This is a genomic window from Bifidobacterium pullorum subsp. gallinarum (assembly GCF_000741215.1).
Taxonomy (GTDB): Bacteria; Actinomycetota; Actinomycetes; order Actinomycetales; family Bifidobacteriaceae; genus Bifidobacterium; species Bifidobacterium pullorum_B.
On record NZ_JGYX01000001.1, the window covers coordinates 343970 to 401640 of the forward strand.

Annotated in this window: 44 protein-coding genes and 8 pseudogenes (2 of these 52 running past the window's edge); 20 read left to right on the plus strand and 32 right to left on the minus strand. The window is 60.1% G+C overall.

Annotated elements, in window-relative coordinates; translation table 11 throughout:
* Positions 1-113, plus strand: the 3' portion of a protein-coding gene (locus BIGA_RS01580) for a hypothetical protein (RefSeq protein WP_051916992.1). 1489 nt of this gene lie to the left of the window's left edge; only the last 113 of its 1602 coding nucleotides appear in the window; its start codon lies off the left edge, out of view; the stop codon is at positions 111-113.
* A 233-nt stretch (positions 114-346) separates the two neighbouring features.
* Here the strand turns inward: BIGA_RS01580 and BIGA_RS09125 are convergent, their stop codons facing one another.
* From BIGA_RS09125 to BIGA_RS09140, 7 genes and pseudogenes are all read right to left on the minus strand, one after another.
* Positions 347-787 (minus strand): DUF1294 domain-containing protein, encoded by a 441-nt coding sequence (locus BIGA_RS09125; protein ID WP_081929315.1) that lies wholly within the window; start codon positions 785-787, stop codon positions 347-349.
* 347 nt (positions 788-1134) lie between these two features.
* A pseudogene (locus tag BIGA_RS01585) lies at positions 1135-1737 on the minus strand (DUF3427 domain-containing protein); the annotation flags it as partial.
* Between the two features lie 25 nt (positions 1738-1762).
* Entirely contained in the window at positions 1763-1912 is a 150-nt protein-coding gene (locus tag BIGA_RS10070; RefSeq protein WP_394295737.1) for an IS3 family transposase, read from the minus strand.
* 150 nt (positions 1913-2062) lie between these two features.
* On the minus strand, positions 2063-2845 hold the full coding sequence (istB, locus tag BIGA_RS01590; protein ID WP_394295732.1) for an IS21-like element helper ATPase IstB: 783 nt from the start codon (positions 2843-2845) through the stop codon (positions 2063-2065).
* Positions 2842-4317: an IS21 family transposase gene (gene istA, locus BIGA_RS01595; RefSeq protein WP_034259531.1), complete on the minus strand. Its 1476-nt coding sequence runs from the start codon at positions 4315-4317 to the stop codon at positions 2842-2844. The genes istB and istA (BIGA_RS01595) overlap by 4 nt, the downstream gene beginning before the upstream one ends.
* A gap of 119 nt (positions 4318-4436) precedes the next feature.
* On the minus strand, positions 4437-5018 hold the full coding sequence (locus BIGA_RS09420) for an IS3 family transposase (RefSeq protein ID WP_162175549.1): 582 nt from the start codon (positions 5016-5018) through the stop codon (positions 4437-4439).
* Between the two features lie 279 nt (positions 5019-5297).
* Positions 5298-5744 (minus strand): helix-turn-helix domain-containing protein, encoded by a 447-nt coding sequence (locus BIGA_RS09140; RefSeq protein ID WP_237744014.1) that lies wholly within the window; start codon positions 5742-5744, stop codon positions 5298-5300.
* Here BIGA_RS09140 and BIGA_RS10075 point away from each other — a divergent pair.
* Positions 5701-5845 (plus strand): annotated as a pseudogene (locus tag BIGA_RS10075) (IS256 family transposase); the annotation flags it as partial. The gene BIGA_RS09140 and the pseudogene BIGA_RS10075 sit on opposite strands and share 44 nt — an antisense overlap.
* Here the strand turns inward: BIGA_RS10075 and BIGA_RS09795 are convergent.
* The 16 genes and pseudogenes from BIGA_RS09795 to BIGA_RS09800 form a co-directional block, all read right to left on the minus strand.
* The gene (locus BIGA_RS09795) at positions 5846-6109 is read right to left on the minus strand and encodes a hypothetical protein (protein ID WP_033508012.1); all 264 of its coding nucleotides are present in this window, start codon (positions 6107-6109) and stop codon (positions 5846-5848) included.
* Positions 6110-6400: 291 nt separating this feature from the next.
* Entirely contained in the window at positions 6401-8074 is a 1674-nt protein-coding gene (locus tag BIGA_RS09150; RefSeq protein ID WP_081929319.1) for a DUF6119 family protein, read from the minus strand.
* Between the two features lie 151 nt (positions 8075-8225).
* On the minus strand, positions 8226-9482 hold the full coding sequence (locus BIGA_RS01610) for an ISL3 family transposase (RefSeq protein WP_081929321.1): 1257 nt from the start codon (positions 9480-9482) through the stop codon (positions 8226-8228).
* Positions 9483-9727: 245 nt separating this feature from the next.
* Positions 9728-10747 (minus strand): dTDP-glucose 4,6-dehydratase, encoded by a 1020-nt coding sequence (gene rfbB, locus BIGA_RS01615; protein ID WP_033507933.1) that lies wholly within the window; start codon positions 10745-10747, stop codon positions 9728-9730.
* Positions 10748-10855: 108 nt separating this feature from the next.
* Positions 10856-11965, minus strand: coding sequence for an endonuclease/exonuclease/phosphatase family protein (locus BIGA_RS01620; RefSeq protein WP_237744015.1), 1110 nt, complete (start codon positions 11963-11965; stop codon positions 10856-10858).
* Positions 11949-12269, minus strand: coding sequence for a helix-turn-helix domain-containing protein (locus BIGA_RS01625; protein ID WP_051916993.1), 321 nt, complete (start codon positions 12267-12269; stop codon positions 11949-11951). Before BIGA_RS01625 ends, BIGA_RS01620 begins: the two co-directional genes overlap by 17 nt.
* Positions 12270-12373: 104 nt before the next feature.
* Positions 12374-12991 (minus strand): arsenate reductase/protein-tyrosine-phosphatase family protein, encoded by a 618-nt coding sequence (locus tag BIGA_RS01630; RefSeq protein ID WP_034259534.1) that lies wholly within the window; start codon positions 12989-12991, stop codon positions 12374-12376.
* A gap of 182 nt (positions 12992-13173) precedes the next feature.
* A pseudogene (locus BIGA_RS01635) lies at positions 13174-14233 on the minus strand (LacI family DNA-binding transcriptional regulator).
* A gap of 55 nt (positions 14234-14288) precedes the next feature.
* Positions 14289-16376, minus strand: coding sequence for a beta-galactosidase (locus BIGA_RS01640; RefSeq protein WP_033507957.1), 2088 nt, complete (start codon positions 16374-16376; stop codon positions 14289-14291).
* A 127-nt stretch (positions 16377-16503) separates the two neighbouring features.
* Positions 16504-17502 carry a carbohydrate ABC transporter permease gene (locus BIGA_RS01645; RefSeq protein ID WP_034259537.1) on the minus strand — a complete coding sequence of 333 codons (999 nt, stop codon included), beginning with the start codon at positions 17500-17502 and terminating at the stop codon, positions 16504-16506.
* On the minus strand, positions 17499-18425 hold the full coding sequence (locus BIGA_RS01650; protein WP_034259540.1) for a carbohydrate ABC transporter permease: 927 nt from the start codon (positions 18423-18425) through the stop codon (positions 17499-17501). Before BIGA_RS01650 ends, BIGA_RS01645 begins: the two co-directional genes overlap by 4 nt.
* A gap of 146 nt (positions 18426-18571) precedes the next feature.
* Positions 18572-19897: an ABC transporter substrate-binding protein gene (locus BIGA_RS01655; RefSeq protein ID WP_033507966.1), complete on the minus strand. Its 1326-nt coding sequence runs from the start codon at positions 19895-19897 to the stop codon at positions 18572-18574.
* A 671-nt stretch (positions 19898-20568) separates the two neighbouring features.
* Positions 20569-20964, minus strand: coding sequence for an IS3 family transposase (locus BIGA_RS09660; protein ID WP_193345847.1), 396 nt, complete (start codon positions 20962-20964; stop codon positions 20569-20571).
* A 241-nt stretch (positions 20965-21205) separates the two neighbouring features.
* Positions 21206-21325 (minus strand): annotated as a pseudogene (locus BIGA_RS09665) (hypothetical protein); the annotation flags it as partial.
* Between the two features lie 114 nt (positions 21326-21439).
* Positions 21440-21628, minus strand: coding sequence for a hypothetical protein (locus BIGA_RS09670; protein WP_034259543.1), 189 nt, complete (start codon positions 21626-21628; stop codon positions 21440-21442).
* 143 nt (positions 21629-21771) lie between these two features.
* On the minus strand, positions 21772-22185 hold the full coding sequence (locus tag BIGA_RS09800; RefSeq protein ID WP_051916994.1) for a transposase: 414 nt from the start codon (positions 22183-22185) through the stop codon (positions 21772-21774).
* Positions 22186-22319: 134 nt separating this feature from the next.
* Between BIGA_RS09800 and BIGA_RS01675 the strand changes: the two genes are divergently transcribed.
* Positions 22320-23507 (plus strand): IS256 family transposase, encoded by a 1188-nt coding sequence (locus BIGA_RS01675; protein ID WP_034259546.1) that lies wholly within the window; start codon positions 22320-22322, stop codon positions 23505-23507.
* Here BIGA_RS01675 and BIGA_RS09165 read toward each other — a convergent pair.
* From BIGA_RS09165 to istA (BIGA_RS10080), 8 genes and pseudogenes are all read right to left on the minus strand, one after another.
* Positions 23459-23866 carry an ATP-binding protein gene (locus BIGA_RS09165; protein WP_081929325.1) on the minus strand — a complete coding sequence of 136 codons (408 nt, stop codon included), beginning with the start codon at positions 23864-23866 and terminating at the stop codon, positions 23459-23461. The genes BIGA_RS01675 and BIGA_RS09165 overlap by 49 nt on opposite strands.
* A gap of 333 nt (positions 23867-24199) precedes the next feature.
* A complete protein-coding gene (locus BIGA_RS09430) occupies positions 24200-24727 on the minus strand; it encodes a hypothetical protein (RefSeq protein WP_152596063.1) in 528 nt (175 codons plus the stop codon).
* A 417-nt stretch (positions 24728-25144) separates the two neighbouring features.
* On the minus strand, positions 25145-25312 hold the full coding sequence (locus tag BIGA_RS09805; RefSeq protein ID WP_394295733.1) for an IS3 family transposase: 168 nt from the start codon (positions 25310-25312) through the stop codon (positions 25145-25147).
* Between the two features lie 96 nt (positions 25313-25408).
* A complete protein-coding gene (locus BIGA_RS01685; RefSeq protein ID WP_034259549.1) occupies positions 25409-26995 on the minus strand; it encodes an IS3 family transposase in 1587 nt (528 codons plus the stop codon).
* Between the two features lie 121 nt (positions 26996-27116).
* Positions 27117-28709: an IS3 family transposase gene (locus tag BIGA_RS01690; RefSeq protein ID WP_034259552.1), complete on the minus strand. Its 1593-nt coding sequence runs from the start codon at positions 28707-28709 to the stop codon at positions 27117-27119.
* Between the two features lie 81 nt (positions 28710-28790).
* Positions 28791-28946, minus strand: a complete 156-nt coding sequence (locus BIGA_RS09990) for an ATP-binding protein (protein ID WP_272944568.1) — start codon at positions 28944-28946, stop codon at positions 28791-28793.
* Between the two features lie 137 nt (positions 28947-29083).
* A pseudogene (locus tag BIGA_RS09995) lies at positions 29084-29242 on the minus strand (ATP-binding protein); the annotation flags it as partial.
* A gap of 313 nt (positions 29243-29555) precedes the next feature.
* Positions 29556-31026 (minus strand): annotated as a pseudogene (istA, locus tag BIGA_RS10080) (IS21 family transposase).
* Between the two features lie 533 nt (positions 31027-31559).
* On the opposite strand from istA (BIGA_RS10080), the pseudogene BIGA_RS09820 reads away from it, so the two are divergent.
* The 17 genes and pseudogenes from BIGA_RS09820 to BIGA_RS01795 form a co-directional block, all read left to right on the plus strand.
* Positions 31560-32318, plus strand: a pseudogene (locus tag BIGA_RS09820) (IS3 family transposase); the annotation flags it as partial.
* A 238-nt stretch (positions 32319-32556) separates the two neighbouring features.
* Positions 32557-32778 carry an IS3 family transposase gene (locus tag BIGA_RS10085; protein ID WP_081963544.1) on the plus strand — a complete coding sequence of 74 codons (222 nt, stop codon included), beginning with the start codon at positions 32557-32559 and terminating at the stop codon, positions 32776-32778.
* A 600-nt stretch (positions 32779-33378) separates the two neighbouring features.
* Positions 33379-34098 carry an excalibur calcium-binding domain-containing protein gene (locus BIGA_RS09830; protein ID WP_394295738.1) on the plus strand — a complete coding sequence of 240 codons (720 nt, stop codon included), beginning with the start codon at positions 33379-33381 and terminating at the stop codon, positions 34096-34098.
* A gap of 456 nt (positions 34099-34554) precedes the next feature.
* The gene (locus BIGA_RS08885) at positions 34555-35865 is read left to right on the plus strand and encodes an N-acetylmuramoyl-L-alanine amidase (protein ID WP_051916995.1); all 1311 of its coding nucleotides are present in this window, start codon (positions 34555-34557) and stop codon (positions 35863-35865) included.
* Between the two features lie 176 nt (positions 35866-36041).
* Positions 36042-38441, plus strand: a complete 2400-nt coding sequence (locus BIGA_RS01735; protein WP_152596051.1) for an LTA synthase family protein — start codon at positions 36042-36044, stop codon at positions 38439-38441.
* Between the two features lie 110 nt (positions 38442-38551).
* Complete coding sequence (locus tag BIGA_RS08890; protein ID WP_051916996.1) at positions 38552-40186, plus strand: glycosyltransferase family protein; 1635 nt, start codon at positions 38552-38554, stop codon at positions 40184-40186.
* Positions 40187-40288: 102 nt separating this feature from the next.
* Positions 40289-41308 carry a dTDP-glucose 4,6-dehydratase gene (gene rfbB / locus BIGA_RS01745; RefSeq protein ID WP_033507905.1) on the plus strand — a complete coding sequence of 340 codons (1020 nt, stop codon included), beginning with the start codon at positions 40289-40291 and terminating at the stop codon, positions 41306-41308.
* 92 nt (positions 41309-41400) lie between these two features.
* Positions 41401-42864: a sugar nucleotide-binding protein gene (locus BIGA_RS01750; RefSeq protein ID WP_034259561.1), complete on the plus strand. Its 1464-nt coding sequence runs from the start codon at positions 41401-41403 to the stop codon at positions 42862-42864.
* Positions 42865-42940: 76 nt separating this feature from the next.
* Positions 42941-43984, plus strand: a complete 1044-nt coding sequence (locus BIGA_RS01755) for a glycosyltransferase (RefSeq protein WP_033507913.1) — start codon at positions 42941-42943, stop codon at positions 43982-43984.
* A gap of 242 nt (positions 43985-44226) precedes the next feature.
* A complete protein-coding gene (locus tag BIGA_RS01760; protein WP_034259564.1) occupies positions 44227-45411 on the plus strand; it encodes an IS256 family transposase in 1185 nt (394 codons plus the stop codon).
* A 67-nt stretch (positions 45412-45478) separates the two neighbouring features.
* On the plus strand, positions 45479-46666 hold the full coding sequence (locus tag BIGA_RS01765; RefSeq protein ID WP_034259567.1) for an IS256 family transposase: 1188 nt from the start codon (positions 45479-45481) through the stop codon (positions 46664-46666).
* Positions 46667-46717: 51 nt separating this feature from the next.
* A pseudogene (locus BIGA_RS01770) lies at positions 46718-47350 on the plus strand (SDR family oxidoreductase); the annotation flags it as partial.
* Positions 47351-47440: 90 nt separating this feature from the next.
* Positions 47441-48346: a glucose-1-phosphate thymidylyltransferase RfbA gene (gene rfbA, locus BIGA_RS01775; protein ID WP_033506649.1), complete on the plus strand. Its 906-nt coding sequence runs from the start codon at positions 47441-47443 to the stop codon at positions 48344-48346.
* A gap of 661 nt (positions 48347-49007) precedes the next feature.
* Positions 49008-50441, plus strand: coding sequence for a polysaccharide biosynthesis tyrosine autokinase (locus BIGA_RS01780; protein ID WP_033506771.1), 1434 nt, complete (start codon positions 49008-49010; stop codon positions 50439-50441).
* Positions 50442-50748: 307 nt separating this feature from the next.
* Positions 50749-52416, plus strand: a complete 1668-nt coding sequence (locus BIGA_RS08895) for a hypothetical protein (protein WP_051916998.1) — start codon at positions 50749-50751, stop codon at positions 52414-52416.
* A 575-nt stretch (positions 52417-52991) separates the two neighbouring features.
* Complete coding sequence (locus BIGA_RS01790) at positions 52992-54506, plus strand: sugar transferase (protein WP_051916999.1); 1515 nt, start codon at positions 52992-52994, stop codon at positions 54504-54506.
* Positions 54507-54894: 388 nt separating this feature from the next.
* Positions 54895-56589 (plus strand): DUF4012 domain-containing protein, encoded by a 1695-nt coding sequence (locus tag BIGA_RS01795; protein WP_237744017.1) that lies wholly within the window; start codon positions 54895-54897, stop codon positions 56587-56589.
* Positions 56590-56726: 137 nt separating this feature from the next.
* On the opposite strand, the gene BIGA_RS01800 is transcribed toward BIGA_RS01795, so the two are convergent.
* Positions 56727-57671 carry the 3' portion of a DUF2142 domain-containing protein gene (locus BIGA_RS01800; RefSeq protein ID WP_033506651.1) on the minus strand. It continues 540 nt past the right edge of the window, so only the last 945 of its 1485 coding nucleotides appear in the window; the start codon falls outside the window, past its right edge; the stop codon is at positions 56727-56729.

Here is a 57671-nt window from a genome sequence, read left to right on the forward strand (position 1 = left end):
AGGCAATCGGCGATATGAGTAAGAACGCAGGGGAAGCAGCGGACAAAGCATTCAATGATGCCGGAAAGGCAATCGGCGGAATGTTTAGTGCAATGTTTAAGAGGAAAGGATGATCAACCGCAGAAGCGGTATCCTGTTGCATGAGCACAACCATCATCAAAGTCACGCGGCGTAATTGGTCGCGAGAAGAGACGATGATGGCGTTTGCCCTATATATGATTCTCGAGCCACGGGAATGTGACGACAAGAATCTAAACGTTCTTCGACTTACGGAGATGATTCATCGCACCCCAAAGATATCGTCTTAATAAGCACTTCTCAACGCCACAACGAACAGGGCCTATTGCTATACAATGCCTGCCGCATGACAATAAAGAAAGACAGCGCCATGCACCAAAAACAGGAATGGTAATCCAAAGAGAAAATACCAAGTCCTAATTTTATGATTCGCAACAATCATAGCCAACAGTCCACCTATTTCTCCACCAAGAAAACATGCCATCAATAATACATATTCGCGTATTCTATATGACCTTCGTATTGCTTTAATTTTATCAACAACAAACAGAATAAAAGTCACAGTATTTATTATCAGTAGATAGACCACAAGAGGGATAACGATATCCATGTTTAATTGTTTCATTAGTGACTGGATATCAATATCAATAAATCCATACACTACTGCAACAATCATACCCCATACGACAACGCAAATTATGGAAATAAACCGCCACGCGACATTATCTTTTACGACTTTACGATCCCACACTAAGAATGCTGCAAGCATCCCCAAGCCTCCACCAGCAACACCAAACAAATTAAGTACATTTGGATGTATCAAACCGTCATTTCCAGTATGCCAATGGTACAGAAAATCGATAGTAAAAAACAAAAAAAGTCAACACGTTAACAACAATGAGATATATAAGAAAACAATCCATGACCAGTCCTTACCGCAACGTTTCTTTACGACAATTCTATCTAGAATCATCCTAACCAAGTCCTCATTCCCGACAACAAGATGGATGCATCACAAGAGTCAAGAATTCCAATGCCAGCGAAGGATCAGACCCTGGTGAACCAACCTGGACAGAAATTATTCAGTTAGTAGCAACCACTATGCTGACCACCTAATCACGACGTCGCCATACCCGTCAAATGACGGAACAGTTCGGGGTCCAGGGGCCTGGCCAGACGCAGGTTGGCGACGGCGAGGTTCACCGTTGCGCCGCCATCTCCTTCGGTCTTCCGCGTAATGGTATGCAAGTCGTTGACTGCGGCGACGTGTCCGACGTAGTAGTACTTCGCCTCGTCGGATTCCTCCTTGCGCATCACGAACAACGGAATGAAGTGGTCCTCCTGCCAGGCTTCCGTGCCATAGCCGTATTTCATCCACTGGAACTCCGGCGAATCCTCGGTGCGGTTGTTCTTGCTGAAATACCGCATCTCCTGCAATCCGAGGAACCGGTCGTCATACTGACTGTTCGCGTATTTGACGAAGATGGGCATGGTGCTGGATGCCTTATGGCAGAAGTATCCGCCGACGTTCTGCCCGTTCATCTCGTCGGACCAGCCCAGTAGCCGCATGACATCCGCCAGCTTGTACTTCTGCTCATACAGGAATCCGCGATCGAAAACCCGACGTCCCACCCGAGCGCGCTCGAACATCTCATGGCACGCCATCAGCCCGCACCGGATTGTGTCGGCAAAGAAGATGCGGAATGTACGGTTGGGGCTGCGGACGTTTTCTTGGAGTTGTTTCCTATACGGCCAGCCCCTGGCTTGTTCTGTATTCTACCGGGCTTTTCCAGCCCAGCGACTGTTTGATCCTCGAATGGTTGTACCAGCGGATGTACTCGCCGGCGAGGCCGCCGGCCTCCTCGCACGTACGCTCCTCCCAATGCCCGGAGATGCACGGACCCGACCTTCATACGGCCGAAGAACCCCTCGGCCGCGTGTCTTTTGTCAAGCTGTGGTAGTCCATTGTGGCGTGTCGTTTCAGTCCGAAAAAGCGGGGGAAATTAGTCCATTTCGTCACCGGTCGTGTCTGGTCCTTGTTTGGTTATTGCATGAGGGCGTGGGTCTTGCGGTAGGAGTCGCCCTCGAATCTGATCATCCTGCCGTGGTGGACGGTGCGGTCGATGATCGCGGCGGCCATGTTGGGGTCGCCGAAGATCCTGCCCCATCCGCTGAACTCGATGTTGGTGGTGTAGATGACGCTCTGCCTTTCGTACGCGTTGGTGACGACCTGGAACAGCAGGCGGCTGCCCTCCTCGTCGATCGGGACGTATCCGAGCTCGTCGATGACCAGGAGGCGCGCCCTGCCGATCTGGGCGAGCTCCCGGTCGAGCCTGCCTTCCGTGCTGGCGCGCAATAGCCGCATGACCAGTTCGGCGGCGGTGAAGAAACGGGCGGGGATTCCCTGCCGGCAGGCCTGGCGTCCCAGGGCGATGGCCAGGTGGGTCTTGCCGGTGCCGGGCGGGCCGAACATGACCACGTCCTCCGTGTGCTCGACGAAGTCGAGGGATTCGAGGGCCTGCCGCCCGTAGTCGACGGGGAAGCGCAGGGGCGTCCAGTCGTAGCCGTCGAGCTCCTTGGATTGGGGGAACCCGGCCTGCTTGAGCAGACGCGCGCGTTTGGAACGCTCCCTGGAGTCGAGTTCGGCGAGCATCCACGCGTGCATGAACTCCATCTGCGCGGGCGTGGCCGTCTCCAATTGTTCGGCGAGCACCTGTCGGGTCAGGGGGAGCCGGCGGGCGAGCCCCATGATCCGGTCCATCATCGCGCCGGTCGACGCGCGACGCCGTCTCGTGTCGGGCTGCGCGGTCTTGGGTTTGGTCATCATGCCTCCTTCCTGTCATCGGCCGGCCGCATGAACCGGTCGTAGTCATGCAGGTCGGGCGCGGACTCCTCGTGCGGCGTCTCGCCCGCGGCGATCCTGCGCGCCAGCGTCATCAGGCTGGCCTCGTCGATGCCGTGTCCTTGCTCGACGAGATGCTCGGCGGCGGCCGTGGCCGCCTTGAAGCCGCTGGCGTCCGACGCCCTGGCGATCAGACGGAGCGTGCGTTGCCGATCCCCGGAGTCCATCGCGTCGATGCGCAGCCGGAGCTTGCCGGGGAAGTCCCCGCGTATGGGGCTCTCGCCCCACGCGCGGGGCTTCCTGGCCAGCGCGGGCAGCAGGCAAGCCGGGTTCCTGACGGTTCTCCCGCACCTGCCATACACGCGGGGCAGCGTGTTCACCTTCCTGCCGTCACGGGTGCGGATCTCCACGTCGAACGCGCGCAGGCCGACCTGCAGCGTCCACCCGCGCCACGACGGGCCCGCGAGGTAGCGGTTGGAGTCGATCTCGACGTTACCCTCCCTGTCCGCCCTGCGCTCAACCCATTCGACGGCGTCGAACCTGGCTCGGGGCAGTGGCAGCATGTCCTCGAGGTCGTCGGCGAACATGTCCCGGATCGTCCTGCCGGACCGGTAATGGTCGACGTCGGCGATGGCGTCGCATCCGGACAGCAGATGGCGGGTGAGCTGCCGGTGGCTCTCGGCGTTGGGCGGCGGGACCATGAGATTGCGGCGCAGGAAGCCGACCGCGTTCTCCACGCTTCCCTTCTCCCATCCGCTGGAGGGGTTGCAGAACCTGACCTCGATCCGGTGATGCTCGCAGAACAGCTGAAACACCTTCACCACACGGATTCTGTCCCACGCGACCCGGTGCGCGGCGCCTGTGGCGTTGTCGAACACCATCAGCGGCGGGACCATGCCGATGTGCTCGAAGATCTCCAGCAGCCCCTCGCATACGCACTCCGCGTTCTCCCCGGGCAGGGCCGCGGCGTACCGCATGTTCGAATGCGGGAACGAGGCGACCAGGCAATGCACCGTGGATTCCGCCCCACCGATCACCGCCAGCGCCTGGCCGAAATCGACCTGCATGGTCCCCGGCCTCCACTCGAGTTCCATGAAACCGTCGTCCGGCAGCCGGTGATCCTCCCGCCAGCGCTTCACGTAACGCTGCACCATGGAATACGAGCCGGTGAACCCCGCCTCCTCGACCAGTCGGTCGTACACACGCTTGGCGGTATGCCGCTGCTTGCGCGGCATGCGCCGGTCGGCGGCCAGCCACGAATCCACTAGAGACGAATACCCGTCCATCCCCGAGCGCCCGGAGGAACGGGCCCTGGGCGCGGGCGAGCAATCCTCCATCACGGCGTACTTGCGGACGGTGTCCCTGGACACGTTCAGCCGTCTGGCGATCTCGCGCCACGAGACGCCCCTCGCATCGAGAATCCTGATACGTTGTTGTATTGACACCGGTATCGTCATTCCTTTCCTTTCCCGAGGACCATCCGGTCGTTCTGTCTCAACTCGGGAAAATAGCCGGACCCTGACGGACCGGTGTCGCTTCCGCCACTATCTCGGCGAAATGGACTAAAAACCACCGCTCAACTGGACTGAAACACGATGCTCAACCGGCCACAATTCCATTGAACAAACACAGCCGCGGCGTTGTCGGGGCTGCACCCCTTCGCGCCCGTGGACCGGACCAGGCCGTACCGGCCCATCCGTTCCAGCCATCCCGGCCACCGGTAATGACAACCGCGGTCACTGTGGACCACGGGACGCTCGCCGGGCCGCAGCGTGGCGGCGGCCCGGACCCGGCATCGTGTCGCGCCGGTTCCGCGTTCGGCGACGTCCCGGCCGTGTGCGCCACGACCATGCCGTCGTAGCAGTCGATCATCGGGGAAAGGTACACCTTTCCGTCGCTGGCCTTGATCCCGCGTGGTGTCCGTGAGCCACTTCACGTTCGGCGCGGGAGCGGTGAAATCCCGGTTGACGAGGTTGTCCGGCGCGGGCGTGACCTCGCCCTCGTACGAGCTGTAGCGTCTCCGTCCGGGGACATGGGCGACCAACCCGTCCTCGCGCATGATCCTGCGGATCACCTTCTCCGAGACACCCGTCCCGGGCGCGGCCTTGACCCGCCGGTACCCGTACCGGCCCTTGGAATCGGCGAACGCCCGCGCCACGCAGGCGCGCAGCCCGGCGTACTTGTCAACGCCGAGCCTCGCGTGGTGGTAGTGGTAGCTGCTGGGCGCGATACCGCGGCAAGCATGTCAGCGACCTCAGCGAATACCTCGGCCTCAGCCGGTCGACCGGCATCGTCTTCTCCCGGTTCGACAGGCGCCGCAGGTCGGCGCCCGGGTCTTTTTTACGACCCCGAACCGCCTCCCGCATCAACGCGTTCCCCCGACTCCAGCTCCCGTATCCGCCGACGCAGCACATCCGGGTCATCGCCCAACGGCTCGCTATCGGTTCCGGCCTGCGGCATGGCATCCCTCCGTTCCGGTCTCCGGCGCCGCCATTCCACCGGCGCGGTACAGTCTCATCCAATGATGCACCGCACCGGCGCTGACGCCAAGCTCCGTCGCCACCTGCTTCTGCTGCATACCGGACAGGCACAATTCCACCGCGCGACACCGCGTCTCCAACGGTATGGGCGGCTTGGGGACGGCATCCGCATACCTGGGATCGTCGCGCAGCCACCGTTCCAGACACTGCCTGGTCGGATACCCCAGATGCTCCACCACCTGCTTCGTGGACATCGGTGTGGAGAAATACAACTCCACCGCCCGCTCACGCTCCTCGCGACCGGACACGGCAACAATCCTTCCGCTCAGTCTCCAAGAAAACGTCCGCAGCCCCCAACCCACCAGGGTCGTCGGCAGCTTCCCGGACGGCAGGAGCGCGCTCATGCTCATATGCGCGCGTCCGGTACGTCACCGCCAACAAATGGTCAAGCCGACGCTACCTGGACATGTCCCGACTCAATGACAGGCTCATGGAAACGAACTGATCACCGCGCCATGGATGGGCGGAACCACATCTGCGCAACTTTTCGGGCACAAACCCCCGACTCCAGCTCCTCGACCCTGCAGTGCAACGTCCCCACGTCATCGTCGTCTCCGGCGCCCCGTCGCGACGCGGGCTTGTCGGCCTGACCGTCGTTCCTGTTCCGAAGCTGCAACGCGGCCATGCTGCCCTTCCGGTACGTCCTGCCCCAGTTATACACCGCGCTGACGCCCGCGCCGAGCTGTTCGGCGGCCTGCTTCTGTCGCATGCCACCCCAAACCAGTTCAATCGCCTTCCGCCGTGTCTCCAGCGGGATGATGGATTAGGCCATACGGCCGGCATACCGGGGATCCGTCGCCAACCAACGTTCCAGACACTGCCTGGTCGGATATTCCAGATGATCCACCACCTGGGCCGTTGCCATCGACGTGGTGAAATACAACTCCACCGCCCTCGAACGTTCCTCAAGACTGAACATGCGGAAAACTTCTCGCTCAGTCTCCAAGAAAACGTCCGCAGCCCCTTACGAGAAAACGTCCGCACTTATCTGGTATAAAGGTTATTTGCGATAATTAATATAAACTAGAGGTTTGTATCCGCGCAGACGAACTTCTTTTTTCCATTGATCTAATCTATTTTTCAACATTAACATGTCTAGTTCATCTAATTGAGGGCGTCCTTTCTCATCTTCAATATGGGTCTGTCGTTCCAAGATAAACCAAAGAGCAACAGAAGTGACAGTAAGGGATGTGTCGTTGACGTGAATCTGATTTTGTTTACACAGTTTTAGTGCGGCAAGGGATTGGTCGATTGCGTAACACAATTTGGAAGAAACATTTCCGAATTTGACGGCACAAATAGTATGCTCCTTTTTTTGATATAAATCCATCGGTTCGACTTTAGCTGTGCCAATCGTGTTTGTGTTTCGGTCAAAATTTATAAAATCGCCAGATTTTGAGCATATAATATTAAATGCTCTTTCAGTGTAATACTTATGTTTTAATAATTTAATTATACTCTCTTTGTTGGCGATTTTACAATCTATGTTATTGTTTGTATACTCTAGAATATATTGCTGGTTAATGAATTCATTATATATCTGTTCGGAAAAATCAAATTTAGGATCATATCTAACTTCAATTTCATTTATTGAATCGCGTAAATATGTTAAATAGTCTTGGTTGTATTGATACCAAACGCCCTTAGAGAGCAAGCACAGCTCGCTGTCGTTGGTGTAGTCAATCAGTTCCTTTATGCGATGCGAATGTACAGGCGTATTGTCGTTTAGCACGGTAACAGTGGCATTCAACATCAAGGGGCCATAATCCAATTGATTGTTTGCACAAAAGGATTTCAATTCTTCGTTTGTAAGGGCTGAAGTTCTATACTGTTTACCTTGATACTTAAAAAGATATTCGCAATCATTATGGTTAAATATTTCCGTTGCTCCGATTATTTCCAGTTCGGAGAAATTAATCTGTGTTGCGTTGCTTAGGATTGCTTTATTTAATTCTTCGTCCAAACGTGTTATTTTGTCCGCATCTTTTACTTTTGTAAACATAGGTATATTGCATTTATCGGCTTCGTGACTAATTACATGCTCTATGTGTAATATTAAGTCTAATAATCCGTCTAAAGTATTGTTGCTGGTTGAAAATCGTATAGAAGTGCCTACTTCAATTGATGCCTTGTATAAGGTGAAATTGTCAGGTAATTTAACTTTGGCTTTAAGTTTTGCAAAAGATTCGCCGCTGTCAAATTCTAGTTCGTTATAATCAATATATGTATTTACTGTTTTGTTTCGGTGTGAGTCTGGTGTTGTTAATGTGGTTGTTTTGATATTGTCATATTCAAGTTTGCGCGCAAACCTGAAGCCAAAATCTCTGTCGCAAAATTTATCAACCAAAAAGAATGCATTGCCAAACGTTATGGCGTACAGGGTGTTGTCTTCGTTCTGAAAGACAACTATGCCTCTCGGGGCAGGTGGAATACACTTCTTTTCTTGATTGAATTCCTCTAATACCCAGTTCCATGATAGTTCTTTATCTTTGCTTGGAATTGACGTATATAGGGTGCAAGTGTAATTCACTGTCATATTTCGTTCATTTACTCGTTTGAATGAACGCGTTTCGCCTACTCGTTTCATGTTCGAGCAAAGGTTCTGGTAAAAAGGGACGGACTTATCGCTGTCTATCTTATAGATATTGATTCCAACCATTATTCCCCACTCCATTCGTAGGCTTTATGTAATGTTACAGTTCTTTGTTTTGAATGTCAATTTGGACTTCTTTTGTTTTTCGAACCTTGGCCGGGGTTGGAGAAAATAGGTTTTGATATGAAGTAAGGGTATTCTATATTTCTGAGGCTTCTGCTGTTTTCGTAGGTTAGAGGATGGGTGTTGGTAGGTGGATGGGTGGTCCTGAGCATCTGAGTTTGATCATGGCGATGAGGTTGTCCGTGTCGCGGAAGCCGTAGGCCATGCGGATGGTGACCTTGATCTTGTTGCTGAACGCTTCGATCCTGGCGTTGGAATAGCCGAGCCTGATGGTTGTGAGGATGTCGTCGCGGCGTCTGCGGATCTTCCCGCATAGTTCGACGATCTCGGGGATGCGGCAGCGGGACGCCCGGCCGATCCATCGTTTGAGTTCCGCTTCGGCCCGTTCGACGGGCTGGCGCGGGAGCGTGCGCAGGAGTTCCCTGAGCTGCCACGAGCGGTAGAGCCGGCCCTTGGGATCCGCGTCGGCGAGTGTGGCGAGGGCCGTGGATCGGCGTTCGGTCAGGTCGCCGGGGTTCCCGAGCACGGCGTATGCGACGCCGCGCATCGCCTCGGTCGCCGTTTCGTTCCCGTCGCGCCCGGCCTGGTTCCACAACCGTTTCCCGACCCGGTCGAGCGCGTCGGTCATCCAGGAGACGATGCGGAACGAGTCGAGCACGCGTTCGGCGTTCGGGCGGTGCTCGGCCACGGACGAGTCGATCCATCCGGCCCCGTCGCCGGTCACGATCCGGATCGACGCGCGCCGCTCCGGCGTCAATTGTCGGAAGAACAGGTCGAGGACCTGTCTGCCGTGCCCGTCGTGCGCCCAGATCACGCGTCCGCGCTCGTGGCCGACGATGACGGTGATGTACGCGTGGCCCTTCCTGCGGCTGGTCTCGTCCACACCGATCGCGTGCAACCCGTCGAACATGCACGGCATCGAGGACTCCGGCCGGCCGGCGACCCGTCTGGCGATGTCGCCGGCGGTCCTCCACGCGATATGCAGGAAACCGCTCACGGTCTTCTGGCCGGCGACCGTCATCAGCCATGCGCACTCGGATTCGAAGTCGCGGGTGAACCGGCTGCCCGGCTCGGCCCACGGCACCCGGGAGACCACCACGCCGTGCAGACGGCATTCCACTCGCGGGACCGGGCCGGAAAGCCCGACGCGGAAGCAACCGAAGTCCTGGTGCCGCCAGCTTCGCCCGCCCCCGCCGTTGTCGTATCTCGGGGCCTTTCGCCCGCAGCGCGAGCAGCGCGACGCTCCCTTCCTGCACCTGACGCGCGCCACCAGGACGGGCGCGTCGCGTAGCGGGGAGTCGTCCAACGACACGTCCTCGACCATCATGTCTTTGACGTTCAGCAATCGCTTGAATATGCTCTTCAACCAAGGCGCTTTCCTCGGTTGTATTCTTGGTCGAAAAACAAACCTACAGGAAGCGCCCCTCACACCTTCGTATTCAACGGCTCAACGACGAGCCACCACCCACGAAAACAACACAAGAGCCTCAAATTTTATACCGCCCCCTGCCCATATCACGATCTACTCCCATCCCATCATGACGTCCGACACGTTCCGCGTCATTGTGCGAACGGACCTGTTGGCCGGCCGCCACTCATCTTCCCGGCGGCTCACTGGCCCTGCTGCTGGTACCGGGCTTCAGTGGTGGCCTTGGTGGGCTCCCACCAGTCGCGGTGCTCCGTGTACCACGCGATCGTCCGTTCCAGTCCCTTGCGGAAATCCGTATGCTCCGGGGCCCAACCCAACTCGGTCCTGAGCTTGGTCGAATCGATCGCATAACGGCGGTCGTGGCCCGGGCGATCCTTCACCCAGTCGAACGCGTCGGCAGGCTGGCCCATGACCTCCAGAATGTCACGCAGCACGGTGATGTTGTTCCGCTCACCGTCCGCACCAATCAGGTAGGTCTCGCCGATCCGCCCCTTCGTCAGAATCGTCCACACGGCGGAGGAATGGTCATCCGTGTGGATCCAGTCACGCACGTTCAGGCCGTCGCCGTACAGCTTCGGGCGAATACCCGTCAGGATGTTCGTGATCTGGCGCGGGATGAACTTCTCCACATGCTGGTACGGACCATAGTTGTTGCTGCAGTTGCTGATCGTGGCGCGCACTCCATAGGTGCGGTGCCAGGCGCGCACCAACAGGTCGGAAGCCGCCTTGGTGGAGCTGTACGGGCTGGACGGATGGTACGGGGTCTGCTCCGTGAACCGGTTCGGATCATCCAGTGCCAGGTCGCCATACACCTCGTCGGTGCTGATGTGGTGGTAGCGCACGTCATACTTGCGAGCTGCTTCCAGCAGACGGTAGGTGCCCTCCACGTTCGTCCGCAGGAACGGCTCCGGGTTCGCGATGCTGTTGTCGTTATGCGATTCGGCGGCGTAATGCACGATCGCGTCATGCCCCGGCACCAAGCGGTCCAAGAGATCGGCGTCACAGATATCCCCATGCACGAACTCCACGCGATCAGCCGGCAACCCCGCGATATTCGCCGGATTGCCCGCGTAGGTCAGCGCGTCCAACACCGTCACATGCGTTTCGGGATGGTTGTTCACCACGTAATGCACGAAATTCGAACCGATAAACCCACAACCACCGGTCACCAGGATGTTCTTGGGCGCGCACGTCTCAGTCATGGCTCCCAGAATACCGTGAACACGGCGGCGGTGTCTGTTGGGTTGCCGTCTCGGTCGCGGCCGGCCGCAGGTTGCGCGAAACCGATTGCCAGCACTGCCCCGGACCGGTCACCGCACCTCCAGCGTACCCAGCAGGGCCTTGTGGTCGGTTCCCGGAATCACCACCGTATCCAGGTCGCCGACCGTCACACCGCGGTCGTGCACGATATGGTCGATTTCCACGGCGGCAGGCACCGGAATCCGGCCGAACAGCCTCTTGTTCGCCGGATATGTCATATGGAACCACTCGCCCGCGTTCTCCGCCGAATCCACAAATCGGCCACCCAGCAGGCAGCGGAAACTCGCATGATCCCACGTCGCATTGAAATCACCCATCAATACAAACGTGTAATCATCCCTTTGCAGCTGACTAATCGCCCCCAAGCCGCGGTCCCACAGCCCCTGATTGCTCGGCCGCGGCGAAAACGGGTGCACGGAGCCGAAACGAATCACCGTACCCCCGAAATCGATGCTCGCAGCGGGGATGCTCGACGCTTCGATCGGGATCAGATCTTTCGTCGGCTCGCTCATCGGGGCGGCGCTCCACACTCCGTTCACCCCGCCATTGTCGGATGGGGAGGCGTCCGCCACCACCGCATACGGCAGCAGCTCGCGCAAGCCGGCTTCATTCAGGCGGGAAATCAACGCCGGATTCAACTCCTGCAACGCCAGCACCTCCACATGCTGCTCGCGCACGGTCCGCACAATCGCGGCCGCATCAGCCAAGCCATTGCGCGTATTCAACGTCATGATGCGCGCATACCGGTCATCGGTGACCACGCTCGACTGCGCCACAGCCGACCGCGCCGAGGCGGACAGCGACGCTCGCGGATACAGGAACCCCACATGCCACACCAGCTGAACCGCCAGGCACAACACGCTGACCATGGCCAGCGCACGGCGGCGGATCGCCAACGCCACCAGCAGAATCACGGCGGAAGGAACCGCCATCCACGGCACAAACGCCACCACAATCGGAATATAACGCTTACCGTCCACGCCGTTCGGTGACATTCGCAGCACCATCACCAGCACGATGCCCAACGTCGCCGCCCACAGCAGTGCCGCCAGCCAACGGTACCGGGTGTGTGGTCCTTTGACCGCAGCCGGTTGGCTCTCCGGCCGCGCAGTCTCCGCAGCCAGCCCAGAACCGGCCCCGAAATCAACGGCCGTTTCCATCGGCGATTCCCTCCTGCCGGAAGGCATCCCTGCTCCCTTTCGGCCGCTGCTCCGCCGGTTCCACTACATAGGTGATCCGGGCACCGACCTCCAAGGCGTAATCCGTCAGCAGGGAGACCAGATTCGTCTCGCCGTTCTCTATCTGGGACACGTAGGACTGTGACACATTCATCCCGGCAGCCAGCTGTCGCTGCGTCATACAACGGCTTTTGCGGAGCGCGACGAGATCTTCCAGCAGATCCCCTGCGGCCTTATGCAAGTCATACGCAAGTTCACGGTAGTCGTACTGATTCTGATCGCCCATTGCTGCCCCCTACTCAAAATAAGCATGAGCAATACTATCAGCCGCCGTTCCGCCCCACGCGTAACCGATATCAGGAACGCCTGCCGCGCCCCTCGCGCGGGAACTCAGTTGGCGCTGATGAGGGAATCGAAATCGGGGCGGGCGAGCTGCGGGCGCTCCGGCGCGGCCTCCACGCGGTAATGCTTGCGCATGCTGGCCAGCATCGTGCGCAGCGCGCGGTTCGTTTCCTCGGCGGCCTGGCGGAATGCCGAAATATCACGGCCGATCGGATCGGCGATATCCTTCGGAGCCTCCACCAGCGGACGGATATACGACGACGCGTCGATCACCGACTGCAGACGATCCTGAATCGTCAACCCCCGGACCAGACCATTCCGCGCGGCATACTCGCACATATTCGCGAAATCGTTCAGCTGGAACGTGTAACGCACCGCGGTTGGCGCCAACGTCACGATCTGGTTGCGCTGCGCCGCTTCGAAGCACAGGATCAGGTCGGCCGATTCGGCCATCTCGCGGGTCAGACGCCGGGAGCGGAACCCGCTGGAATCGATGCCGACGCTGTCCAACATCCGCGCGCTGGACGGATCGATCTGATGCATGTGAAGACCACGGGTCCCGGCACTGGTCACCTGCACCGTCGTGTTGGCCAGGTAGCGGCTCAACAGCAGCTCGCCCATGGGCGAACGGCAGATGTTTCCGGTACATACGAACATGATGTGCATGCGCGGGAATCCTTGCTCTCGTATATCCGCCGTATCCGGCCGGACACGGCGTTATCATGACTCATCAAGTCTACTCCATGCGCGGAAGAACGCCCTCCCGGCGCACGTTCCATAAAACCGGCCGTTCACCGGCGCGTGCAACGCCCCGCGCAACAGAAACCGCCGAACGGTACGCCGCCGATTCAGATGCGCGTGGTGGCGCGGGGAATGACCGTGGACCTGATCGACAGCGTCTCCGGGTCGGTGATGTAACCGCGGATGCGGCCGATCAGCCGTTCCATGGCTGTGGGAGCTATCCAGCTCAGACAGGAGTCCATGGTGGTCAGCGGCGGCTGCAGGTACTGCGATTCCTCGATGTTGTCGAAGCCGATCACCTGCACCTGGTCGGGGATGGAGAATCCGTTGGCCGCCAGCGCGGTGATCACGCCCGTGGCCAGCTGGTCGTTCAACGCCACCACCCCGTCGAACGGCACGCCGGAGTCGATCACCTGCTGCATGGCGCGCACTCCCCCGCCGATGCCCCAGTCCTGACCGGTCACGCCCAGCAACCGCGGATCCAGCTCATGCCCGTGCTTCGCGCAGGCGTCCATAATCCCGTGCAGACGCATCGCGGCGTTGCCATCCACGGCGGCACGCCACCCCTCCGGGTCGTACGGGCTGCGCGCCCCCCACCACGGCCAGTCGCGTAGCCCCCTTGCGGAACAGATACTCCGCGGCGGTCGCGCCATCGGCCACGTCATCCGTGCGCACCCAGTCGGCACGTCCCCAGGTGGTCCGCGCGCCCACGCACACCAGCGGATATTCCACGTCCAGATCATCCGGGGTCAGCTCGCTGCCTTCCGGCAGCGACATGATGATACCGTCGCTGATTGTGTTGTTGAACGAGTCGAGCACATGACGGGCGGCCGTATCCGAACCGTCATATGTGATTGCATACACCGAATAGGAGCGTTTGCGCGCCGCGTCGATCACATGGTCGGCCAATTCGGCCAAGTACGGCGGTTTCAGCGACGGCACGGCCAGGGTTACGAATCCGGTGTGCTGGAAGTTCAGGTTGCGGGCCGCCATGTTCACCTGGTAGCCCATGTCGTCGATTATCCGCTGTACCTTCTCGCGGGTCGCTTCGCTCATGCGCCCCGTCTGGTTGATCACGTTCGACGCGGTTTTCAGGGAAACGCCGGCTTCGCGCGCCACGTCACGCAACGTCACGCGCTTCCTGTCGGGCTTCGCCGCATCGCTCATGCCATCCCCCTATCGGTTCAATGATGCAGTCAGTGTACCTCGGCGGGCGGGACCGTCAGGAGCGCACCAGCACCACGCCGTTGCGCTGCAGCACGTAGCCGCCGGGCACGTCGTCGCCGCGGAACAGCACCACCACCTCGCCGCCCACGCGCACCTCCACCGGTTCCTTGGCCCGGTTGAAATACCAGTCGAACCGGCCGCCTTCGCCGACGCGAGCCACGTGCAGGATGCGCGGGTCATGGCGGTGCGTCGGGTCGGTGCAAGCATGCGACCTGGCCAGTTCGAACCGCAGCAGATGCGCGATGTCCGCACGATCCAGATCGCAACCGACGTACCAGGCCTCGCCCTTGCCGTACGGGTGCCGTGTGACGGCGGGCACGCCGTCGATCTGCCATTCCGATGCATCCGCACCATGGTAGGAGGCGACGATCTCCGTGTCCGCGGCCACCGAGGTCACCACGGTCTGCCACAGCCGGCTGACCGCGCCGTTCGACAGCCGCACCGCATCCGGTTCGCCGTCGATCGGGCCCAGGATGTTGAACTCCTCGCCGCGCACGCCCAGCATCCGGCGCAGCAGCCCATCGCCCGCACCCGGGTATCCGCCTAAGCCGGTGCGGAAGTTGTCGTCCACGATGCCGGTCGCATAGTCGACCACCACACGACCGCCATCTTCGGCAAACGCGGCCAGGCGAGCCGTGTCCTCATCGGACAAGACCAGTACGGTCGGCAGGATCACGGTGCCGTATCCGCTCCAGTCGGCGGACAGCGGCACCACGTCAGCGCGGGATCCCGTGTCGAGGAACGCGCGATACCAGTCGCGGATATCATGCCAATGGCTGAGCTGGCCGCTGGGGAGCGTGCGGCTGCGCGTGGCCCATTCGGCGCCGGCGGAGAACAGGATCGCGGTCGGCGCATCCACAGGACATGTCCCCTGCACGCCCGAGTCGGACAGGCGCTTCAGTATCACGCCCAGATCACATACCTCGCGGAACACCGTCGTATCCGGGCCCGCGTGCGGCACCATGGCGGAGTGGAACGCCTCCGCGCCGGAGCGCGACTGACGCCACTGGAAGAAGTTGACGGCGTCCGCGCCCATCGCCACATGGGCCAGGGCGTCGCGGACCATCTCGCCGTTGCGTTTGCGCGTGTTGACCGGCTTCCACTGTACGGCGGACGTGGAATGCTCCATCAGATACCACGGGTTGTGGCCGGCGAACCCGCTGACCAGCGAATCAGAGCAGGCCAGCTCGTCCAAATGGGATTCTCCGGGCACGAAATAGTGGTCGTTGGACACGAAATCGACCTCGGCGGACCAGTCGGCGTAGTCGAGCGTGCACTGGTCGGTGGAGACCATGAAGTTCGTGGTAAATGGCTTGTCGGGACAGATCTCCTCAATGGCGTCTCGCTCCGTTCGGTAGAACTCCTTGAGTGCGTCCGAACAGAAACGCGTGTAGTCCAGCTGCTTGGCGGGGTTGACCATCGAATCGGCGCCCATGTGGCGGGGCACGTCGATCTCGTCGAAGCTGCGGACCTCCTGCGACCAGAACGCGGCGCCCCACGCCTCGTTCACCGCCTCCGGCGTGCCGTAGCGCTCCTCGCACCAGCGTTGGAACGCGCGTACGGCGTCGTCGGAATAGTCCACCGCGTTGTTCCAGCCGTATTCGTTGCCCATGTGCCAGGCGGTCACGTAGGGGTTGTCCTTGTACCGTTCGGCGAGCTTGCGGCACAAGGTCAGCGCGTACTCACGGAACACCGGGCTGGTCGGCCGCCATGACTGGCGGGATCCGGCGTGGACCACGTTGCCGTTCGCTTCCACCGGCAGTACCTCGGGATGCGCCCGGTACAGCCACAATGGGGCGGCCGCGGTGGCGGAGGCCAGGTCGACGGCGATGCCGGCCTTGCCGAGCTTGCCGATAATGCGGTCCAGCCAGTCGAAATCCCAGGTGTCCTCGGCGGGTTGGATGCGGTCCCAGCTGAAGATGGCCAGGGCCACGGTGTTGACGCCGGCCTTGGTCATCAGGCGGATGTCCTCGTCCCAGACCTCCTCGGGCCACTGGTCGGGGTTGTAGTCGCCGCCGTACGCGATGCCGCGTCCGGTTTCGGTCAGCAGGTTTGGCCAGCGGAATGGTCTGCGGATGTTCATCGTCGTGGTGCTCCTTGCGATGGGTATGGGATGGGCGCGGGTGGTGTGGCCCGCGCCCGTATGGTGTTGCGTTGCGCCGCCGCCCTTTCGGCCTGCGATGGCCCGGCCTACGGGACAGCGGCTGTTGTTACTCCTTGACGGCGCCGGCGGCGAGGCCGGACTGCCAGTACTTCTGCAGCAGGAGGAACGCGATGACCAGGGGGATGATCGTGATCAGCGAGCCGGTGATCACGAGGTTCTGGATCGCGGTGCCGCCCGCGGTGTTGGCCTGGTCCTTCCACTGGTTCAGACCGATCGTCAGCGGGTACCAGTCCGCGTCCTTGAGCATGATCAACGGCAGGAAGTAGTTGTTCCACGTCGCCACGATCGTGAACAGGCTCGTGGTCACGATGCCCGGCGCCAGCAGGGGCAGGCTGACCTGGAAGAACGTGCGGAACTCGCCCGCACCGTCCACGCGCGCGGCCTCCAGCAGCTCGGTCGGGACGGCCTGCTCGCTGAAGATCCACATCAGGTACAGGCCGAACGGGCTGATCAGGCTCGGGATGATCATCGACCAGGGCGTGTTCGTCAGGCCCAGCTGGGCGAACAGGAGGAACTGCGGGACCGCCAGCGCGGTGCCCGGCACGCTGATCGAGCCGATGATGACGGCGAACACGGCCTTGCGGCCCGGGAAGCGGAACTTGGCCAGCGCGTAGCCGCCCATGATCGCCAGCAGGGTCGCGCCGCCCGCGCCCACGACCACGTACAGGATCGTGTTCAGGAACCAGCGGCCGAAGATCCCGTCCTGGTAGGTGAACACCGTCACGATGTTGTCCCACAGGTTGAACTCGCCGCCGAACCACAGGCCGAACGTGCTGGTGAAGTCCGCCTGGGACTTGGTCGCGTTGATCAGCAGGTACACGAACGGGAACAGGCAGTAGATCGCGAAGATCGAGCACAGGATCGTCATCAGCGTGCTGCGCCGCGGGTTGGCCACGTTCGCGAACCCGGACTTCGCGGCCCGCCTGCGCTCCGCGGCCTCGTCGCGCGCGACCCGCCTCTGCCGTTCCCTCTCCGCCTTCCTGGCGGCCTTCTCCTGGGCCTTGAGCTCCTGCATGGCCAGACGATGATTGGTTGCGCTCGTCATTTCATCTGCTCCTTCATGCTGTTGAGCTGCACCGCGTACGCGATCGCCATCGTGATCACGGCCATCACGATCGCCATGGCCGCCGCGTAATTGCTCTGGTTACCGCTGAAGCTCAGGTTGTACGCGTACATGTTCGGCGTGTAGTACGTCGTGATCGCGTTGCCCGGCACCATGTTCTGCAGGATGTTCGGCTCGTTGAACAGCTGGAACGAGCCGATGATCGAGAAGATCACCGTGATCGCCAACGAACCCTTCAATTCCGGGATCTTGATGCTCTTGACGATCTGCCACTCCGACGCCCCATCGATCGACGCCGCCTCATACAGGCTGTGCGGGATCGTGGACAGCGAGCTGTAGAAGATCAGCATGTTGTAGCCCACGAACTCCCACGTCACGATGTTCCCGATGCTCGCGAGCAGCACATCCGGGCTCAGCACGTCGATATTCGTGCCCAACAGGTCGTTCAGGGAGCCCACCAGGCCGTACTTCGACCCGTACATGAACCCCCAGATCATCGTCGAGACCACCGCGGGCACACCATACGGCAAAAACGTCGAGATACGGAAGAACTTCGCCCCGTGCAGCTTCATCGAATCGATGCACAGGGCCATCACCGCCGACAGGAACAGCATGATCGGCACCTGCACCACCGTGAACAACGCCACCCGGCCGCACGACGCCCAGAACTGATCATCCCCGAACAGACGGATGTAATTGTCGATCCCGACGAACACCGTGCCGCCCACCATACGCTTCTCGAAGAACGAGATATAGATCGCATAGAAGATCGGGATGATGAACACCAACACGAACACCACCGCGAACGGCCACATGAACTTCCAACCACGCCAATCAGGCTTATGCTTATTCACCCGCACCGCCGAACCTGACGCAACGGCTTGGGTACCAAGGTTCCCTGCCATACCGAATCCTTCCACTTCATTGTGTACTGATCATTCAGATGAGTCATACGGGACCGCGGACAACGGCGTCCCACACGGCCATGGGTATATCGTATACCCACTCTCCGGCGCGGAAACGAGTCCGCGGTCCCGATGACTCACATGCGTTACTTCAACGTAACCGTGTAACCCTGCTGCTCGCCGTACTCGGCCAGGGCCTCGCCGTAATCCTGGAGCGCGTCCTCCAGCCTGACCTTACCCATGTACGCCGGGCCGGTGTAGTCCGGGTAGATCGTGGTCGCGTACTGGGTGTACGGCAGGTACTGGAACTGGGTGATGTCCTGGTTCGCGGCCTCGACCAGCACCTGGTTGATCTTCTGATCGCCGAAGTATTCGTCGTCCGCGTTGATGAACTCATCACTGTTCAGGATCGACTTCAGGGACGGGAACTGGCCGCCCTCGTCGGTGAGCACCTGCGCGCCCTCGCCGTGCGTGGCGAACTCCACGAAGGCCCACGCCAGGGTGGTGTCCTTGGCCTGCGCGGTGATCGTGAACGAGGAGCCGCCGTCCTCGGAACCGTTCTCGCCGCCGTCGGTCCACTTCGGCAGCGGGGCGACGCGCCAATTGCCGGACTGCTCCGGGGCGCTGGACTTCAGGTTGGTGGCCATCCAGGCGCCGATGGTCAGCGAGGCGAGCGTGCCGTCGTTCAGGCTGCGGTTCCAGTCATCCGACCACGCATTGATGCGGACGTTGATCAGGTCCTCATCGATCAGCTTCTGCGTAAAGTCGATATAGCGCTGCATGCCCTCGCTCTTGGTCATGTCGATGGTCAGATTCTCGCCGTCGACCGTCCACATGTGGCCGCCGGCCTGCCAGGCCTGTGCGGTGAACGGCTGGAAGCCCGCGTTGTTGGTGATGTAGTAGTCCTCGCCCAGCTCACGGATCTTCTTGGCCGCCTCGTAATACTCGTCCCACGTGGTCGGGGCTTCGGTCACGCCGGCCTTGTCGAACACGGCCTTGTTGTAGTACAGCACCTCGGGCGCGGAATCCAGCGGCATGCCGTATGCTTTGCCGTTGACCTGCAGCTTGCCCCACGGACCGGCCACGAAGTCGTCGGCGTAGTCCTGGGCACCGAACTGGTCAAGCTCGATGATGCCCTCCTGGACCGCGAACTGGCTGACCATGGCATCCTCCAGCATGCATACGTCCGGAGCGCCCTTGCCGGCGGCGATCGCGTTGGTCAGCTTCATCGCGGCATCCGACGCATTGCTCTGGGCGGCATACTCCACGGTCACGCCCGGATTGGCCTCTTCGAACGCCTCGGCCAGTTCCTTCATGCCGTTGCCCCAGCCCCAGACGGACAGTTCGCCGCTGAGTTCTCCATCGGCCGACTGCGCGGGCTTGTCGTCACCGCCGCACGCTGCCATCGCCAGCACCGTCATCGCGGCGGTTCCGGCGGCGAGCACCTTCAGCCCGAAAGATGACTTCCTCATCGATGTTCTCCTTCCTGCGTCGCTATTCAACTCTAAACAGCAACCTTTGGTTTTCAATTGGTACAGCTGTGTACCTATTGCCATAGTACACCGGTATACCACGATGTCAAATCAAAGGGGCGCCCCCACCCTCCGTCGCACCCAACCCATCGCCTCCGCGCCCTCAGATCAACGGTCGAACAGGCGCCCCTGTAGAAAACCTGGTGGAAAACCACCCGCCTACGCACGCTAATCAACAGTTGAACAAGTGGCCCTGTAGAAAAACTGGCGGAGAGCCACCCACCCGCGCACACAAGTCAACAGTTGAATAGATGGCCCTGTAGAAAACCTGGCGGAAAACGTGGCTTTTGCGCCAAGAAATCAACAGTTGAACGGGTGCCGCGGCAGGAGCCCCTTCAGGAAGGGACCCGCAAAGGCCACACATATCATCCATCGACCGGTATCCGGCCGGCCAGACCAACGGCGAACCGGACACGGGCACCCGGGCGAGACACAATCACCCGCGGGCGAGACACGGCCCCGGAGCAAGACACGGCCAACAACGGCTGGAACACGGCCACCCGGCCAAAGCACAACCGACGGCGGCCGGGACACGGCTGTTTGTGTTCAATGTTTTTTCAGTGGTGGGGGGTGGTGACGTTTTGTTGGACTCCGGTGTCCTTGTCCTTCGATTATGCCATGAGTCCGAGCTCACGTCTTCGTTTGGCGATGCTGGTGCCGAACGTGAGTTTGATACGCTCGTCCCGGTACCAGGTCATGTACCCGTCCAGCCGTTCGATGAACTCGTTTCTGCTCACGCCGGCGAAGTCCCGCCCATGGAAGAACTCTTGCTTGAGCCGGCCGAAGAAACCCTCCGCGGCCGCGTTGTCCGGGCCGCGGCCTTTCGCGCCCGTCGACCGGGTGAGCTTGTTCTCTTTGCAGATGCGGATCCATTCGGGCCACCGGTAGTGGCAGCCGCGGTCCGAGTGGATGACGGGACGCTCCCCGTCCCCGAGCGTGGCGCACGCGTCCATCAGCATCCGGTTGGCCAGCTCCGAGTTCGGACTGGTGCCGATCGTCCAGGCCACCGGCATCCCGTCGAACGCGGTCGATCACCGGACTGAGGCAGGCCTTGCCCGCGGGGATGGAGAACTCCGTCAGGTCCGTGACCCACAATCGGTTCGGTCCCTCAGCATGGAAGTCCCGGTTGACGAGGTTGTCCGGCGCCTTGGCCGACTCGCCCTTATACGAGCTGTAGCGCCTGGAGCTCCTGGACAGCGGTTTCAACCCGTTCGCCGTCATCAGCCGCATGACGCGCTTCGCCGACACGACAATACCCATGCTTCTCAGCCCGAGCCACACCCGTCGGTACCCATAGCGGCACAGGCTGTTCTCGAACACGTCGCGCACCAGGGGGAGCAGCCCCTCGTCCCTGTCCGGCCTGTTCATCGCGTCCGACTGGCGGTAGTACGTGCTGCGCGCCAGGCCGACCCGGGCGAGCAGCCGACCCACGGGACGCCGTGCCCGGCACCGACGGTTCTGACGAGGATCGCCTTCTCCCTATTAGTCAGGTTGTCCGGGTCTGCGCCCCGCTCTTATGCCCGCCAGCTCCACCGCCCCCTTGAGGATCGCCAGCTCGATCTCGACCTCCCGTTTCTCCCGGCGCAACCGCTCCAACTCCGCGCGCGCCCGATCACATTCCGCGGCCAATTCCTCCAGACCCGACGCGTCGCAATCATGCGTCGAAACCATATCGCACTCACCTCCGGGCGCATCCTCGCGCCCTTTCACCTCGCCTGGCCTCACTGGAACGTCCTCCGGCACCGGCTCGGACAACAGCTGACGCTACCCGGTTTCTCACGACCGACGCCTCCACGCCCACCTCGGCCGCGATCTCACGTGATGTCACGCCACCGGCGACCAAGCGCGCCGCCGCCATGCGCTTGACCTTGTCCGCCACCGGGCCGCGTCCGGTCACGCGCTCCCCGGGCGCCAGCCCGACCGGTCCACGCCGCCAGCACCTCATGGCTGGGATACCCCAGCTGGCGCATCGTCCGACTCAACCGTCTGCCATGCGTCAGGTAATGCTCCACCGCGGCGTGTCTCTGCTCGTCCGTGTACCTCGAATAACGCTCGCCTCGTCCCGAGGGGATTCCCGTGCGCCGTTCCTCCAGCCAATCCCGGTACCATATGCGCAACGCCCCGCGACTGGGATACCCCAGCTCCCGGATCACATCCGCCGCGCTGTGCCCGTACCGCTCGTACAACCCCACGGCACGTTCACGCTGCTCTCGCGAATACCTCGCCATAATGACGGCTCCTCCCGATAACGTCCGGTTTGTTGCGCACTTTGGTTGAGCTTTGAAAGGAGACATGGTCCGTCGCCGGGGTACGATTTCAGTCGCCAAACAATCAATCGCAGTTGGAAAGAGGCGACGGAACCATGCCGAATCAGATTCTACAGGTCGACGAGAACATGCTGGAGACCAGACTCGACCGATTGGTCAGCGAGAAGGTCGAACAGCTCCTGAACGCGATGCTTGACGCGGAGGCCGACGAGATCACGGGCGCGGCCCGCTATGAGCGCAGCGGGGATCGGAGGGCCTACAGGGCGGGCCATTACGAGCGGAACCTGACGGTGAAGGCCGGGACCATGACCCTGAGGGTCCCCAAGCTCAAGGGGGCGTTGTTCGAGTCGGCGGTGATCGACCGTTACCGGCGTCGGGAGGAGAGCGTCGAGGAGGCTTTGATCGACATGTATCTGGCGGGAGTGAGCACGCGGCAGGTGGACGACATCAGCCGGCTTTTGTGGGGAGAGCGGATGCCCTCGCAGACCCTGAGCGACAAGCTCAAGAAGGTGTACGAGGACATCGACCGGTGGCGCAACAGGCCCCTGACGGAGCGTTCGTACCCGTATCTGTTCGTGGACGGCGTGTGGCATAAGCGCACCTGGGGCGGGAGCGTGGAGAACGTGAGCGTGCTCGTCGCGGTCGGCGTGGACGATACCGGCCACCGGGAGGTCGTCGGCGTCGCGGAGGGCATGAAGGAGGACAAGGGCAGCTGGGAGCAGTTCATCAGGTCGCTGATCGAACGCGGCCTGAAGGGCGTGCGCCTGGTGGTCGGCGACCGGTGCGCGGGATTGGTGTCCACCGTGAACGCGATGCTGCCGGATGCGCGCTACCAGCGGTGCATGGTCCACTTCATGCGCAACGTGCTCAGCAGGGTCAGCCACAAGCACACGGCGTGGGCGGCGTCCGCGCTCAAGGCCGTGTTCGCCATGGAAACACGGCAGGCCGCCCTGGGGAAGGCCGGACAGGTCGCCGCCGAAATGGAATCCCGCGGCCTGAGGGCCGCCGCCTCCTGTCTCAGGGAGGGCGTCGGCGAGGCCACGACCTATCTGCTCGACGAATTCCCGGTCGAGCATCGGCGGCGGATCCGCACGAACAACATGATCGAACGACTGAACCGCGAGATCCGCAGGAGGACGCGTGTGGTCGGCAGCTTCCCGGACGGCAGGAGCGCGCTCATGCTCATATGCGCCAGGATCCGCTACGTCACCGCCAACCAATGGTCCACGCGACGCTACCTGGACATGTCCCGGCTCGACGGCATCATGCAATCAACCGACTGAAACCGACCCCCGACGACCGGCCCACGGCTTTTGCGCAAGACATCGGGCACAACCCTCCTCCCCGCCCAAGGAGTCCAACATTTCGTCACCACCTCGCACTGCGGACACAAACTTGCCAAAACACACATACGCACGCAGACGGCTCTGTATCTGTGGCGACAAGCGGATTTCGCCAGCGCGCACAGCAAGTGGGACTTGCCCGCCTCGGTCGTTTCCTGGAACACGACGTTGAGTCTCCGGTCGAGGCAGCCTCCAGTGTCCAGGGACGCGATTCGGCCCCGGTCGAGGCCACGTTTCTCGACAAGGTCGATGGCGCAAATCGGCCTGGGAGGTACCGCAGGCCCGCGCGCTGCAAGCATCCACACGTTATCGCCAATCAATAGAGCACACGCCGCTACCCGACCATGTCCCGGCTCAACGGCATCATGCAATCACCGGCTGAAACACCGATCCCCGACGATTGGCCCGCAGCTTTTACACAAGACATCAGGCACAACCTTCGGGAGACGGTGCCTGATAGATGTGTCCACCACTAGTCGCCATTGCCTCACAGCCAAACGCCATCTTGTTGTCCGCGCATCGTGGCGTTCTGTCTTCAATCATCGTGCACAATATCATCTGGGTGAATACCGTTGCCGACCGACAATATAAACGGTATCCACTCACAATAGCCATTGGACGTTATCAAATACTTAGAGAATATCTACCAAGTCCATTATCGGATTAGCGACGTATTCACTCCAACTCATTTTATAAACTTCTTTACAACAATAATTTCTTAATACTTCACGAAATACTCTGAGAAAATGTTGATGTATTTCCATAGGCTGCGTTCTCTCATATGCATATCGCAACACCAAGAAATAATTTGAAACTTTTTTAAGCAATGAAGAAAAAACATCTTCCTCCGATTGAAAGATACCATTTACTCTATCTCTAATAGCAGTCGAGGATCCAACGTCAACCTTGGCGTATTTATTCCAAAGAACATAAAGTTCGTGACCGTGAATTTTATTTAACAGGCAACCTTTATTTACTAATAACATCTTGATAAATATTTCACACGCAAGACATGAATTTGTCATATCGGCCAGAAAATGCGAAGCCGTTCTTACCTTGATATGATTAGGTTCTCGTTCACATGCTTCCGCACAATCCACAAAAGCGCAAGCGTGCCTAAACATATATGCCACATTGGGTTGACTTCTCTTATTCTCCATTACTGTTATCCTCCTAATTTTAAGAAGGTCTTGCTTGAAGTCCTACGCCAGAGCGATTGCCCCACCGTCGGGAGTAGTCCTAGTCAGCTGGTTACAAGGTGCCACCGAACTGGGACATTTCTAGAAAGCGTCGCGTTCTCCATTTGTTGACGGCAACGCAGTGAATACCGACATAGACGAGCATGAACGAATTCTGACCGCTCGGAATACCACGACAGCTTATACTCTCCAGCAGATCTCCCAACCCGGACGTCTGTCACACGAATCCGTCGTCCGCGCCAATAACGCCAAATCATTTGGAACAGCTACCTACAAAGCGACGTTCTGCCAACGGTGCAGAACAGATAAAAACAGCCTGCTTATAAGAAGCTCATGATGTCACATGATAAGGGGCTGCGGACGTTTTCTTGGAGATAGTCATGCAGCCATTCCTTGGCTTTGACGATATTGTACCGGACTCATCCAGTCCAGCGACTGTTTGATGCGCTCGTGGTTGTACCAGTGGATGTACTCGTCGATCAGGACAAGCACCTCGTCGCGGGTGCGTTTCTCCCAATGCTCGGGGTAGACGGACTCCGTCTTCATGCGACCGAAGAATCCCTCCGCGTGTTTTTAGTCAAGTTGGTGTTTCGGTTTGGGGGTGGTGACGTTTTGTTGGACTCCGGTGTCCTTGTTCTTTGATTATGCCATGAGTCCGAGCTCGCGTCTTCGTTTGGCGATGCTGGTGCCGAAGGCGAGCTTGATCCGCTCGTCCCGATACCAGCGCATGTACCCGTCCAACTGTTCGACGAACCCTTCGATGGTGACGCCCGTGAAGCTCCGGCCGTGGAAGAACTCCTGCTTGAGATGCCCGAAGAACCCTTCCGCGGCCGCGTTGTCCGGACTGCAGCCCTTCGCGCTCATCGACCGGGTCAACCCGTTCTCCCTGCAGATGCTGATCCACCCGGGCCACCGGTAGTGGCAACCGCGGTCGGAGTGGATGACCGGACGCTCCCCGTCCCCGAGCGTGGCGCACGCGTCGCGGAGCATCCGGTTGGCCAGCTCGGCGTTCGGGCTCGTGCCGATCGTCCAGGCCACCGGCATCCCGTCGTAGCAGTCGATCACCGGGCTGAGGTAGACCTTGCCCGCGGGGATGGAGAACTCCGTCAGGTCCGTGACCCACAGCCGGTTCGGTTCCTCGGCATGGAAAACGCGATTGACGAGGTTGTCCGGCGCCTTGGTCAGCTCGCCCTTGTACGAGCTGTAGCGCCGGGCCCGCTTGAGCAAGGGGACGAGCCCGTGCCGCGTCATCAGCCGCATGACCCTTTTGGCGGACACGACGATCCCGGCGTTTCTCAGTTCGAGCCACACCCGCCGGTAGCCGTAGCGGCGCAGGCTGTTCTCGAACACGTCGCGCACCAGGGCGAGCAGCCCCTCGTCCCTGTCCGGCCTGTTCATCGCGTTCAACTGATGGTAGTACGTGCTGCGCGCCAGACCGACCCGGGCGAGCAGACGCCCCGCGGGGATGCCATGTCCGGCACTGACGGCCTTGACGAGGATCGTCTTCTCCCTATTGGTCAGGTTGTCCGGGTCTGCGCCCCGCTCTTTTCCCACCAGATCCAACGCCCCCTTGAGGATCGCCAGCTCGATCTCCGCCTCCCGTTTCTCCCGGCGGATCCGCTCGACCTCCGCGCGCACACGGTCGCGCTCCGCGACCAGCCCGTCCAGATCCGACGCGTCGGGATCCGCCGCGCCATCATTCCTCTTCCCCGGCTTGTCTGGTGTCACTGGATCGTCCTCCGGTACCGGCTCGTGCAGCAGTTGACGCTTCCAGTTTCTCACGACCGACGCCTCCACGCCCACCTCGGCCGCGACCTGCCGCGACGTCACACCGCCCGCGACCAGCCGCGCCACCGCCATACGCCTGACCTCGTCCGCCACCGGGCCGCGCTTGACCGCGCGCTCCCCGGGCGCCAGCTCGTCGATCCACGCCGCCAGCACCTCACGGCTGGGATACCCCATTTGGCGTATGGTCCTGCTCAGACGCCTGCCATGTGTCAGGTAATGCTCCACCGCCGCGCGCCTCTGACCATCCGTGTACCTCGAATAATGCTCGCCACGACTGGAGGGGATCCCCGTGCGCCGTTCCTCCAGCCAGTCGCGATGCCACATGCGCAACGCCTCCTTGCTGGGATACCCCAGCTCCCGGATCACGTCCGCCGCGCTGTGCTCGTACCGCTCGTACAACTCCGCCGCGCGCCTGCGCTGCTCCCTCGAATACCTCGCCATGATGACGACTCCTCCCCGCTCAAGGAGTCCAACATTTCGTCACCACCCCGTTTTCGTCAGGTATTTTTTTCGGTTTGGGGGTGGTGACGTTTTGTTGGACTCCGGTGTCCTTGTTCTTTGATTATGCCATGAGTCCAAGCTCGCGTCTTCGTTTTGCGATGCTGGTGCCGAAGGCGAGCTTGATCCGCTCGTCCCGATACCAGCGCATGTACCCGTCCAACTGTTCGACGAACCCTTCGATGGTGACGCCCGTGAAGCTCCGGCCGTGGAAGAACTCCTGCTTGAGATGCCCGAAGAACCCTTCCGCGGCCGCGTTGTCCGGACTGCAGCCCTTCGCACTCATCGACCGGGTCAACCCGTTCTCCCTGCAGATGCTGATCCACCCGGGCCACCGGTAGTGGCAACCGCGGTCGGAGTGGATGACCGGACGCTCCCCGTCCCCGAGCGTGGCGCACGCGTCGCGGAGCATCCGGTTGGCCAGCTCGGCGTTCGGGCTCGTGCCGATCGTCCAGGCCACCGGCATCCCGTCGTAGCAGTCGATCACCGGGCTGAGGTAGACCTTGCCCGCGGGGATGGAGAACTCCGTCAGGTCCGTGACCCACAGCCGGTTCGGCCCCTCGGCATGGAAAACGCGATTGACGAGGTTGTCCGGCGCCTTGGTCAGCTCGCCCTTGTACGAGCTGTAGCGCCGGGCCCGCTTGAGCAAGGGGACGAGCCCGTGCCGCGTCATCAGCCGCATGACCCTTTTGGCGGACACGACGATCCCGGCGTTTCTCAGTTCGAGCCACACCCGCCGGTAGCCGTAGCGGCGCAGGCTGTTCTCGAACACGTCGCGCACCAGGGCGAGCAGCCCCTCGTCCCTGTCCGGCCTGTTCATCGCGTTCAACTGATGGTAGTACGTGCTGCGCGCCAGACCGACCCGGGCGAGCAGACGCCCCGCGGGGATGCCATGTCCGGCACTGACGGCCTTGACGAGGATCGTCTTCTCCCTATTGGTCAGGTTGTCCGGGTCTGCGCCCCGCTCTTTTCCCACCAGATCCAACGCCCCCTTGAGGATCGCCAGCTCGATCTCCGCCTCCCGTTTCTCCCTGCGCAGCCGCTCGACCTCCGCGCGTACACGATCACGCTCCGCGACCAGCCCCTCCAGGTCCGGCACGTCATGATCCGGACGGGCCGCGCCATCATTCCTCTTCCCCGGCTTGTCTGGTGTCACTGGATCGCCCTCCGATACCGGTTCTCGCAGCAGTTGACGCTTCCAGTTTCTCACGACCGACGCCTCCACGCCCACCTCGGCCGCGACCTGCCGCGACGTCACACCGCCCGCGACCAGCCGCGCCACCGCCATACGCCTGACCTCGTCCGCCACCGGGCCGCGCTTGACCGCGCGCTCCCCGGGCGCCAGCTCGTCAATCCACGCCGCCAGCACCTCACGGCTGGGATACCCCATTTGGCGTATGGTCCTGCTCAGACGCCTGCCATGTGTCAGGTAATGCTCCACCGCCGCGCGCCTCTGACCATCCGTGTACCTCGAATAATGCTCGCCACGACTGGAGGGGATCCCCGTGCGCCGTTCCTCCAGCCAGTCGCGATGCCACATGCGCAACGCCCCCTTGCTGGGATACCCCAGCTCCCGGATCACGTCCGCCGCGCTGTGCTCGTACCGCTCGTACAACTCCGCCGCGCGCCTGCGCTGTTCCTTCGAATACCTCGCCATGATGACGACTCCTCCCGCTCAAGGAGTCCAACATTCCGTCACCACCTCGTTTTGGGCGTGGGTGTGCCGGCCGGGTGTGTTTTATTGGTTTTGGGGTTTGCCGAACATGAGGGCCTGGCTGATGCGGTGGCTTTGTCCGGTGAACTCGATGAGTCGTCCGTGGTGGACGATGCGGTCGATGATCGAGGCGGCGAGTTTGTCGTCGGCGAAGATCGTGCCCCATTTGCTGAACTCGATGTTCGTGGCGGAGGATGATGCTCCTTCTCTCGTAGCTGCCGGCGATGACCTGGTAGAGCAGTCTGGCGCCGTCGACGTCGAAGGGCACGTAGCCGAACCCGTGCCGGGATGATCAGATCGGCCTTGGCGATGTCCTTGAGCATGGTCTCGAGGGTTCCCTCGCGCTTGGCGCGGCCCAGCTGAAGGACGAGCTCGGCGGTGGGCAGGAAGCGTACGTTCATGCCCCGGTCGATCGCGCTCATGCCCAGCGCGGTGGCCAGGTGGGTCTTGCCGCGTCCGGTCTTCCCGTAGAACACGAGGTCCTGGGCCCTGCCGACGAAGCCCCTGGGAGAGCAGCTCGTCCCGGGCGTACCCGTCGGGCAGCTTCACGTTCGTGAAGACCGTGGCCGTCCAGCGTCTTGGGGACGGGGAACCGGGCGCGGCGCAGGAGCCTGGCGCGCTTCGAGGTCTCGCGGTTGTCCAGTTCCGTGCGCAGCAGCCTGTCGACGGCCTGGAGCTGCCTGGGCGTGGCCCATGCCAGCAGGTCGTCGATGGTGGCTTGGGAGATGAACAGGGCGCGGGCCCTCGCCCGCAGCCGGTCGATGTCCGTGCGCTCCTCGTTCCTCTGGCTCATGCGTTGTCCTTCCTCCCGGCGAACGCCAGGTCGTATTCGGTCAGGTCGACGGGCTCGTCGTAGGCGACGGGCTCGGTCCCGGCGGCGTGTCGGGCCGCGGCCAGGCATACGCCGGCGCGGTCGATGCCGCCGGTGGTCTCGAGGATCTCGGCCATCGCGGCCACCGCGTTCGCCCATCCGCTCTCGCGTTCGGCCTGCCTGAGCGTGCGCAGCCCCTCGGCGAGGACCGCGCGCTCCTGCCCGTCGAGCCATTCGCGCAGCGGGTCGGGAAGCGCCTCTCGGACCTGGCTGTTGGGCCAGGCCCCGGGCCTGTCGCCACGGCAGCCCGATCTGCAGGGACGGGTCGTCGCTGCTGGTGGGGTTGTCGCCGTAGGCGCGCGGATGCGTCGTGATGCGGGCCCCGGAGGCATCGAGCAGCTCGACCTCGAACGCGCGCAGCCCGACGACCGGCTCGCGCCCCGCATGCTCGGGGCCGGCCGCGTACCGGTGTCTGCTCTCGACGGTGACGATCCCGTACTTGTCGGCCTTCATGCGTTTCCACGTGACCACGTCGAAGCGTGTCTCCGGCAGCGCCAGCAGTGCTTTGCGGTCCCCGCGCGGACAGGTCCGTCTCGCGCCCGCCCTTGCGGTAGTGGTCCTTGTCGCCCAGCGCGAGGCACCGTTCGAGCAGCCTGGCGTTGAACGTCGGCATGCCCCCGCACGCTCGGCACCGGCACGAACAGCTTGCGGCGCACCGCGCCGACCCGGGACTCCACGCCGCCCTTCTCGTGGCCCGCGTACGTGTTGCAGAACACGTATTCGAACCCGTAATGCGCCTGGAACGACTGGAACAGGCGCGTCAGCCTCACCCGTTCGAACATCCTGCGTCCCACGCCCGCGGCGTTATCGAACACGATCCGCGGCGGCACGCCGCCCAGCCACTCGAAGATGTCGCGAAGCGCCTGGCACGCGCACTCAGCGTTCTCCCCGGGCATAAGCTGGCTCGGGCCGACGTTCGAATACGGGAAATCCAGCACGAAATGACGCATGCGCGACACCTCGCCCCGGAACCTGACGTCGACCTCGCCGAAATCGGCCTGCGCCTCGCCCGGATGCCACACCAGGTCGAGGTAGCCGGCCTCGCGCTCCGCGGCGAACTCGCGCCGCAGCTGCGCGACCTTCCTCGTCACGGTCGACAGCGACACCTCCGCCCCGTACTCGTCACGCAGACGCTCCCATATCCGGGTCGCGGTATGCCGCTGCTTGCGCCACGTGCAGCGATCCTCCGCGAGCCACTGCCCGAATCACCGGCACGTAACGGTCGATGACCGACTCCGCGTGTTTCCGCTTGACCGGCGGCCTGGGTGACAGGTCCCCTGTCTTCAGGTACTTGCGCACCGTCGGCTCGCTGACGTTCTCGCTGCGCGCTATCGACGCGATCGACTCGCCGTTCATCCTGCGACGGCGAATAGACTGGACTTTGGGCATGCTGATCATAGCCTTTCCGGACCTCCTTGACGGAAAACGAAGCACCATCAAGATAAGGCCCACGGGTGGTCGGCATGCCTTTTGCCTAAACCCGAAAAAACTACATGACTAAAACGGGGTGGTGACGAAATGTTGGACTCCTTGAGCGGGGAGGAGTCGTCATCATGGCGAGGTATTCGAGGGAGCAGCGCAGGCGCGCGGCGGAGTTGTACGAGCGGTACGAGCACAGCGCGGCGGACGTGATCCGGGAGCTGGGGTATCCCAGCAAGGAGGCGTTGCGCATGTGGCATCGCGACTGGCTGGAGGAACGGCGCACGGGGATCCCCTCCAGTCGTGGCGAGCATTATTCGAGGTACACGGATGGTCAGAGGCGCGCGGCGGTGGAGCATTACCTGACACATGGCAGGCGTCTGAGCAGGACCATACGCCAAATGGGGTATCCCAGCCGTGAGGTGCTGGCGGCGTGGATCGACGAGCTGGCGCCCGGGGAGCGCGCGGTCAAGCGCGGCCCGGTGGCGGACGAGGTCAGGCGTATGGCGGTGGCGCGGCTGGTCGCGGGCGGTGTGACGTCGCGGCAGGTCGCGGCCGAGGTGGGCGTGGAGGCGTCGGTCGTGAGAAACTGGAAGCGTCAACTGCTGCACGAGCCGGTACCGGAGGACGATCCAGTGACACCAGACAAGCCGGGGAAGAGGAATGATGGCGCGGCGGATCCCGACGCGTCGGATCTGGACGGGCTGATTGCCGAGCGCGACCGTGTGCGCGCCGAGCTGGAGCGGATCCGCCGGGAGAAACGGGAGGCGGAGATCGAGCTGGCGATCCTCAAGGGGGCGTTGGAATTGGTGGGAAAAGAGCGGGGCGCAGACCCGGACAACCTGACCAATAGGGAGAAGACGATCCTCGTCAAGGCCGTCAGTGCCGGACATGGCATCCCCGCGGGGCGTCTGCTCGCCCGGGTCGGTCTGGCGCGCAGCACCTACTACCATCAGTTGAACGCGATGAACAGGCCGGACAGGGACGAGGGGCTGCTCGCCCTGGTGCGCGACGTGTTCGAGAACAGCCTGCGCCGCTACGGCTACCGGCGGGTGTGGCTCGAACTGAGAAACGCCGGGATCGTCGTGTCCGCCAAAAGGGTCATGCGGCTGATGACGCGGCACGGGCTCGTCCCCTTGCTCAAGCGGGCCCGGCGCTACAGCTCGTACAAGGGCGAGCTGACCAAGGCGCCGGACAACCTCGTCAATCGCGTTTTCCATGCCGAGGAACCGAACCGGCTGTGGGTCACGGACCTGACGGAGTTCTCCATCCCCGCGGGCAAGGCCTGCCTCAGCCCGGTGATCGACCGCGTTCGACGGGATGCCGGTGGCCTGGACGATCGGCACGAGCCCGAACGCCGAGCTGGCCAACCGGATGCTCCGCGACGCGTGCGCCACGCTCGGGGACGGGGAGCGTCCGGTCATCCACTCCGACCGCGGTTGCCACTACCGGTGGCCCGGGTGGATCAGCATCTGCAGGGAGAACGGGTTGACCAGGTCGATGAGCGCGAAGGGCTGCTCCCCGGACAACGCGGCCGCGGAAGGGTTCTTCGGGCATCTCAAGCAGGAGTTCTTCCACGGCCGGAGCTTCACGGGCGTCACCATCGAAGGGTTCGTCGAACAGTTGGACGGGTACATGCGCTGGTATCGGGACGAGCGGATCAAGCTCGCCTTCGGCACCAGCATCGCCAAACGAAGACGTGAGCTCGGACTCATGGCATAATCAAAGAACAAGGACACCGGAGTCCAACAAAACGTCACCACCCCCAAACCTCAACAAACAATTGAACAAAAACACGTCGCCCCCGTCATCCGGCACGGGGATGCTCCCAACGTCTCCGTTCGGCATGAGTCCGAGGATTCCTTTCCGTTCGTATGCGTCGGCTCACTTCCACACGCTCGTCACCGAACATCCGACGTCTCTGGCGACGGCGGCGTAACGTTCGCCCGCGGCGACGCGTCTGACGCCCCCTGCCCTGACGTCAATCGTATACGAGAACTGGCATCTCCGCCCATGTCGGGGATCGAAGGCTATCCAGTTCGTCAGGCATCCCTCCGATGGATAGCCTAACCTGGCAATCACCTTTTTCAGGGTCATGCCTTCCTGGAAATACAAGTCGACGGATTTCTGTCCTTGCTCCCTGCCGAACACAGCGGACTCCAATCCGAACGCTCACACGTCCAACATTTCATCCGCAGCCCCATGCTTATGCGTAAACCGGTATAAAAAACTGATTCACTACCATGGATGGTGAAAGGCACCGCATGCCTTTCCAAGGCATTGTTCATTGCTGAAAATACAACATCGAAAGAAGAAGGTCATATGAACGTTCATCCATATTCCCGCTCATTCCTGGTGTCCTTTCTGGCTTTGATCTGCATGGCCGCGATGATTTTCGCCGCCCCAGTGACAGGTCAGGCCATCGCCTCCGATTCCGGAGGGCAAATCGAGATGTATCGCCTGTACAACCCCAATTCCGGTGAACACTTCTATACCGGCGACGGCAATGAACGCGAATCCCTGCGCCGCACCGGATGGCGTTACGAAGGAGTCGGCTGGGTCGCCCCGGCGTATTCCTCAACGCCCGTGTATCGTCTGTACAACCCGAACGCCGGTGATCACCATTACACCACCAACGCCACGGAACGAGACAACCTTGTCGCTCACGGCTGGAGAAACGAGAACATCGGCTGGTATTCGTCCGACGACAATCGGAGCTATCCCGTATACCGTCAGTACAATCCGAACGCCGTTGCCGGAGCGCATAATTTCACTCTGAACGGGAACGAGGAATCGATGCTGGTTGCCGCCGGATGGCGAGCCGAAGGCTTGGCGTGGTACGCAGTCGGCCCGGGATACGGCGTTCCCCAGCCCGTTCCGACGCCCGGTACCGGTTCAGGCAGCGGAGGAGCCACCGACAGCGGTGTGTACTACGAAAACTGCACCGCCGTGAGAGCGGCTGGCAAGGCCCCGCTTTATCAAGGACAGCCGGGATACCGCCCTGGACTGGACCGTGACGGGGACGGCGTAGCCTGCGAATAATACTCCGACACGACGATGCTTCGGGAACGGCTCGGATTGTCGTAGATGCAAAGAACGACGAATCCGGACCGTTCACCGTATCCCCTCCGGAACCGAATACGGTGCCATAGGCTATGCTGAACCTAATCGGTTGCGTGGGTGAGGGGAGTGTGAATGATGTGCATATGGACGACCATACGTTACCGGGTACTTGCCATAGCGACAGCAGCGATTTTCATCTTTGTCCCGGCATCGTCCACGCCCGTCGCCGCCGTCGAGGAGCGGCAACCGTTGGAATCCACGTCCGTCGTCGCCACGCACGATAACACCGTCTCCTCCGTGTCGTTCACGGAATCTGAGACAGCGGGCATCTCATCCCGTTCCGCAACGCGAACACTACAAGCGGACGCAACGCCTCCCGGGGAAAGAAGACTGTCGTCGGTTGCCATCACATGGTCCGAAGCCGGTTCCTAGGACTTGAAACTGCGCTATCGGGATGACAGAGCATGGAGCGACTGGATTCCGCTCGAAGCCGAATACTCCGATGACGTCCAATCCGCATCCGCCGTACAAAGCACCGGCCCCGTCTACGTAGGCACGGCCGATGCGGTGCAAGCACGGATGATGGTGCTCGGGAACGACGTCGCATCATCGACCGCGACTCCGCAACTGATCATCATCGATTGGGGATATACCCTAAAACCGCAACAAGACAGCGAAAACATACCGGGACAAGACGAGACCATCCCGTCAATCAAGCCGACCATCACCCCGACGATTCACACCCGCGAGGAATGGTGGCGTTCCGACCTTCCCGAACGTACGTGGACCCCCGACCGCGATGCCAACTGGCGTGGGGCAATCGTCCATCATACGGTCGACCGCAACGACTATTCACGTGCCGAGGTCAAGGCGATCATCCAGAACATCTATACATTCCATTGCGAAGAACGCGGCTGGGGCGACATCGGATACAACCTGCTGGTTGACCGCTTCGGCGGCATTTGGGAGGGACGCGACGAAGGCGTGGCCAATGCCATGGTGCAGGCCAGCAATGTCGAAGCAGCGCACACCGGCAGCTTCAACACCGCGACGTTCGGGGTCGCGGTGATCGGCAGCTTCCATCTGGACGATGAGCCCTCCGACGCGGCGATTGAATCCACGGCCTCCGCAATAGCCTGGGAATTTGCAGGATTGGGTCTCATGGACGCCACCGGTACGTTCGAATATCACGGGACCCAACAGCGCATCTCCGGGCACGGCGACGGATCGCACTGGTACAACGCAGAAAATCACACACTGTGCCCGGGAATCCATCTGAGCGACCGGCTGCCGGACATCCGCACGATTACGGACTCACTTCTGCACGGCATCATGCCGGAAGGAGGTACGCCCGTATACCGACTGTATAATCCCAACGACGGCCTGCATCACTACACCGCCGATTCCGCCGAGCGCGAATCCCTGGTAGCTCTGGGATGGAACGACGAACACGTCATCTTCTACGCGAACAACAACAGCGGCGCGCCCGTATACCGGCTGTACAACCCCAACGACAGTAACCACTTCTGGACCATGAACCCGCGGGAATACGATTACCTCGTCTCCATTGGCTGGAATGGGGAGCATCAGGCATGGTACGCCGCGGATGAATCCAGCCAACCGATCTATCGCCTGTACAATCCACATTCCGGGGAACATTTCTATACCGACGATGCGAACGAACGAACCCATCTCAGTGACATCGGCTGGCAGGACGAAAACATCGCATGGTATGGACTCACATGATGCCCGAACCACGTCCGTGCTCCGGGCCGCGCCACGCTCCAACAGCATCGATGAGATAAAATCCTCATCCGGCATCGGAATCATCTCCCGCCCCATGCTAACGACATAGCGCCGCATTCAGTCAGTGCGAGTACAATATTCGCGATGAAGTAAACGGCGATTGAACGATCGGTGACATGACTAAGAAGCACAGGGATACGGAGCGCAACGTAACGACACACCCAAGCGACCAGCTCTCTGCGGAGGAACCGGCCAACGAGATGATGGCATGCGATACGTCAGCCAGCGAATCCGCTGACGCCGTGTCCGAGGAACCCAACAAATCCCCGGGCGCAACGCAAGACACGGATATGCCCATGGCAAGCTCACCGACGGACGTGGATGACGTTCAGAGCGCCGATTCCTCCCCCGTCGCTGATGAATCTCCCAGCTCAACGAATGCCGACACTCAGGAAAATACCGTATGGCGCGCGTGGCAGACACGACTGTTACGTTTTACGGATACATGCAAGCCCGCGTGTCGTGTAATTGCGACGTTATGGCGTTCAAGACCCAAAGCTTCCTATGCACTTTACGCGCTGATCTTCACGTGCACAACCATTGCAAGCACACTGATTCTGCAGTGGAGCGTATTCCAAGAACCCGATTCGTCCGAAACACCGGACGCGACAACCTCGATCTGGGAAAGCGTTGCGGGTCGCCTGACAAAATTCGTCGCCCAAATCTGGCTGGAGCACAATAAACTGTTCCTACTGAACGCATTAGTCATCGCGCTGCTCTACTGCACGGTTCTTTTTCTCATCAACCGTTTCTGGATTGCCTCCGCAGTCATTCTCACCGCTTCGATCGTTTATGCGGTAGCCAATAAATGCAAGGTCCTGCTACGTAATGAACCCATTATCCCAGCCGATTTCTCTTTTATCACCAGCGGCAACACCAACGAACTGATTTCATTCGTTCCCAGTGATGGCAGGAATCTTATAACGACCGCGCTCATCGCCATTGCCGGATTACTGGTCGCCTTCATCATTCTGCAAATCATCGACGGGCGAAAACAATTTATTCCTGGCCGTTGGCAGTGCCTGAAAACCAGTATCAAACACCGGATAGGAATGGTGGCCAGACTGCTCGCTTTTCTGCTATCCGCGACCATGCTGTTCTCCTTCTGTTGGAATCTCTCGGTAAAGGATTCCTGGGCATATAGCCTCGCCTACGACTGGCAAGACAGGCCTGTGATGTCCAGCGCAATCGCAGATGCGCAGAACAACGGCACCGTCATCTCATTCTCACGGTTATTGCATACCGACATCATGGAGGAACCTGAGGGGTACAGTCAGGCGGCCATGGAAAAGCTGACCAAGAAATATTCCCGACTCGCCGAGGAAATCAACCTGAATCGGAACAATCGATTGACGGACAGCACCGTAATCATGATTCTTTCGGAATCATTCGCCGACCCGACAAGGATTCCCGGCCTCGCTTTCACCCAGGATCCCATTCCCAATATTCGACAGATTGAAACGACCACGACCTCCGGTCTTATGCTGTCATCGGGATACGGCGGCGGAACCGCCAATATCGAATACGAGGCCCTGACTGGTCTCAGCATGTCGAATTACAGTCCGTCATTGTCAAGCGCATACCAACAGCTTGTCCCGAACCAGCAGTGGGCGCCCTCCTTCAATCAGCTGTGGAACGAAGAGGACGGTACCGGCGACTCCACTGCTTTGCATAGTTTCTTCCGGAACATGTATCTTCGCGACACCGTATACGAGAAATTCGGATTCTCGGAATTCAGGACGATAGACGGCTCGAACATGCTGGAGAACCGCGACCTTCTCCCCGGCGCCATTTATGTCTCTGACGAAGCAAGCTATGACAATGTCATCACTCAATTAGAATCGAGACCGAACGAAAACCAGTTCATCCATTTGGTCACGATGCAGAATCACATGCCATATTACGACTGGGGACAAGGCAACGTATACCTTGAAGGAGCGGTCACAGGCGATATCGACGAAACGGAGCGAGAACAGATTTCATACTATGTCAACGGCCTTACGTTCACTGATGAGGCGACACGTGACTTCATCGCCCGTCTCGACCAGATCGACAAACCGATTACCGTGATTTGGTATGGGGATCATCTTCCTTCCGTATATGCCACGGCCAACGCCGATGCCGCCAATGCCCTGACCACGCATGAAACCGACTATTTCATCTGGTCAAATGCCGCTTCTACCTCGGCTGGGGTGAAACTCGACCCCACGGTTGCGGGGATCACCTCACCAAATTATTTCATGGCGATTGCCGCAAACCATATGAACGCCAAGGTCACACCGTTCATCGCATTCCTCACCGCTATGCATACAGCGATTCCGGCCATGGCTCCTGCCTCCATAGCGGGCGCGGAAAGCACCGAGCCGGTCTATCTCGACAATGCGGGGATGCTTCTTTCCGAATCCGCGTTGTCCGAAGAGGCACGGGAATTGCTCAACGACTACAGGTTGATCCAATACGATATCAGCGCAGGAAAATCATATCTTAACGACACCTCATTCATGAGTCTTCAATGACCGTTCCTGGGCATGCCAGATTATCAGGACAGGTTTGACATGGTCCTGCAGCTGGGCGTGCCGTAAACTATATGTCATCGCTTCGATTATCTACCCATGGAGGAACAAAGGTGAGCGCATCACTGGGGATTGCTCATGCACTGATCACGCAAAGCACTTTGGAACGCATCGGCGGCAGCGAAGTGCAGGCGTATGAGCTTGCGGCGTTTCTGTCGGAACAGGGTGTTGACGTCACGATATACACTTGGTTCGCCAACTCGCCCATGCTGGACATACTGCTGCAGGCCGGGGTCAACGTCATACAACGGGGAACCGAAGAAGAAACGCATCTGCATCTCAATGATTTCGACCTGATCTGGGTCCAGCACGAGACCCTGCCAGAGTCGATCATAGTCGATTTGCTATCCGGGCAAGTCAGCGACACCACGCTCATTTTCTCTCACATGTCTCCGTTCGAAGAAATCCGTATCGAATTCCCATACATCTACGACTTCGAGAATCGCTTTTCCGATCTTTCCGTATTCAATTCCCCCAGTACTTTGGAAGCTCAACGATCTTCTTTCCCCGCGAATTTCGCCAGATATGCAATCTATCCCAATCCGGCCCCCACGGAATTCGCCTTGTCCACCGCAAACAGCCACGATGCAATCACCTCCATTCTGGTCGTTTCCAACCATCGCCCACCGGAACTGGACGAAGCCATCATCCGATTGAGAGCATCCGGAATCACCGTTGATTTGCTGCAGGACGTACAAGGCAATACCGCATCACAAATCACGAATGAGGAAATCCTCTCCCGCTATGACGTAATCATATCCATAGGCAAAACGGTCCAATACTGTCTGACGATGGGGAAACCGGCGTTCATCTACGATCAATTCGGAGGGCCGGGATATCTCAATGATCGAAATTTCGACATCATTGCCTTTCACAATTTTTCCGGTCGTACGGAACTATCCACACAATCACTTGTGCAATCGAAGATGCAACATACTTCGATGCGAATGAATGCCCAAGATATCGTTCGCAACATAGTCGAAGGATACGATGAAGCTCGTCGATATCATATCGCCAATCGAACAAGATTCATCAAACGATATTCGATCGACCAACTCTTTCCCGCCCTCATCAAGCGAGCACAATCAAACTCTGAACGCATACATGAAACGTTGTCTGAACATTATTCCACATATGTCATTCATGACGAACGGGCCATTGCGAATTTCATCGTCCGCATTCAACAATTAAACAATCCGGTCTCCGAATTCTATCATCAGCAATGTCAGATTTTCTATTCCGCCGACGGACAATTCAGTGAAGATCAATCGGATACGTACCCGAAACTCCGCCAGCACATGGAAATAACACTGCCGGATTCCCGAACCTGTTATTACCGAATCGATTTCGGCGAACAGCCATGTGTGATAAGAATCCACAACAGCGACAGCCCCGATGCAACCATCACTTCCAATGCCGTGTTCCAATACCACGACTGGATGGTTTTCACATCGCCCGATCCACAAATCTATTGCCGCATATCCGGCGAACGGCCCATCACGATCACGGCAGACATATTTCCGATTTCCCATATTCCCGACAAGGCCTCGCGGGAATTCGCGAACACCGTCTCCGACCGAATTCGGCAGGGCGATGAAGCCATTAATCGATTGGCCTACCTTGCCAACCGCCCTTGGTTCCGAATCGCCGGACACATTCATGACGTCATTCATCATTTTCGACATTAGCGACAGGAGGCCTCAGGTGGATGACAATCGCCCCCGCAACTGATTCCGATACCTGCGAGCGCAACCGCTCTCCAGACATAGGTTTAGGGTACGATAGATATCATGGTTGAAAGCTTTTCTCCAAAAAACATCATCGTGACCGGTGGCTGTGGTTTCATCGGCAGTAATTTCGTGCATTACGTGGTGAACAACCACCCCGAGACGCATGTGACGGTGCTGGACAAGCTCACGTATGCCGGCAATCCCGAGAACATCGCGGGTCTACCGTCGGATCGGGTGGAGCTGGTGGTCGGTGACATCTGCGATGCGGGTTTGTTGGACCGTATCGTGCCTGGTCATGATGCGATCGTGCATTACGCGGCGGAGTCGCATAACGACAATTCGATCGCGGATCCGGAGCCGTTCCTCAAAACGAATGTGGAGGGCACGTATCGTCTGCTGGAGGCGTGCCGGAAATATGATGTCCGTTACCATCACATCAGTACGGACGAAGTGTATGGGGATCTGGCGTTGGACGATCCGGCCAGGTTCACGGAGTCGACTCCGTACCACCCCTCCAGTCCGTATTCGTCGACGAAGGCGGCGTCGGATCTGCTGGTGCGCGCGTGGACGCGCACGTACGGGCTGAGGACGACGATCAGCAACTGTTCGAACAACTACGGTCCCTTCCAGCATGTGGAGAAGTTCATCCCCAGGCAGATCACGAACATCCTGACGGGTGTGCGTCCGAAGCTGTACGGGGAGGGGTTGAACGTGCGGGATTGGATCCATACGGAGGACCACAGTTCCGCGGTGTGGACGATCCTGACGCGGGGTCGTATCGGTGAGACGTATCTGATCGGCGCGGATGGTGAGCGGAACAACATCACCGTGTTGCGCATGATTCTCGAGATGATGGGCAAAGATTCCGACGACTTCGACCATGTCAGGGATCGTCCGGGCCATGACCGCCGGTACGCGATCGACGCGACCAAGCTGCGCACAGAACTGGGCTGGACCCCGGCGCACACGGACTTCGCGGACGGCCTGAAGGCCACCATCGACTGGTACGCGGAGCACCGTCAGTGGTGGGAGAAGACCAAGGAGAGGACCGAGGCCCGTTACAAGGCCCAGGGGCAGTGATTCGTTCGGCGGGGTGCATGACCGAGGAGGCATGTGCCCCGCTACCGTGTTCGTTGAAACAATCCGGGGATTCCCGGGAAAGTGAGTGGATGATGGAGTTCGAGAAGGATTTGAGGGTCACGGAGACGAATATCCCGGGTTTGTTGGTGTTCGATCTGAGCGTGCATGGCGATAACCGTGGCTGGTTCAAGGAGAACTGGCAGCGGGCGAAGATGACCGCGCTGGGTCTGCCGGATTTCGGTCCGGTGCAGAACAACATCAGCTTCAACGCGAAGCGCGGCGTGACGCGCGGCATCCACGCGGAGCCGTGGGACAAGTTCATCAGTGTGGCGACAGGCGAGATTTTCGGCGCGTGGGTGGACCTGCGGCCGGGCGACTCATTCGGCCGGGTGTATACGACGCGCCTGGATCCGTCGAAGGCGATCTTCGTGCCGCGCGGCGTGGGCAACAGCTTCCAGGCGTTGGAGGACGGCACCGCGTACACGTATCTGGTGAACGCGCATTGGTCGCTGGAACAGAAGAAGACGTACACGTTCGTGAACCTCGCCGACCCCGAGCTGAACGTCCAGTGGCCGATCCCGCTGGACGAGTGCGAACTTTCCGATGCCGATCTGCACCATCCGATGTTGAAGGACGCGAAGCCGATGGCTCCAAGACGCACGATGGTGACCGGCTGCAACGGCCAGCTGGGCCGCGCGATTCGCGCCTACGTCGAGGAGCACGGTCTCCAGGGTTTTGAGTTCAACGACATCGACACGTTCGATTTCTCCAACCCCAAGCAGTATGAGCAGTTCGACTGGAGCCTGTACGGTACGATCATCAACGCGGGCGCGTACACGGCCGTGGACAAGGCGGAGACGCCTGAGGGACACGTGGCGGCGTGGAAGGCGAACGCGCAGGGCCCGGCCCTGCTGGCGCGTGTGGCTGCGGAGCATAACATCACGCTGGTGCACGTGAGTTCGGATTACGTGTTCGACGGGGCACGCGAGGTGCATGACGAGTCGGAGCCGTTCAGCCCGTTGGGCGTGTACGGGCAGACCAAGGCCGCGGGCGACATCGCCGTCGGCAACTGCCCCAGGCATTACATCCTCCGCAGCTCGTGGGTGATCGGCGACGGGCGTAATTTCGTCAGGACGATGAAGACCCTGTCGGACCGCGTCGCCGACCCGCAGGACGCGTTGGACCAGGTCACGGTGGTCGACGACCAGATCGGCCGACTCACGTTCACGGATGACATGGCATCGGCGATCTTCCACCTGCTGGGCTACCGGGACACCCCCGAACCCGTGGAGCCCGCCGCGTATGGCACGTACGACATGACCGGTTCCGGGGAGTCCGCCAGCTGGTGCGGAATCGCCCGTATGGTGTTCGACCAGGCCAACGGCAACGGCGACAAAGTCAAGCCCGTGACCACCGCCGAGTACTACGCCAACACCACCGGCCCCGTCAGCCCCCGCCCCGCGTACAGCACCCTCAACCTCGGGAAAATCGAAAACACCGGATACAGGCCCGCCAACTGGCAAGAAAGCCTGAACGCCTATACCGCGACCCTGTAAGCTTATCCGGCCTGCGTTGTGCCTGCATCTCATCAAAACAAGAAACGGGCACAACGCAGGCCGTACACTGGTAATCATGACTGCCGCAGAACCGCTGATTTCCGTCATCGTACCGGTATATAACGCCGAACGCTATCTGCACTATTGCGTGGATTCGATTCTTGGCCAGAGTTACCGAAATCTTGAGGTGATTCTGGTTGACGATGGCGCCACCGACGCTTCGGGCATCATCTGTGACCGTTACGCAGAGCAGGATTCCCGTGTCGTGGTCATTCACCAGGACAATGGCGGCATCGCCAAAGCGCAGAACACGGGTCTCGATAACGCGCATGGCGAGTTCATCGCCTTTGCCGACAATGATGATATTCTCGATTGCCATAACATCGAATACTTGTTGCATGCCTTACAAACCACCGGCGCCGATATGAGCAAAGGGCGCTGGCGGCAATTTGGAGTATCCCAGCTGGGCACGGTTGGTCAGACCGCCTCGTGCGGGACGGAGCATCCGACAAACATCACCGTCATCAGCGAACCATTGCAGGCCTACCAGAGCGTATTCTGCAAATCGCTACGTATCGTCGGAGAGCTTCTGGGCCGGCATGCCGAAGCCCGGTACTTCAACGAAGCCAACTGGTGCCGTCTGTATCGCCGCGAGCTCTGGGAAGGCCTGCGCTTCGAACCGGGCTGCTATGCACAGGACATCCGCATGGCGGGGCCGTTATACGCACGAATGAACAAAGTCGCGGATGTTGACGCCGTGTTGTACTACTGGCTCCAGGAACCGGATTCCGTCACCCATTCAAAACGGACCGCGCAATTCTGGCATGACAACGTCACTGCGGCGGCGACCAATTTTCGATTCACGCTCGACCGCGGAATCACACCGTACCGGAATTATTTCGGATTGACAGCAAGCGTACGGGACGAGAAAAAAGGACTCCGCCGACTCGGCGAAGCTTGCACTTCCGAAGATATGGATCGTTATCGCAGCGATGACACGGTCGTGAAAGCGTTGGTTGCGGAACTCCCCCCCGTCACACGGCTCCAGTGCGTTCTCCTTGCTGCCCTCCGGCGAATAGAAAACACCGTCTATGACCGCAATGTGCATAATATGCGCTGACCCCGAGATAACGCCCGGTTTGTTGCGCATTTTGGTTGAGGCTTGAGTTGAGAGACATGGTCCGTCGTCCGGGTACGATTTCAGTCGCCAAACCAAATCAACCTATTTAGGAAGGCGACGGATAACGCCCGATTTTTTGCGCACTTTGTGATTCGGGCTTTCCGGAAGGGAACATGGCCCGTGCCGGGTACGATTTTCAGTCGCCAGACATGAAAAACGCGATTGGAAAAGAGGCACGGGCCATGTCCAAGGAAATCATACAGTTCGACCAGGCCATGTTCGAGACCAGGCTCGACGCCATGGTGCGCGACAAGGTCGAGCAGATCGTCAACGCGATGCTCGACGAGGAGGCCGACCTGATCGCCAACGCCGCCAGATACGAGAGAAGCGATGGGCGCAAGGCGTACCGGGCCGGCCATTACGGGCGCGGGTTCACCGTCAAGGCCGGCAGGCTCGCCCTCAGGATCCCCAAGCTGAAGGGCGCGGTCTTCGAATCCGCGGTCATCGAACGCTACCGGCGCAGGGAGCAGAGCGTCGAGGAATCATTGATCGACATGTACCTGGCCGGCGTCTCCACCCGGCGCGTGGACGACATCAGCCAGCTGCTGTGGGGAGAGCGCATGCCCTCGCAGACGCTCTCCGACAAGCTCAAGAGGGTGTACGATCAGATCGACCAATGGCGCAACCGGCCTCTGGATAGCGAGTACCCGTACGTGTTCATGGACGGCGTGTGGCACAAGCGCTCATGGGGCGGCGGAGTGGAGAACGTGAGCGTGCTCGTCGCCATCGGCGTCGACGCCGATGGTCGCCGGGAGGTGATCGGCGTGGCGGAGGGCATGAAGGAGGACAAGGCCGGATGGGAGCAGTTCATACGGTCCATGATCGAGCGCGGGCTGAAGGGCGTGCGCCTGGTCGTCGGCGACAGGTGCGCCGGACTGGTCGCCACCGTCGACTCTATGCTCCCCAAGGCGAGGTACCAGCGGTGCATGGTGCACTTCATGCGCAACGTGCTCTCCAAGGTGCCGCCCACCCACAGGGAATGGGCATCCGCCGCGCTCAAGGCGATCTTCGCCATGGAATCGCGCGCGTCCGCCCTCGCCAAGGCTGAGACCGTCGCCTCCGAGATGGAGACCCGAAAGCTCAGGGCTGCGGCCAACTGCCTTAGGGAGGGCATCGGCGAGACCACGACCTACCTGCTCGACGAATACCCCGCCGAGCACCGACGCCGGATCCGCACCAACAACATGATCGAACGGCTGAACCGTGAGATCCGCAGAAGGACGCGTGTGGTCGGCAGCTTCCCCGACGGCAGGAGCGCCCTCATGCTCGTCTGCGCCAGAATCAGATACGTCACCGCCAACGAATGGTCCACACGCCGCTACCTCGACATGTCCCGACTCAATGACAGGCTCATGGAAGCGAACTGATCACCGCGCCACGGACGGGCGGAACCACATTTGCGCAACTTTTCGGGCACAACCAGGCGACGGAACCATGCCGAATCAGATTCTACAGGTCGACGAGAACATGCTCGAGACGAAGCTGGACCGGTTGGTGTCGGAGAAGGTCGAACAGCTGTTGAACGCGATGCTGGACGCGGAGGCCGACGAGATCACGGGCGCGGCCAGGTACGAGCGGTCCGGGGAGCGCAGGGCGTACCGGGCCGGCCACTACGAGCGGAACCTGACCGTGAAGGCCGGGACCATGACCCTGAAGGTCCCGAAGCTCAAGGGCGCGCTGTTCGAGTCGGCGGTCATCGAACGATATCGCAGGAGGGAGGAGAGCGTCGAGGAGGCGCTGATCGACATGTACCTGGCGGGAGTGAGTACGCGTCAGGTCGACGACATCAGCAGGCTTTTGTGGGGAGAACGCATGCCCTCCCAGACGTTGAGCGACAAGCTCAAGAAGGTGTACGAGGACATCGACCGATGGCGGAATCGCCCATTGACGGACCGTTCGTACCCGTATCTGTTCGTGGACGGGGTGTGGCACAAACGCGCCTGGGGCGGGTCGGTCGAGAACGTGAGCGTGCTGGTCGCGATCGGCGTGGACGACACCGGGCATCGTGAGGTGATCGGCGTGACCGAGGGCATGAAGGAGGACAAGGCCAGCTGGGAGCAGTTCATCAGAAGCCTGATCGAACGCGGGCTGAAAGGCGTGCGCCTGGTCGTCGGCGACCGGTGCGCCGGGCTCGTGTCCACCGTGAACGCGATGCTGCCGGACGCCGGATACCAGCGGTGCATGGTCCACTTCATGCGCAACGTGCTCTCCAGGGTCAGCCACAAACACATGGCATGGGCCGCGTCGGCGCTCAAGGCCATATTCGCCATGGAATCCCGGGAATCCGCGTTGGAGAAGGCCGAATGCGTGGCCGCGCAGATGGAATCCACGGGATTGAAGGCCGCGGCCTCATGCCTGCGGGAGGGCGTCGGCGAGGCGACCACCTACCTGCTCGACGAGTATCCCGTCGAGCACCGGCGGCGGATCCGCACGAACAACATGATCGAACGGCTCAACCGGGAGATCCGCCGCAGGACGCGCGTGGTCGGCTCGTTCCCCGACGGCAGGAGCGCGCTCATGCTCGTCTGCGCGCGCATCCGATACGTCACCGCCAACCAATGGTCCACGCGCCGCTACCTGGACATGTCCCGGCTCGGTGACACCATGCAGACAACCGACTGAAACCGACCCGGCAACGGGCCAGACCGCTTTTGCGCAAGACTTCGGGCACAACCCGCCCTGCTGGCGCGCGTGTGCGCGGAGCACAACATCACCCTGGTGCACGTGTCGAGCGATTACGTGTTCGACGGGACCGCCGAATTGCATGACGAGGAGGAGGCGTTCGCGCCGTTGGGCGTGTACGGCCAGTCGAAGGCCGCGGGTGACATCGCGGTCGCGAACGCGCCGCGCCATTACATCCTGCGCTCGAGCTGGGTGATCGGCGAGGGCCACAACTTCGTGAAGACCATGATGGGCTTGTCCGGCAGGGTCGCGAACGGTGAGCTGGAGAAGGTGACGGTGGTGGACGACCAGTACGGGCGCCTCACGTTCACCAAGGACATGGCGGACGCGATCTTCCACCTACTCGACAGTGGCGCGGCGTACAGCACGTACGACCTGACCGGTTCCGGGGCTGTGAAGAGTTGGGCGGACATCGCGCGCACGGTATTCGATCTGACGAACGGCAACGGCGGGAAGGTCAAGCCGATCTCGACCGCGGAGTATTTCGCGAACGCGAAGGTGCCGGTGAGCCCGCGCCCGACGTATTCCGCGCTGGACCTGGCCAAGATCGAGGCCACGGGCTTGGACGTGCCGGACTGGGAGGAGTCCCTGAAGGCATACGTCACCAAGGAACTCAAGAAGTAACAGATTTGTCTCGGGCGGTTTCCTCAGCGAAACCGCCCGAGACTTGTGTAATTAGGTTTTTATAAACCGCAGAGAAGGGAATCTTTCATAATGAAGGGCATTATTCTTGCTGGTGGCTCGGGTACGAGACTGTACCCGTTGACCACGGTCACGTCGAAGCAGCTGCTCCCGGTGTACGACAAGCCGATGATCTACTATCCGCTCAGCGTGCTGATGATGGCCGGCATCCGTGACATCCTGATCATCAGCACGCCGAAGGATCTGCCGAATTTCCAGCGGCTTCTGGGTGATGGTTCGCATTACGGGGTGCGGTTCTCGTATAAGGTGCAGCCGTCTCCGGATGGTCTCGCGCAGGCGTTCCTGTTGGGTGAGGAGTTCATCGCGGGCGAGCCGTGCGCGCTGGTGTTGGGTGACAACATCTTCTACGGCAATGGTCTGGGCGCTACGCTGCGTGGCGCGGTCGCGAAGGCCGAGTCCGGCGAGGGCGCGAGCGTGTTCGGCTATTATGTCGATGATCCGGAACGGTATGGCGTGGTCGAGTTCGATGAGGATAGGAAGGCCGTGTCGATCGAGGAGAAGCCGGCCCATCCGAAGTCGCATTACGCGGTGACCGGCCTGTACTTCTACGACGAGCACGTGGTCGAGTATGCCAAGCGGGTGAAGCCGAGCCCGCGTGGCGAGTTGGAGATCACGGATCTGAACCGCATGTACCTGGACGCTGGCATGCTGAACGTGCGCACGCTGGGGCGTGGCTACGCGTGGTTGGACACGGGCACGATGGATTCTTTGTTTGAGGCGGGTGAGTTCGTGCGTACCGTGCAGCGTGCGCAGGGTCTGCCGATCGCGATCGTGGAGGAGATCGCCTACGAGAACGGCTGGATCACGCGCGACCAGCTCATGGAGTCCGCAGAGCGCTACGGCAAGAGCCCGTACGGAAGGCATCTCAAGGGCATCGCCGACGGCGAGATCATGCTAGTCCCCAACCAAAAGAACTGACTTTGATGGCCTGATTCTTGTTCCGCCTCACTATGAAGGCGGAACAAGAATCAGGCCACTTCATCTCGAAGTTATGCTGCCACTGTGTCGCGTTGATATTCCGTCGTCGTTAGCTCGCGTCTGGTCTGTCTGAGCTGGACGTACAGATTGCGGATGCGCAGGACGGATGCCGTGTTGGCGCTGCCGGGATGAGCACCGACAGTTGCCATTCGGCAAAGACGGACAGCTCATGATGCTCTATCTTTTGTGCCGACGGCGTAGTCGGATCCGGTATCATGATCCATATACGGGGACCGCTCGGGAAATAGCTCGGAGCAGAGCAGGCGGTTTGTCCATGTCCAGCAATGGCATCGGCCAATGCAAGTGGACGTTTTCGTGCGTATTGATATCAGACTGTGACTCATCGCCATCGTCGGGCTCGATGACGGCGATCAGTATCAGCATATCCGCCAGCCCGGCGTCGACCAGGTCATCGGCTTCGACGCGCCGAAACGGTCGAACAGAACAAGGTGCATCCACACATGCGGGCGGGGCTATCGTCCAGCCTGTCACCTCTTCAATCCCACCCCCCTGCTAGCATGTTAGTTATATTGTGTCATAAGAAATGACTGAGAGAATGGATTCTCGAATGGATCAGAATCAGATGGAACAGGAAGAAGGGATTACCCTCGGGGAATTGCTGCAGATAATCCAGAAGCACATCGTTTCCGCAATCGTCGTCTGCGTGGTCGTGTTTGCTGCAGTGGCGGCTTACACGTTCCTGGCACCGAAGAAGTATGAGGCGACGGCCGAGCTGTTGGCCATGTCCGGCCAGGGCGCGATCAGCGGCGACGCCAATGCCTCCCAGTACAGCTCGATCGGTTCCTATATCAATACGCAGATCGCCACCTACCCGCAACTGGTGAAGACCGAAGCCGTACTCGCGCCGGTCATCGACGACCTCGGCCTGGACACCACGGTCGCCGAAACCGCCGAGCTGATCACCGCAAGCAACCCGGCCGGTACCTTCATGGTCGGCATCACCGCCGAGACCGAGGACCCCGCGCTCTCCCAGCAGCTCGCCAACGCCGTGGCCGACAGCCTGAGCGAGCAGGTCTCGACCTCGATGGACACGGTGAGCAAGGACCAGGCCCCGGTGTCGCTGTCCGTCGTGCAGCAGGCCGCCCTGCCGGAGGGGCCGAGCTCGCCGAACGTGCCGCTCTACCTTGCGGCCGGCCTGGTCGTCGGCGTCATCCTGGGCATCGGCTTCGCAATCGTCCGTGAGATGCTCAACACCCGTATCGATACGACCTCCGACGTCCGAGGCATCCTCGGATCCTCGGCGATCGGCAGCATCCCGGACGATCAGATCCTGCTGAAGCAGCAGCCGGTCGTCGTCGCCCAGCCGGGTGGCCCGATCGCCGAGGAATACCGTCGTATTCGCACCAACATCTCGTTCCTGAAGACCGACCGCGTCTCCGGTGAAGGCCAGCTCATCGTCATCAGCTCGGTCTCCCCGTCCGAAGGCAAGACCACGACGGCCGTGAACGTGGCCGCCGCACTGGCCGAGGACGGTGCTAAGGTGCTGCTCATCGACGCCGACCTGCGTCATCCGTCAGTCGCCAAGCATCTGGGCATTGAGGGACATGCGGGTCTGGCCCATGTGCTTTCCGGACAAATGACCCCGAAAGATGTGGTACAGAGCTACTGGAAGCCGAACCTGCACATCCTGCCCGCCGGCAAGCGTCCGGCGAATGCCAGCATCCTGCTTAACTCCGACACGATGGAGGCGCTGGTCCGGCAGGCGCTCACCCAGTACGACTATGTCATCATCGATACCGCTCCGATGACCGTTTCGAATGACGGTGTTGTGTTCGGCCGTCTCGCCAACGGCATCGTGCTGGTAACCGGTAAGGGCATCACTGAGAAGAAGGACCTGCAGGAGACCGCCGAGACGCTCAAGACCGCCAGCGTTCCCGTGCTCGGATTCATTTTCACCTTCGCGGATCCGAAGAAGAGCCACGCCGGCAACTATTACTACTACTATTACGAGGACGGCACCAAGCGCAGCAACACCAAGCGCAAGGGCGGCAAGAACACCAAGCGCCGTCAGTAGTCTCAAAGTGAGTGACGGCCTGGGAGACGGCGTCTGTACGTTGAAGCGTTCAGACGCCGTTTTCATTATGCTTGCAGCGGTTCCCGGAGGTTGCCTCGTATAAGGCGGATAGCTGCCTGTACTGTCACGAATCGGCTACGTGTAAGGCGATAACGTGGCTCATTCCCCGATTCGGTTCCCGGGAATGACGTTTTACTGTGAACGTTCCATGGACACTGCGATGCAGTGTTGGAAGGGTTCGTCAGAGGAATTACTACACTATCCTTCAGAAGATATGTAGGGCACGTATGAGAGGGACGGTCTGACGATGAGCGACGACAGCCATTCCGATATCGACATGGATTTGAGCTTTCCAATGCTGCCGAATAAACCGAAGAGCAGCGGCAAGTCCGTATCCGAGGCGACGGGGGAGTCTTCTCATAAGAACTATGATCCGACATTCGTGAACGCATCGAATGCCGCGGACTCCTTGGCGTCGACTGCCCCATCGGGCGTGTCGGCCGTTGCTTCGTCCGATGAGAGTACTACGGCTCCAATGCGGTCAGAGTCGTCCGATGACGCCGACATCCTGCACCGCAGGGCAGGTAGGCCGCCCAAACCTCCGGTTCCCAGACCCAAGAACGGTGACGTCGTCGACACGTTCTGGGACATCCCACCCATCGAGTTCCCCACATCCAACTCCAGCGACGAGCCTGTGGACGGTCCGCGCCACGCGGCGTCCAAAGGCATGCTCTCGACCGCGGAGACCCAGTTGATCGCCTCCGGGAATACTCCGGACATCGTCGATTCGTCCTCGGACGAAGGCGACGACGCGAAAACCACCGTCTTAAAGACCGATGCATCCTCGGCGGCTCCCACCGCTCCACCGGAACATGCGCCGGAAACCACAGCATTTAGCGGTACACGGCTCTTTCCGGAAAGCGGCCCAGCCGCGCAGGAGACGGCCATCATCGAGACCGTACCATCGTTGGACTTTGGAAACGTCATCAGCGGTGAGACACCTGCGGCGATTCCACCAGTCGCGGCGGCAGGAGATGAATCAGTCGATGAAAACGCACACGGCAGCGAGAACTCCGAAACACCGGCCAGGAAACGGTTGTTCAAACCTGTGGCCATATCCATCACCATTGTGATTCTGGTCGCGGCCGTGGCCGTCGGCGGTGTGCTGTTATGGCGTAACCGTGAAAACGACGCGGAACACAGTGCGGCGCTATCCACATGTACTAGTGCGTCCGAGACATACAACACCGCTCGAGACGCACTCGACCAGGCGCTCGCCGACGCGAAGGACGAGCAGGCGATCACCGCTGATCAGGTTGCAGATGCCGCTACGGTAAGCTCATTGAGTGATGCCATCGACGAGGCAAACGGCATCGGTGAAGCCGCCGCTTGCGGTACGTCACTGTCCTCCGTGGATCTGCAACACAATGCGAAGACGAACCAGAAGTTGGCACAACAGCTTACCGACAGCGCCGGCAAGGTCACCGACGCAGCCAAGGCCGTGGCTGACAGTCGTGACGCCAAGACCGAAGCCGATAAGGCCAACGCACGAAACGCGCTGCAGACCGCAGTCAACGATGCGCAGACCCTGCTGGACAACAGCTTGTGGGCCGTGGCGGACAACACCACCCGCGTTACCCTCGAGGAGGCGATCAACGCGGCGAACGAGCTACTGCAACAAGACAACCCCGATCTGGCTGCGCTGCAGAACGCACAGGCTGCGCTGCAGTCGGCCAGCGACGGCGTGAATTCCTCGATGCAGGAGCTGGCAGCGCAGAATGCGACCGCGAACAATGGGTATTATGACTACGGATATGCCGGTAACCTTGGCGGGCCGACGGATACTGACGACGATAACGGTGATGTTACACCCCCCACGACGTCACCGCCATCGGTTGAACCCGAAAATCCGAACCTTAACGAGAATCAGGATGACGGGAATAAAGTTTCTCCGGAACCGGCGGAAGGCGAATAAACCGTGCGCTACCGTATGCCTGTTCCCTGCTGGGAGGACCCGGCTGGGAACAGGCATTGTCGTATATCCGTCCGCGGGTCGTCTCGCGACCGCATCACGGATTGCGCGTGTCAAGTAAGGCATACAGGTCCTCGAATGCGGGGTGCCGTTGCCATGCGTCATGGATGACATCAATTGGCGGTGGGAAAGTACTGAATGTTGTACTGTAAGGGGTGTATAAAACATATAGGAATTGCTGTGAAGATTTGACAGCCCCCCCCCCTATTCGTTTTATGCTGATATGCGTGAAACGAGGGGAGGGGGAGGTCGGAGGGGTTATGGATGCACGGAGAGAGGGGCAGGAGCTTCGTACGCAAGAGCTTCCTGTTGGTGTCCGTATGACGTCGTCGGCACGCGAACAGCGTGTACATGAACGTAGGGGGTTGTCCCATACGCAAGGTGTCGGTGATGCCTCAGCGGAGAACATGGTCAAGACGATTGACTCGTCCGCTTCTGAAGGGGGCGTGTGCAAGGGTGCAGTTTGCGGGGCTCCCGGAACCACGAATGACACCGGATATGCCGACCGCCATGAGCCAATGACATTCGAGAACACGCCGTTCCCGGAGACCGAGCAGTCGATTTTCCGATCCATCCGGCGCCGGCCGTTGTGGCGGTACATATACGTCGCCGCTCTAGTGGCTGTGGACGTGCTTGTGATGCTGCTGTCGTTGGTGATCTGTTTCGCGTTCAACCCCGGTGCCTACGACACGGTGACGCGCGCCATGCCGATTTGGGCGTTCCTGCTGGCGTACTGCGTGATCGGACTACTGTGTCTGGCGTTCGCCGGCGCGTACCACCGGCATGTGATGGCCGAGGGATACGAGCTGTACACCAAGCTCATCAACGCCGCGATTTTCACAATCGTGCTGGCGAGCTGCGTGGCATTCATGCTGAACCTGCAACTGCCGCGTACCGCGTTGATCATCGCACCGTTGGTCGGGCTGGTGTGCGAACTGGTCGCCCGCTGGATGATGCGGTGCCTGCTACACCACCATCGTCGTCGCGGCGAGTGCAAATACACGACTGTGATCGTCGGCTCGTCGGAAGGCATCAATAGGACGTTGCGGTTGATGCGTCGCAACAGCGCGCTCGGCTATATGCCGGTCGCGGTGTGTCCGATCGCCCCGGATCCCCGTATGGATGACGCGTACGTCGTCACGAACTTCGTGGCGGATCCGGACATCGAAGGCGCGGACAAGCTGCGCGTGCTGAGTTTCGGTTCGCGGTTCGCCCGCACCATCGAACGCATGGGCGTGCAGGAGGTGTACATCGCCGATGTGCTCAGCCGTGATTCAAAACTGCTGCATGCCATGTCGCTGGCCATCGAGTCGCTGGGCATCGAACTGGCGATTTCGGTATCTCTGGCCGATGTCGGCGGTCACCGGTTGCATCTGCGGAACTCTGCCGAGCAACAGGTGCTGATCGCCAGCCTGCCGCAGTATCGAACCACCACGTATGTGATCAAGCGGATTATTGATATCGTGCTTTCGGCTGTGGCTTTGATCGTCAGTTCGCCAATCATGCTCGGCGTCGCCATCGCCATCAAACTCGACGACGGTGGCCCAGTGCTGTTCAAGCAGACGCGCGTGGGCATTCACGGCAAGCCGTTCACAATGTACAAGTTCCGCTCAATGGTCACGAATGCCGAGGAGATCAAGGCGAAGCTTGCCGCAGAGAGCGGTCAGACCAATCGTTTTATCTTCAAGCTCAAGGATGATCCGCGTATCACCAAGGTAGGCAAATTCATCCGCAAGACCTCGTTGGACGAATTCCCTCAGTTCTTCAACGTGTTCAAGGGCGATATGTCGCTGGTCGGCCCACGCCCGGCACTGCCCGACGAGGTGGCGCGTTACGGCTCGCTGTATTCGACGCGTCTGCTGGTCAAGCCCGGCATCACCGGCCCGTGGCAGGTCTCCGGGCGTTCCGATCTCTCGCAGGAGCAGAGTGAATTCCTTGATGTCTCGTACATCGAGAACTGGTCGATTACCGGTGACCTGGCAATCCTGGCGAAGACCGTGATGGTGGTGTTCCGAGGAACCGGATCGTACTGATTGATCCGTGCTGATCTGTACGGGCGTGTCGGATAACACCGGTTAGTAGGGTAGCAGAGACAAGGGGCGCTCATACCGTCCGACGTGCAGGAGTATGTGGAGAAAACCGGCATTCATGTGCGGCGGTGTTGGTCTCTGTGGCATCATAAGAAGCTGGCAACGCGGTTGTCTTCGTTGGTACGTGAAACGTCCGCAGTGGCGTGGTGTGTGTCCAAGGATAGAGGGGCCGCACCTTTTGGGGTGAATAGGAGATGTCATGGCGCGGCATATACACGGCATGCGTGAACAGTCCCATAGGACGCGCAACATCATTCTGACGGTACTCGGTGTACTGGTTGTTCTCGGTGCTGTTGGTGGGTTTTGTGCGTGGCGGTTTTACCAGCAGGCGATGGACGTGCGGGATCATGAACTTGCCGCTGTGGAGGCTGTTTCCGGTCTGCAGGACGTCAGCCAGCTGCGCGATGCCGACACGATGAATGCTGCAATCGAGCAGGCACAGACCCACGCCTCCGCCGCCAAGGAGATTACCGATGGTGCGCTGTGGCAGGTGGCCTCCTACGTGCCGGTGCTGGGCGACGACGTTACCACCGTGCGCGGCATGGTGAACGTGGTCGACGGATTGGTCGGTGAAACGCTGCCATCGCTGGCGACCACTGTGCAGACATTGATGAATTCCGGCCTGAGCAGCGGTGGCGAGGGCCAGCTCAACCTGCAGCCGATTGTGGATGCGCAGGAAGGGTTTGCGCAGGCCAACGAGTTGGTACAGCAGCAGGCGGATACGATCAATGCGCTGCCGCAACCGCATGTCGGCGTGGTGCGTTCCGCCTATGAGCAAGGCAAGGAGCAGATCAACAAGGTTGCCGACATGCTTGATCAGGTCAGCGGCATGGTGCAGGCGATGCCGAAGCTCTTGGGACAGGACGGACCGCGTACCTACCTGCTGGTCGCACAGACGACCTCCGAACAGCGTTCTGGCGGCGGCCTGGTCGGTTCATTGGGCACGATGCAGGTGGACAACGGGAGCATCTCGGTGGGGGAGTTCCACTCGAACAGGGAGTTCCTGACACTGGGGGAGAGCGCTACTGCTGAAGAGCACGATGTGTTCAGTGACCCGCTGTATTTTTCATTCGATGTGCGTGACTTGTTCGCCGTGCCGGACTTTTCCCGTACCGCGGAGATGCTGAATACCGTGTGGCAGCGGTCCGAATATGCGTGCGATATCGACGGTGTCATCGCCATCGACCCGTTGTTCATTCAGGAGATGGTGCGCATCAATGGCGACATCATCCTAGACAACGGTCAGGTGCTGACCGGCGATAACACGGCCGAGTTCATGCTTAACGGCATCTACAAGGCGTTTGATCCTGACACGCAGGACATGTACTTCGAATACGTGGCGTCGGCGGTGATGGACGGTGCGTTTTCGAATATGACGATGGACAAGATGATGCAGATCGCGCAGGCGATGGGATCGCTGGCCGAAGGACGCCACTTCTACGCCTACACGTTCCATGAGGACGAGGCCGAATACTTCCAAGACGCCGGATTCGCGAAGAATGCGCCTGAGAGTGAAACTGATCCGGAGATCGGCATCTACATGAACGAGCAGAACGCGTCCAAACTCGGTTGGTACCTGCAACGTTCCAGCACCATCACCCGTACCGCTTGCAACGCGGACGGCTCGCAGACCTATCATGTGACGTTCTCCATCACGAATACATTGACCAGCGATGAGATGGCCAGCGCGACCACCTATATCCTGGGCGGTGCCCAGCCCGGTGTCAACGGCATCGTGGCACCTGCCGGGACATCGGCGCAGCGCATGCTGTTCTATGCCCCCGCTGGCGGATCAATTACGAACCTCACTGCGAATGGCGACGTCCGAGACCAGGAGAACAAGACGATGGACGGCAAGAATCTGATCACCAACGTGGCGTACATCGCTCCTGGCGAGACCGTGACATTCGACTTCGACGTCACCACGTCAGCCAAGGCCGAATCCGATCTACGACTCGATCAGACGCCCGCCGGATGGTTGGATGAGAACGTAACCTACGACACCAGTGCCTGCTCGATCAAGTAGCGGGAGAATGAACGTCGGCACCGTATACGGTCAGCGTATACGGTCACCGTACACGGTGACTCGCATGCTGAACAGATTTGGTCCTGTAACGTTTGCCGATGGTGCCATCAGGCGCAGAGACTCCCGGTTGAATAACACTAATGCAGTATGACCGCAATAGATATGCAGAACAGGATGATCGCTGTGCCGGTGCATAGGCCGCGAACCAGCGTGTCGCTGGCGCGGAACGGTTTCGGCGGCACCAGTATTGCGAGCGCGTACAGGCAAGGAAGCAGGTATCGTGCCTGTACGCCGAGTAATCCGTATGCGCCGATTGGCGTCCAGATGATGTACATCGACAACAGAGTGGCTGCCAGAACGCCCAGCGCAGTGATGATACATACGGTATTGATGGTCAATCTGGCAGCTCGTGGCAGGTCTGATGGGGCATCTGCACCGGGTTCCGCGTTTTTCGTTGCTGATGATGCGGAAGACAGTGGTGTACTGCTGCATGTGAAGATCATCGTTACGACAATGAACAGGACCGCAAGTGCGATCGTGCTTGGTATCCGCGCGTCCCCGGACCGCAAGCCGCAGATGAGCCCTGGATAGTCGAACTGGTTGCATGCCCATTGCGCACAGGACTTCAACCAGTCGGCAAATGCGGCGATGGGAGAGGACTCGAGCAGATCCAGACGGTTGGGGGCCACAATGTAGACGTCTCGCAATCCTCTTCCGATGCTTTGCGAGTGCTGGGACCAGAGCAGCATGCCCACGACTGCCGGGATGACGCCCAGAAGACGTTTCCAAAGTGATGTGAGGAATGCCCCTTTGTCATAGTTGATATAGGTGAATCCCAAAGGATACGCCAATAGCAGTAGTATTGCGGGGAGCATCACAACCTTTGCCTGCATCGTCATTACGGCAAGGATCGACATGAGTGCGAACTCCGGTATCGTGCCCGGCACATCAGGTCGAGCACAGGAGGCGCGCCGTATCAGCAATGCGGCGATGAGCACGAACGGCAGTGACGTCATGACGTCGGCACCGAGTTGGAAGGAGTCCTGGATTTGCGTTGGCAACAAGGCAATGAGCAGCAGTGG

Coding starts and splice junctions, on each gene's coding strand:
- istB (WP_394295732.1), bottom strand. CDS start 2,845: ATGATGACCAAACCCAAGACCGCGCAGCCCGACACGAGACGGCGTCGC.
- BIGA_RS01760 (WP_034259564.1), top strand. CDS start 44,227: ATGTCCAAGGAAATCATACAGTTCGACCAGGCCATGTTCGAGACCAGG.
- BIGA_RS01735 (WP_152596051.1), top strand. CDS start 36,042: ATGACTAAGAAGCACAGGGATACGGAGCGCAACGTAACGACACACCCA.
- BIGA_RS09800 (WP_051916994.1), bottom strand. CDS start 22,185: ATGGCGAGGTATTCGCGAGAGCAGCGTGAACGTGCCGTGGGGTTGTAC.
- BIGA_RS08895 (WP_051916998.1), top strand. CDS start 50,749: ATGAGCGACGACAGCCATTCCGATATCGACATGGATTTGAGCTTTCCA.
- BIGA_RS01630 (WP_034259534.1), bottom strand. CDS start 12,991: ATGCACATCATGTTCGTATGTACCGGAAACATCTGCCGTTCGCCCATG.
- BIGA_RS01795 (WP_237744017.1), top strand. CDS start 54,895: ATGGACGTGCGGGATCATGAACTTGCCGCTGTGGAGGCTGTTTCCGGT.
- BIGA_RS09165 (WP_081929325.1), bottom strand. CDS start 23,866: ATGCTTGCAGCGCGCGGGCCTGCGGTACCTCCCAGGCCGATTTGCGCC.
- BIGA_RS01625 (WP_051916993.1), bottom strand. CDS start 12,269: ATGGGCGATCAGAATCAGTACGACTACCGTGAACTTGCGTATGACTTG.
- istA (WP_034259531.1), bottom strand. CDS start 4,317: ATGACGATACCGGTGTCAATACAACAACGTATCAGGATTCTCGATGCG.
- BIGA_RS01640 (WP_033507957.1), bottom strand. CDS start 16,376: ATGAACATCCGCAGACCATTCCGCTGGCCAAACCTGCTGACCGAAACC.
- BIGA_RS01750 (WP_034259561.1), top strand. CDS start 41,401: ATGGAGTTCGAGAAGGATTTGAGGGTCACGGAGACGAATATCCCGGGT.
- rfbB (WP_033507905.1), top strand. CDS start 40,289: ATGGTTGAAAGCTTTTCTCCAAAAAACATCATCGTGACCGGTGGCTGT.
- BIGA_RS01755 (WP_033507913.1), top strand. CDS start 42,941: ATGACTGCCGCAGAACCGCTGATTTCCGTCATCGTACCGGTATATAAC.
- rfbA (WP_033506649.1), top strand. CDS start 47,441: ATGAAGGGCATTATTCTTGCTGGTGGCTCGGGTACGAGACTGTACCCG.
- BIGA_RS09140 (WP_237744014.1), bottom strand. CDS start 5,744: ATGAGCGCGCTCCTGCCGTCCGGGAAGCTGCCGACGACCCTGGTGGGT.
- BIGA_RS09830 (WP_394295738.1), top strand. CDS start 33,379: ATGAACGTTCATCCATATTCCCGCTCATTCCTGGTGTCCTTTCTGGCT.
- BIGA_RS01650 (WP_034259540.1), bottom strand. CDS start 18,425: ATGGCAGGGAACCTTGGTACCCAAGCCGTTGCGTCAGGTTCGGCGGTG.
- BIGA_RS01645 (WP_034259537.1), bottom strand. CDS start 17,502: ATGACGAGCGCAACCAATCATCGTCTGGCCATGCAGGAGCTCAAGGCC.
- BIGA_RS09150 (WP_081929319.1), bottom strand. CDS start 8,074: ATGGAGTGGGGAATAATGGTTGGAATCAATATCTATAAGATAGACAGC.
- BIGA_RS01765 (WP_034259567.1), top strand. CDS start 45,479: ATGCCGAATCAGATTCTACAGGTCGACGAGAACATGCTCGAGACGAAG.
- BIGA_RS01620 (WP_237744015.1), bottom strand. CDS start 11,965: ATGGAAACGGCCGTTGATTTCGGGGCCGGTTCTGGGCTGGCTGCGGAG.
- BIGA_RS10085 (WP_081963544.1), top strand. CDS start 32,557: ATGAGCGCGAAGGGCTGCTCCCCGGACAACGCGGCCGCGGAAGGGTTC.
- BIGA_RS01675 (WP_034259546.1), top strand. CDS start 22,320: ATGCCGAATCAGATTCTACAGGTCGACGAGAACATGCTGGAGACCAGA.
- rfbB (WP_033507933.1), bottom strand. CDS start 10,747: ATGACTGAGACGTGCGCGCCCAAGAACATCCTGGTGACCGGTGGTTGT.
- BIGA_RS01655 (WP_033507966.1), bottom strand. CDS start 19,897: ATGAGGAAGTCATCTTTCGGGCTGAAGGTGCTCGCCGCCGGAACCGCC.
- BIGA_RS09125 (WP_081929315.1), bottom strand. CDS start 787: ATGCTTGCAGCATTCTTAGTGTGGGATCGTAAAGTCGTAAAAGATAAT.
- BIGA_RS09805 (WP_394295733.1), bottom strand. CDS start 25,312: ATGAAGACGGAGTCCGTCTACCCCGAGCATTGGGAGAAACGCACCCGC.
- BIGA_RS09430 (WP_152596063.1), bottom strand. CDS start 24,727: ATGGAGAATAAGAGAAGTCAACCCAATGTGGCATATATGTTTAGGCAC.
- BIGA_RS09795 (WP_033508012.1), bottom strand. CDS start 6,109: ATGCGACAGAAGCAGGCCGCCGAACAGCTCGGCGCGGGCGTCAGCGCG.
- BIGA_RS01685 (WP_034259549.1), bottom strand. CDS start 26,995: ATGGCGAGGTATTCGAGGGAGCAGCGCAGGCGCGCGGCGGAGTTGTAC.
- BIGA_RS01690 (WP_034259552.1), bottom strand. CDS start 28,709: ATGGCGAGGTATTCGAAGGAACAGCGCAGGCGCGCGGCGGAGTTGTAC.
- BIGA_RS09670 (WP_034259543.1), bottom strand. CDS start 21,628: ATGGTTTCGACGCATGATTGCGACGCGTCGGGTCTGGAGGAATTGGCC.
- BIGA_RS01790 (WP_051916999.1), top strand. CDS start 52,992: ATGACATTCGAGAACACGCCGTTCCCGGAGACCGAGCAGTCGATTTTC.